Source organism: Mariprofundus sp. KV, assembly GCF_013387475.1.
Classification (GTDB): Bacteria; Pseudomonadota; Zetaproteobacteria; order Mariprofundales; family Mariprofundaceae; genus Mariprofundus.
Genome location: NZ_VWNB01000003.1, coordinates 114,789 through 172,459 on the forward strand (window position 1 = coordinate 114,789; position 57,671 = coordinate 172,459).

The 57,671-nt window shown below is 51.3% G+C and carries 43 protein-coding genes and 1 pseudogene (2 of these 44 cut by a window edge); 26 read left to right on the forward strand and 18 right to left on the reverse strand.

Annotated features, from left to right (window positions below):
* Together F3F93_RS03390 and F3F93_RS03395 are read left to right on the forward strand one after the other, a co-directional pair.
* On the forward strand, nt 1-2,616 hold the 3' portion of the coding sequence (locus tag F3F93_RS03390; protein WP_176957761.1) for a PD-(D/E)XK nuclease family protein. It extends 72 nt beyond the left edge of the window; the window shows 2,616 of its 2,688 coding nt (coding positions 73-2,688); the start codon falls outside the window, past its left edge; its stop codon occupies nt 2,614-2,616.
* Nucleotides 2,609-5,905: a UvrD-helicase domain-containing protein gene (locus F3F93_RS03395; protein ID WP_176957762.1), complete on the forward strand. Its 3,297-nt coding sequence runs from the start codon at nt 2,609-2,611 to the stop codon at nt 5,903-5,905. The genes F3F93_RS03390 and F3F93_RS03395 overlap by 8 nt, the downstream gene beginning before the upstream one ends.
* 12 nt (nt 5,906-5,917) lie before the next feature.
* Here the strand turns inward: F3F93_RS03395 and F3F93_RS03400 are convergent, their stop codons facing one another.
* Both F3F93_RS03400 and F3F93_RS03405 read right to left on the reverse strand, forming a co-directional pair.
* Nucleotides 5,918-6,868 carry a class I SAM-dependent methyltransferase gene (locus tag F3F93_RS03400; RefSeq protein WP_176957763.1) on the reverse strand — a complete coding sequence of 317 codons (951 nt, stop codon included), beginning with the start codon at nt 6,866-6,868 and terminating at the stop codon, nt 5,918-5,920.
* Between the two features lie 109 nt (nt 6,869-6,977).
* Entirely contained in the window at nt 6,978-8,057 is a 1,080-nt protein-coding gene (locus tag F3F93_RS03405; protein WP_176957764.1) for an HD domain-containing phosphohydrolase, read from the reverse strand.
* A 240-nt stretch (nt 8,058-8,297) separates the two neighbouring features.
* Here F3F93_RS03405 and aspS point away from each other — a divergent pair, with 240 nt between their 5' ends.
* The 3 genes from aspS to icd all read left to right on the forward strand — a co-directional run bounded on the left by aspS (nt 8,298) and on the right by icd (nt 12,319).
* Nucleotides 8,298-10,085 carry an aspartate--tRNA ligase gene (aspS, locus tag F3F93_RS03410; protein ID WP_176957765.1) on the forward strand — a complete coding sequence of 596 codons (1,788 nt, stop codon included), beginning with the start codon at nt 8,298-8,300 and terminating at the stop codon, nt 10,083-10,085.
* Nucleotides 10,086-10,265: 180 nt separating this feature from the next.
* On the forward strand, nt 10,266-10,547 hold the full coding sequence (locus F3F93_RS03415; protein ID WP_176957766.1) for a DUF4398 domain-containing protein: 282 nt from the start codon (nt 10,266-10,268) through the stop codon (nt 10,545-10,547).
* Between the two features lie 29 nt (nt 10,548-10,576).
* Nucleotides 10,577-12,319: an NADP-dependent isocitrate dehydrogenase gene (icd, locus tag F3F93_RS03420; protein ID WP_176957767.1), complete on the forward strand. Its 1,743-nt coding sequence runs from the start codon at nt 10,577-10,579 to the stop codon at nt 12,317-12,319.
* Between the two features lie 120 nt (nt 12,320-12,439).
* Here icd and F3F93_RS03425 read toward each other — a convergent pair whose 3' ends face one another.
* The gene (locus tag F3F93_RS03425; protein WP_176957768.1) at nt 12,440-13,195 is read right to left on the reverse strand and encodes a hypothetical protein; all 756 of its coding nucleotides are present in this window, start codon (nt 13,193-13,195) and stop codon (nt 12,440-12,442) included.
* Nucleotides 13,196-13,379: 184 nt separating this feature from the next.
* Here F3F93_RS03425 and F3F93_RS03430 point away from each other — a divergent pair, with 184 nt between their 5' ends.
* From F3F93_RS03430 to tsaD, 3 genes are read left to right on the forward strand one after another with little or no spacing between them, the layout of a single operon-like run.
* On the forward strand, nt 13,380-15,335 hold the full coding sequence (locus F3F93_RS03430; protein WP_176957769.1) for a hydantoinase/oxoprolinase family protein: 1,956 nt from the start codon (nt 13,380-13,382) through the stop codon (nt 15,333-15,335).
* Entirely contained in the window at nt 15,325-16,878 is a 1,554-nt protein-coding gene (locus F3F93_RS03435) for a hydantoinase B/oxoprolinase family protein (protein WP_176957770.1), read from the forward strand. The genes F3F93_RS03430 and F3F93_RS03435 overlap by 11 nt, the downstream gene beginning before the upstream one ends.
* A complete protein-coding gene (gene tsaD, locus F3F93_RS03440; protein ID WP_176957771.1) occupies nt 16,875-17,903 on the forward strand; it encodes a tRNA (adenosine(37)-N6)-threonylcarbamoyltransferase complex transferase subunit TsaD in 1,029 nt (342 codons plus the stop codon). The genes F3F93_RS03435 and tsaD overlap by 4 nt, the downstream gene beginning before the upstream one ends.
* Here tsaD and F3F93_RS03445 read toward each other — a convergent pair.
* The 6 genes from F3F93_RS03445 to F3F93_RS12575 all read right to left on the reverse strand — a co-directional run bounded on the left by F3F93_RS03445 (nt 17,900) and on the right by F3F93_RS12575 (nt 22,755).
* A complete protein-coding gene (locus F3F93_RS03445; protein ID WP_176957772.1) occupies nt 17,900-19,435 on the reverse strand; it encodes an O-antigen ligase family protein in 1,536 nt (511 codons plus the stop codon). The genes tsaD and F3F93_RS03445 overlap by 4 nt on opposite strands.
* 167 nt (nt 19,436-19,602) lie before the next feature.
* Nucleotides 19,603-20,094: a prepilin-type N-terminal cleavage/methylation domain-containing protein gene (locus F3F93_RS12570; RefSeq protein ID WP_347239180.1), complete on the reverse strand. Its 492-nt coding sequence runs from the start codon at nt 20,092-20,094 to the stop codon at nt 19,603-19,605.
* Nucleotides 20,091-20,756, reverse strand: a complete 666-nt coding sequence (locus tag F3F93_RS03455; protein WP_176957773.1) for a hypothetical protein — start codon at nt 20,754-20,756, stop codon at nt 20,091-20,093. Before F3F93_RS03455 ends, F3F93_RS12570 begins: the two co-directional genes overlap by 4 nt.
* On the reverse strand, nt 20,756-21,565 hold the full coding sequence (locus F3F93_RS03460) for a hypothetical protein (protein ID WP_176957774.1): 810 nt from the start codon (nt 21,563-21,565) through the stop codon (nt 20,756-20,758). Before F3F93_RS03460 ends, F3F93_RS03455 begins: the two co-directional genes overlap by 1 nt.
* Nucleotides 21,562-22,245: an ABC transporter ATP-binding protein gene (locus F3F93_RS03465; protein WP_176957775.1), complete on the reverse strand. Its 684-nt coding sequence runs from the start codon at nt 22,243-22,245 to the stop codon at nt 21,562-21,564. Before F3F93_RS03465 ends, F3F93_RS03460 begins: the two co-directional genes overlap by 4 nt.
* Nucleotides 22,246-22,311: 66 nt before the next feature.
* Nucleotides 22,312-22,755, reverse strand: a complete 444-nt coding sequence (locus tag F3F93_RS12575; RefSeq protein WP_206675369.1) for a prepilin-type N-terminal cleavage/methylation domain-containing protein — start codon at nt 22,753-22,755, stop codon at nt 22,312-22,314.
* 275 nt (nt 22,756-23,030) lie between these two features.
* Between F3F93_RS12575 and F3F93_RS03475 the strand changes: the two genes are divergently transcribed.
* The 6 genes from F3F93_RS03475 to F3F93_RS03500 all read left to right on the forward strand — a co-directional run bounded on the left by F3F93_RS03475 (nt 23,031) and on the right by F3F93_RS03500 (nt 28,901).
* Nucleotides 23,031-23,399, forward strand: coding sequence for a DUF6164 family protein (locus F3F93_RS03475; protein WP_176957776.1), 369 nt, complete (start codon nt 23,031-23,033; stop codon nt 23,397-23,399).
* 283 nt (nt 23,400-23,682) lie between these two features.
* Nucleotides 23,683-24,441, forward strand: coding sequence for an outer membrane lipoprotein-sorting protein (locus tag F3F93_RS03480; protein WP_176957777.1), 759 nt, complete (start codon nt 23,683-23,685; stop codon nt 24,439-24,441).
* A 12-nt stretch (nt 24,442-24,453) separates the two neighbouring features.
* Nucleotides 24,454-25,698, forward strand: a complete 1,245-nt coding sequence (locus tag F3F93_RS03485; RefSeq protein ID WP_241696938.1) for an FtsX-like permease family protein — start codon at nt 24,454-24,456, stop codon at nt 25,696-25,698.
* A gap of 13 nt (nt 25,699-25,711) precedes the next feature.
* A complete protein-coding gene (locus F3F93_RS03490; protein ID WP_176957778.1) occupies nt 25,712-26,950 on the forward strand; it encodes an FtsX-like permease family protein in 1,239 nt (412 codons plus the stop codon).
* Nucleotides 26,951-26,980: 30 nt separating this feature from the next.
* Complete coding sequence (locus F3F93_RS03495; RefSeq protein ID WP_176957779.1) at nt 26,981-27,679, forward strand: ABC transporter ATP-binding protein; 699 nt, start codon at nt 26,981-26,983, stop codon at nt 27,677-27,679.
* Complete coding sequence (locus F3F93_RS03500; protein WP_241696939.1) at nt 27,642-28,901, forward strand: hypothetical protein; 1,260 nt, start codon at nt 27,642-27,644, stop codon at nt 28,899-28,901. The genes F3F93_RS03495 and F3F93_RS03500 overlap by 38 nt, the downstream gene beginning before the upstream one ends.
* A gap of 24 nt (nt 28,902-28,925) precedes the next feature.
* Here F3F93_RS03500 and F3F93_RS03505 read toward each other — a convergent pair whose 3' ends face one another.
* Nucleotides 28,926-29,993 (reverse strand): cyclic nucleotide-binding domain-containing protein, encoded by a 1,068-nt coding sequence (locus F3F93_RS03505; RefSeq protein ID WP_176957780.1) that lies wholly within the window; start codon nt 29,991-29,993, stop codon nt 28,926-28,928.
* A gap of 223 nt (nt 29,994-30,216) precedes the next feature.
* Here F3F93_RS03505 and pssA point away from each other — a divergent pair, with 223 nt between their 5' ends.
* On the forward strand, nt 30,217-31,005 hold the full coding sequence (pssA, locus tag F3F93_RS03510; protein ID WP_347239189.1) for a CDP-diacylglycerol--serine O-phosphatidyltransferase: 789 nt from the start codon (nt 30,217-30,219) through the stop codon (nt 31,003-31,005).
* A 204-nt stretch (nt 31,006-31,209) separates the two neighbouring features.
* On the forward strand, nt 31,210-32,754 hold the full coding sequence (locus F3F93_RS03515; protein ID WP_176957781.1) for a 2-isopropylmalate synthase: 1,545 nt from the start codon (nt 31,210-31,212) through the stop codon (nt 32,752-32,754).
* A gap of 245 nt (nt 32,755-32,999) precedes the next feature.
* Here F3F93_RS03515 and accC read toward each other — a convergent pair whose 3' ends face one another.
* From accC to F3F93_RS03535, 4 genes are read right to left on the reverse strand one after another with little or no spacing between them, the layout of a single operon-like run.
* Nucleotides 33,000-34,349 (reverse strand): acetyl-CoA carboxylase biotin carboxylase subunit, encoded by a 1,350-nt coding sequence (gene accC, locus F3F93_RS03520; RefSeq protein WP_176957782.1) that lies wholly within the window; start codon nt 34,347-34,349, stop codon nt 33,000-33,002.
* A gap of 11 nt (nt 34,350-34,360) precedes the next feature.
* Nucleotides 34,361-34,813, reverse strand: a complete 453-nt coding sequence (gene accB / locus F3F93_RS03525; protein ID WP_176957783.1) for an acetyl-CoA carboxylase biotin carboxyl carrier protein — start codon at nt 34,811-34,813, stop codon at nt 34,361-34,363.
* An 18-nt stretch (nt 34,814-34,831) separates the two neighbouring features.
* The gene (aroQ, locus tag F3F93_RS03530; RefSeq protein ID WP_176957856.1) at nt 34,832-35,278 is read right to left on the reverse strand and encodes a type II 3-dehydroquinate dehydratase; all 447 of its coding nucleotides are present in this window, start codon (nt 35,276-35,278) and stop codon (nt 34,832-34,834) included.
* Nucleotides 35,279-35,283: 5 nt separating this feature from the next.
* Nucleotides 35,284-35,733: a hypothetical protein gene (locus F3F93_RS03535; RefSeq protein ID WP_241696940.1), complete on the reverse strand. Its 450-nt coding sequence runs from the start codon at nt 35,731-35,733 to the stop codon at nt 35,284-35,286.
* 128 nt (nt 35,734-35,861) lie between these two features.
* Here F3F93_RS03535 and thiS point away from each other — a divergent pair, with 128 nt between their 5' ends.
* The 4 genes from thiS (at nt 35,862) to F3F93_RS03555 (ending at nt 40,814) form a co-directional block, all read left to right on the forward strand.
* Nucleotides 35,862-36,071: a sulfur carrier protein ThiS gene (thiS, locus tag F3F93_RS03540; RefSeq protein ID WP_176957784.1), complete on the forward strand. Its 210-nt coding sequence runs from the start codon at nt 35,862-35,864 to the stop codon at nt 36,069-36,071.
* A 105-nt stretch (nt 36,072-36,176) separates the two neighbouring features.
* Complete coding sequence (locus tag F3F93_RS03545; protein WP_277816496.1) at nt 36,177-36,956, forward strand: thiazole synthase; 780 nt, start codon at nt 36,177-36,179, stop codon at nt 36,954-36,956.
* Between the two features lie 159 nt (nt 36,957-37,115).
* Nucleotides 37,116-38,183 carry a uroporphyrinogen decarboxylase gene (gene hemE / locus F3F93_RS03550; protein WP_176957785.1) on the forward strand — a complete coding sequence of 356 codons (1,068 nt, stop codon included), beginning with the start codon at nt 37,116-37,118 and terminating at the stop codon, nt 38,181-38,183.
* A gap of 123 nt (nt 38,184-38,306) precedes the next feature.
* Nucleotides 38,307-40,814: a PAS domain-containing sensor histidine kinase gene (locus F3F93_RS03555; RefSeq protein ID WP_241696941.1), complete on the forward strand. Its 2,508-nt coding sequence runs from the start codon at nt 38,307-38,309 to the stop codon at nt 40,812-40,814.
* 30 nt (nt 40,815-40,844) lie between these two features.
* Here F3F93_RS03555 and F3F93_RS03560 read toward each other — a convergent pair whose 3' ends face one another.
* Together F3F93_RS03560 and F3F93_RS03565 are read right to left on the reverse strand one after the other, a co-directional pair.
* The gene (locus F3F93_RS03560; protein WP_176957786.1) at nt 40,845-41,198 is read right to left on the reverse strand and encodes a DUF1456 family protein; all 354 of its coding nucleotides are present in this window, start codon (nt 41,196-41,198) and stop codon (nt 40,845-40,847) included.
* A 94-nt stretch (nt 41,199-41,292) separates the two neighbouring features.
* The gene (locus F3F93_RS03565; protein ID WP_176957787.1) at nt 41,293-43,581 is read right to left on the reverse strand and encodes a PAS domain S-box protein; all 2,289 of its coding nucleotides are present in this window, start codon (nt 43,579-43,581) and stop codon (nt 41,293-41,295) included.
* A gap of 186 nt (nt 43,582-43,767) precedes the next feature.
* On the opposite strand from F3F93_RS03565, the gene F3F93_RS03570 reads away from it, so the two are divergent.
* The 4 genes and pseudogenes from F3F93_RS03570 (at nt 43,768) to F3F93_RS12580 (ending at nt 51,349) form a co-directional block, all read left to right on the forward strand.
* Nucleotides 43,768-45,645 carry a DEAD/DEAH box helicase gene (locus F3F93_RS03570; protein ID WP_176957788.1) on the forward strand — a complete coding sequence of 626 codons (1,878 nt, stop codon included), beginning with the start codon at nt 43,768-43,770 and terminating at the stop codon, nt 45,643-45,645.
* A 130-nt stretch (nt 45,646-45,775) separates the two neighbouring features.
* Nucleotides 45,776-46,270, forward strand: a pseudogene (locus F3F93_RS03575) (adenylosuccinate synthetase); the annotation flags it as partial.
* A 181-nt stretch (nt 46,271-46,451) separates the two neighbouring features.
* Nucleotides 46,452-50,408, forward strand: coding sequence for a PAS domain S-box protein (locus F3F93_RS03580; protein ID WP_176957789.1), 3,957 nt, complete (start codon nt 46,452-46,454; stop codon nt 50,406-50,408).
* Between the two features lie 83 nt (nt 50,409-50,491).
* Nucleotides 50,492-51,349 (forward strand): ion transporter, encoded by an 858-nt coding sequence (locus F3F93_RS12580; protein WP_176957790.1) that lies wholly within the window; start codon nt 50,492-50,494, stop codon nt 51,347-51,349.
* A gap of 11 nt (nt 51,350-51,360) precedes the next feature.
* Here F3F93_RS12580 and F3F93_RS03590 read toward each other — a convergent pair whose 3' ends face one another.
* Both F3F93_RS03590 and F3F93_RS03595 read right to left on the reverse strand, forming a co-directional pair.
* Nucleotides 51,361-53,232 (reverse strand): diguanylate cyclase, encoded by a 1,872-nt coding sequence (locus F3F93_RS03590; RefSeq protein ID WP_176957791.1) that lies wholly within the window; start codon nt 53,230-53,232, stop codon nt 51,361-51,363.
* A gap of 356 nt (nt 53,233-53,588) precedes the next feature.
* Complete coding sequence (locus F3F93_RS03595; RefSeq protein WP_347239190.1) at nt 53,589-55,604, reverse strand: YgiQ family radical SAM protein; 2,016 nt, start codon at nt 55,602-55,604, stop codon at nt 53,589-53,591.
* Between the two features lie 227 nt (nt 55,605-55,831).
* Between F3F93_RS03595 and nhaA the strand changes: the two genes are divergently transcribed.
* Together nhaA and F3F93_RS03605 are read left to right on the forward strand one after the other, a co-directional pair.
* Nucleotides 55,832-57,004, forward strand: a complete 1,173-nt coding sequence (nhaA, locus tag F3F93_RS03600) for a Na+/H+ antiporter NhaA (protein WP_176957793.1) — start codon at nt 55,832-55,834, stop codon at nt 57,002-57,004.
* Between the two features lie 89 nt (nt 57,005-57,093).
* A protein-coding gene (locus F3F93_RS03605) for a diguanylate cyclase (RefSeq protein WP_176957794.1) crosses the window boundary here: on the forward strand, nt 57,094-57,671 show its 5' portion. The gene runs 1,381 nt beyond the window's last position; the window shows 578 of its 1,959 coding nt (coding positions 1-578); the start codon lies at nt 57,094-57,096; the stop codon falls past the right edge of the window.

Consider the following 57,671-nt stretch of genomic DNA (forward strand, 5'->3'; position numbering starts at 1 on the left):
CTGCAGCATGGGGCACTGCTGATTACAGCCAGTTCAGGTCACACCCTCGACTGGAAACGCCGCATTACCACAGCCTCAACATTGCCAGTCAGTCAGACACCGCGTGTAAGTAGCTGGCAGGCGTGGATATCCGCTCTGGCCGAGGACGATCTCTCACTGCCTGTAGCGCTGAACCGCATGCAGGAGATGCAGCTCTGGGAGCAGGTAATTCGAGCCGACCTCTCAGAGGGTTCCCAGTCTCTCTCATCCATACGCGGTCTTGCCCGTCATGCCTGCGAGGCATGGGCAATCATGCAGCACTACCGGATTCCTCTTTCAGAGCTGAGTTATGGTGGTGAAGAGGCGGAGGCACTGCTGCGCTGGGTGAAACAGATACAAGAATTATTGCAGAAGGGTGATCTGAAAGGACGTATTCTGGCTGCTGATCAGGCAGAACTGCTGCTGCCTGATATCGATCAACGCATTGACGTAAGCAGCATCATCTTCGACGGCTTTGAGAGCTTCACACCCCAGCAACAGGCGATCATGCAGGCGCTTGTCCACTCCGGTGTGCGACTACAGATTGTGGCACCGCCGCAGCCTGATGATCTGCTCCCTCCAGCCGTGATCGCCTGCCCGGACGAGCTTGCAGAGCTGGACCATATCAGTCGCCGTGTTAGCGATATCCTCAAGCAATCACCACAGGCGCGCATTGCGCTGCTCACCAGTGATGCCATCAGTGATCTGTTAGCACTGAAACGTAAACTCACACAAACCCTGATTCCCGCTAGCCTTGATAATCCGGCAACTGCTGTGCAGGCGGTAACCATGCCGGGTGAGCGGTTGAGCGATACTGCGATGATCAGCCAGCTGCTGTTCGTGCTGGGGCTGGCTGGTGCGGAGAGCATCAGCTTCACTGATTTCTCGCGGCTGCTTTTTTTGCCCTGGCTTAAAGGTTATGAGTCCGAGCGCCTGGCAAGGGCGGAGCTGGATCGACTGCTGCGTCAGAAGAATCGCCACCATATTTCATTAACCTCGCTGCTGGAGTCGCAACTGGTTGCTGATGTGCCGGAACTGAGTGCGGTGCTGAGCTCATTGATGCAGTGGAAAGCGTCTCGCCAGCGTGCGAGTGAGTGGGTGAAGCTGGTGCATAAACTGCTGCAGGAGTGCGGTTTTGTACCCTCCGGTTTTGCTGCGGAGTTGCGTAGTAATGATGAGATTCGCCTGATGAACAGTTTTCGCGATGCACTTGCCTCGCTGATCTGCCTTGATGCGGTCAGTGAGGCGATGAGCTGGTCGCGCTTTCTCTCCATACTGCGTTCAGCCTCTGCCGATGCAAAGGTTCGGGTTGAGGTGTGTCACCCGAATGTGATGGTGATGCCGCTGGAGCAGATTATCGGGTTAAGGTTTGATTATATCTTTGTGGCCGGGCTGGAGGAGCAGGCCTTTCCGATGCATGCACGTACGCTCTCACTGCTGCCGTTGCCGGTGCAGCAGAAGTATGCGATCAGCATGAGTCAGGCGACACTGGCATTTGATAGTTCGCGCTTTATCTGGCTGCAGCTGTTGGCTGCGGCTCCCCGGATCGAGATCAGTTATGTCTCACAAAGGGGAGAGCAGGAGAGCCGCCTTTCACCGTTTGCCCGGGATGCTGTCGAGCATATCTACGTACCAGCTACGGTCACTCCAACAGGCAGCCTGGAGCTGGAGTTTTATGAGGATGCACCGGCGCTGCCGTTGCTCGATCAGGAGCAGCGCGGCGGTGGAACGGCGCTGATCAAGGATCAGTCGGCCTGCCCGTTCAAGGCATTTGCCCGCCATCGACTGATGATCCGTGAGCTTGGCGATTCCACGCCCGGTATTGAGCCGAGTACCAAAGGTTCTCTGCTGCATCTGGCACTCGAATTTATCTGGAGACGGCTGCAGACGGCCGAACGGCTGCATGCACTGGATGAGAGTGGCTGTTCTGCCCTGATTGATGAGGCGATCGCCTCTGCCTGGCAGCTTAATCGAGCAGGTGTTCCAGCTGCACTGCGCGAGATTGAGGCGCGCCGTATGCATGCTGTGCTGCTTGAGTGGCTGGAGTTGGAGAGGTCGCGTCCGCCATTCCAGCTTCTCAGTATCGAGAAATCTTACCGTTTACTATTACCGGAGCAGGGGGAGAGGCAGTTCTCCGTCTCTATCAAGGCAGATCGGATCGACCGCGATGCGGATGGACGCAGGATCCTGATCGATTATAAAACCGGTGCCAGAGAGAGTGTGAGCAAGTGGATCGGTGAGCGCATTGAGGAGCCGCAACTGCCGCTCTATGCGATGGCTGCTGAACTGGGTGAAGAGGATGCGGTCAGTTATGCGCGGGTGCGCAGTGGTGAGATGGGTTTTGAAGGGTTGGCTGGTGAGGATGTCGGCATCAGAGGCATTATCCCGTGTGACGGCAAGCGCAACAGCCCGGATGATTGGGGCGCACTGCTGCTGTTCTGGCGGCAGAACCTTAATGCTTTGGCTGAGGAGTTTGCGCACGGGCGCTGCGATGTCTCTCCACGTGATGAACAGGCATGTCGCTACTGCGGGCTGGAGGCGGTGTGCAGGGTTGAGGAGAGTGGATCTGTTATGGATGCAGAGGTGAGTGGTGAGTGAGCAGGCGCGCTTAAAGGCGCGCGACCCGCAACGCTCATGGCTGGTACAGGCACCGGCAGGTTCAGGTAAAACCGAGCTGTTAACCCAGCGTATTCTGGCGCTTCTGGCGCTGGTCGATGAACCTGAGGAGATACTGGCCCTCACCTTTACCCGCAAGGCGGCTGCCGAGATGCGTAGCCGTGTGATTGAAGCGCTCTGTATGGAAAAACCGTCAAGTGCTCAGGCGCATAAGATGGAGACGTGGCAGCTGGCGCAGGCGGCTCTGAAACGCTCAGCTGAGCGCGGTTGGCATCTCAGTGAACATGCCGGTCGCCTCAGACTGATGACACTCGACTCTCTTACCCATTCACTGGCTTCCCGTTTGCCGCTGCTCTCGGGGCTTGGTGAGATGCCAAGGCCGGGGGACTATCTCTATCCTGCCTACCGACAGGCAGCTGAGGCGGCACTGAATCAGCAGCTGCGCACAGATAGTCAGGCGGCTGAACTGCTACTGCTGCATCTGGATCATCAGGCGGTAGTGCTGATCGATCTGATCGCCGATATGTTGGCCAAACGTGAGCAGTGGCTGGAGATTGTCATCGCCCATGCCCGTGATATGGATGGACTGCGGGTCATGCTGGAGTCTGCGCTTGGCGATATTATAGAGGAGCCGCTCAGCATATGTGCAGAGCTGATCCCCATCGGCATTCGCAACACCTTACCAGGACTACTCGCTTTTGCAGGAGAGCAGCGGGGTGAGCCGTTATTGCAGGGCTTAAAGCGCTGGCCGGATGCGGATATTGATCAGCTGGGGCTGTGGCAGTTGATTGCCGGTGAGTTGCTGACCAAGGATGGCTTCAGAAAAGCCGGCGGCATCAATGCCCGGCGGGGATTCCCGACCGGCAAGGAGCATGCCGGAGAGAAGCAGATGTTTCAGGAGATACTGTCGCAGCTGGCGGATATCCGAGGTTTGGAAGAGGCGATGCTGGCGCTACAGAAGCTGCCTGCCGAGCCGGGTTACTCCGAGCAGCAGTGGCAACTGATGCAGGCTCTCTTCTCTCTGCTGATACTCTCTGCCGGGCAGCTGCAGCAGCTCTTTGCCCAGAAGGGTGAGGCGGATTTCACCGAGATTGCTCTGCGCGCTCTCAAAGCGCTGGAGGGAGAGCAGGGGAGCCCGTCCGATCTGCTCTTAAAACTCGATTACCGCATCCACCATATACTTGTCGATGAGTTTCAGGATACCTCACTGTTACAGATGCGCCTGCTGCAAAATCTCACGGCTGGCTGGCAGGCCGGTGATGGCAAACATCGCACGCTGTTTATGGTGGGTGATCCGATGCAGTCGATCTACCGTTTCAGAAAGGCGGAGGTGGGGCTGTTTTTGCAGGCGGCAGCCAATCAGGCCAGCCTGCCCGTAGTTGAACCACTGCAGCTGGAACGCAACTTCCGCTCGGCTCCTGCCATCGTTGATTGGGTGAATCGGGCCTTCGCCGCAATCTTCCCTGAGCAGCAGGATACGGTGCGCGGTGCGGTTGCGCATGCGGCGGCCACGGCTGCACTTGATCATACCGGTTCAGTTCAATTGCATATTCAGCATCAGGGACGCGATGATCGGCAGGAGGCTGAGGCGGTTGTTGAACTGGTGCGCCGCGAACGGGAGCTGTTAAACGCTAACGGCGAGCCGCAATCGATCGCACTTCTGGCCCGCTCACGCAAACACCTGCATACCATCATGGCTGCACTGCAGGAGGCCGGTATTGCATTTCGCGCCACCAACCTGCTGCCGTTAAACAGACGTCCGGAGATACGCCTGTTGCGTGCGCTGGTGCGCGCACTGCTGCATCCGGCGGATCGTGAATCGTGGGCAGCGCTGCTGCGCTCTCACTATTGTGGTCTGACTACGGTCGATCTCTTCACACTGCTTGGTGGTAACGAGATGCCAGTCTGGCAGCTGATCCATGATCAGACGCTACTTGCACGCCTGCAGCCTGAGGCTGCAGAGAGGGTGGTTGCCCTGCGTTTGGCACTTGCCCCATGCATGGAGCAGGCCGGCCGGGTACCGGTGCGCCAGCTGCTGGAGAGCGGCTGGCATCGTCTGACCATGTTTGAGCTGCTTGATCAGAGCGGTGGCAGGAACGTTGAGGTGACACTGGATCTGATCAGCGCGCTTGATGAGGGGGGGCGGATCAATTTTACCCTTTTTGATGAACGGCTGGAGAAGCTCTACGCCGCACCGGACGCATCAGCAGAAGCGGCACAGGTGGAGCTGATGACCATGCATGGCGCTAAGGGGTTGCAGTGGGATGTGGTGATCCTGCCGGGGCTGGGTAAACGCGGAAACAGCAGTGATTCTCCGCTGCTGGCCTACAGCGATGTGCCTGTACATGGCGATGTGCATCCGCTGCTGGCGGTGCGTGCCGCCACTCGTGGTGGGGATGCACTCTTTTCACTGGTCAACGGGGTGGAGAAGTGCAAATACGATTATGAGCTGGCGCGTCTTCTTTATGTGGCCTGTACCCGGGCGCAGACCTTGCTGCATATGATGGGACACGTCTCTGAAACCAGTGGCAGTGCCACATCTGGATCGCTGCTGAATCTGCTGATTCCCGATGGTGTCGAGGTCGGCTGTTTCGGCGCCGATCTGGTGGATCTGGAGAGTCAGATTGAAACTGATGTCGATCAGCGTATCCCTTTACAACGCATCAGGCAGTTGCCGATGGCCAGGGTGATTGAACCACAGGTGGGAGAAGCCGAGGCGGAGTACCTCTGGGCAGGTCCTGAGGCGGCGCCGGTCGGTAATGCTGTGCATGCAGCACTGCAACGTATCGGTGAGTGTGGCGTGGAGCAGTGGGATACAGATCAGAAGCTGCAGGCGAAGATGCATATGCATCGATTGCTACTGGCTGAAGGACTCTCCGGCACCATGCTCGAGAAGGCAGAGCAACGTGTTGAGGCGGCTCTGGCGCGCACGCTGAACAGTGAAACCGGCTGCTGGATTCTCTCCGACAAACACAGTGATGGCCATTGTGAGTGGGCACTGAGTGTCGAAAACAACGGTTTTGTCTCACACCATGTGATTGATCGCAGTTTTATTGATGGTGACGGCGTACGCTGGATTATCGACTATAAAACCGCTGCGCATGAAGGTGCAGATCTGGAGCTTTTCCTCAACGAGGAGGCGCGACGCCACGGTCCACAGTTATCCCGCTACGCCTCAATCCTGCAAAGCATGGAGCCAACTCGAAAAATCAGAACAGCGCTCTATTTCCCTATGCTCGATGTTATGCACGAGGTGAGCGTAGAGGATTGAACATTGCAAACGCTACTTTTTACAGTGTTTGAGCATCCCTTTGACAAAGACGCGGGCCAGTAAGAACTCACCCATATACTTCAGAACCTTATTGATGCGGCGAATGATATAAGCCGGGCGCAGGTGATAGGTGAATGCGTTGTAGCGGTGAATGGCTGCTTTGGTGTGTGCCGCTTCATCACTGCTGACCTCAAGGGCTTTTACCTCAACCCTGCGAAAGAGCATATTGATATCGGGATGGGACTCATCGGTGAACTGGCTGACCAGTTCAAAACCACACTTTTTGGCCAGCGCAATCAGGGTTGCAGGGGTAAAGTTGTAGATGTGCGCATAGTGGAAGAGGCGATCATAGGTGGCGAACGGGCCGGCAATGTTCGGGCACTCGACATAGAAAAAACCATCTTCATTAAGCAGGCTGTGGATATGGTTCAGCGCACGGGTAGGGCTGGAGAAGTGCTCGATCACATGGATCAGCAGAATCACGTCATAGGTAGGTTCAGCAGGTAGATCGTAGAGGTTACGATTCTCTACCGATGCGTGCAGCTGTTCGCGGGTAAAGGCGTTGAAGTCCTTGTTCGGTTCAATGCCGCTGGCTTGAAAACCCTGCAGCTCAAATGATTTGACCGTGCAGCCGATACCGGCACCGATCTCAAATACCTTTGCCGATTTGTCCAGACGCGAGAAGAGCTGTTTAAGAATGCGATCACCATTCATCCAGGCACGCATAATACGCCGTTTGGAAGGGGTGCTCTCACCGTGATAATCACGGCGATACTGCTCAGCGTAGTATGCTGAGACCTCCTCTTCACTGGGCACTGGCATGTGCGCCACCAGGCCACAGCCTGTGCAGAGGCCGGTATGCAGCTCTTTGCCGTGGCGGTCGCGAGTGCCTATCTCTTCAAAGCTTGAGCCTTCGCAAAGGTCGCACTTATTTTCCGGAAGCTGTGTCTGATCACTATTCAAAATGGGGCCCCTAATCTGAATTCGGGCGAATGTTAATCTATTTCGCTGGCAATTTCATTGATCAGAAGCAAGGTTGAAACGGGGTGAAAACAGCGGCTGAATATTCCTCTCAGCCGAGCTTGTCTTCCTTAAAACGGAGCTGGATCGCTTTCAGGATAGGTTTGCTGGCAAAAAGCGCATCGACACAGTCGGGATCAAACATCCTGCCTTTGTTTTCCGCCATAAACTCCAGCGCTTTGCGGTTGGACCAGGCCTCTTTGTAGGGGCGTTTGCTGGTCAGAGCATCAAACACATCGGCCGTTGAGGTGATGCGAGCCTCAATGGGAATCGCTTCACCCTTAAGTCCTTCAGGATAACCGGAGCCATCGATGCATTCATGATGATAGAGCACGATATTTCTTAACATCTGCACATTATCAAGGCCATCGAGATCAAACTGATCAACCATCGTATCGATGATGCCCTTTCCAATATGGACATGGGTTTGCACTACCGATCTCTCATCATTACTAAGTTTACCGTTTTTAAGGATGATTTTGTCAGGTACGCCGACCTTGCCGACATCGTGCAGCGGACTGAACTGAAAGATATACTCAATCATCTCATCATTAAGGTCATGCTTTTCGGCAATCTCCAGTGCGATGACGCGGGCATAATGCGACATGCGGGAGAGGTGGGCACCTGTCTCCTCATCCTTGATGCGGCTGAACTCACGTGCTGTAGCAACGGCACCCTTCAATGTTTTCAGCGGCATGGTTTCGGCAATCAGCAAGGTAGAGATGAGATGGATAAATATTTTCAGCTGCTCAACCCTTTGGGGGGTGAAATAACTGACCTCTTTGGCATTCATAAACAGGATGCCGATCAGCGAGTCTTTACTGAATATCGGAAAGGTGAGGCTGGAGCGGTAACCGGCCGCCTTGATCAGCTTGGTATGGCGCCTGTCTGAAGATATGGCTGTGATATCATCAATGATGCGGATCTCTCTGGTCGCTACCATTTTTGATAGTGACTCAGAGTTGCTCAGTTTGCTTGAGTAGTACTGGATCGGGGTGGCATCGCGGGTGCTGTTGGTGAAGGTTTTCAGCATGTCGGTTTCTTTATCGTAGAGCACAACGGCAATACGGCAGAGTGCCGGGAATGTATCGTTTAAATTACGGTGAATCTGCTCAATCTGATTGCATAACAATGGTGGATCCCCCTCATGCTACTGCTCCCTCGGTTGGCATAGATTAAACATCTATCGGCTACTGTATCAATAACTTAAGCAGGAATAGTTCATGTTTTTCTCGCGTAAGAGGTGCTGTCAGCTGGTTACACTGTTTAATAATTGAAAATGATACATTCTTTGCCTGATTCCACAGGCGGCGCTAGTCTGCGCGACCGTTTGATCTCAATGGGATCGGATGACTTTTCGGAGGTGCAAAAGATGCTACCACGCACACATTGCGGAGATTTCACAGTAATGCATATCGGTCAGACTGTTCGTCTGAATGGCTGGACGCAGACCAATCGTGACCATGGCGGTGTGGTATTCCTTGACGTGCGTGACCGTTCCGGTCTGGTACAGGTGGTGGTGCACCCCGATACCCCTGAGATGCACAAGCTTGCACACGCTATGCGTCAGCAGGATGTGATCGAAGTGGTGGGTGAGGTGATTGCCCGCAGTGAAGGCACTGTCAATGCCAATATTCCAACCGGCGAGATCGAGGTGAAAGCGATCGATATCGTGGTGTTGAATGGCTCAGAGACACCGCCATTCATGATTGATGATGATTGTGATACCTCCGAGCAGGTCAGGCTTGAATACCGCTATCTCGATCTTCGTCGCCCGAAGATGCAGCGTTTTATGGAGCTGCGTCACCGTGTTACGCATGCGGCGCGCAACTATCTCGACAGCCAGAAGTTCCTTGAGATTGAAACCCCGATCCTGAATAAATCAACACCTGAAGGCGCACGCGATTATCTTGTGCCTTCAAGGGTTTACCCCGGCTCCTTTTATGCACTGCCGCAAAGCCCGCAGATCTTTAAACAGCTGCTGATGGTGGCCGGTATGGATCGCTACTACCAGATTGCCCGCTGCTTCCGTGATGAGGATCTGCGAGCTGATCGCCAGCCTGAATTTACGCAGGTCGATATTGAACTCTCCTTTGCTGATCAGGATGAGGTGATGGCCGTGGCTGAAGGGCTGTTGCGCTCGATGTTTGATGCCGGTGTTGGTATTCGCTTGCCGGAAGAGTTTCCACGTATCACTTATGATGAAGCAATGGATCGATTTGGTCTGGATCGTCCCGATATCCGTTTTGGACTGGAACATGTTAATGTCACCGAACTGATGAAGAAGGTCGATTTCAAAGTGTTCCGTGATCCGGCTGATAATGGTGGTCTGATTAAAGTGATGCGCGTGCCTGATGGTGCGGCAAAACTTTCGCGTAAACAGATTGATGATTATACCAAGTTTGTATCGATCTACGGTGCCAGAGGTCTGGCCTGGATCAAAGTGAATGATAAATCCGATCTGCCGGCTGGTCTGCAGTCTCCGATTGTGAAGTTCCTGCCTGAAGATGTGCTGGCTGAGTTGTTGGAAGCCAGTGAAGCTGAGAATGGCGATCTGCTCTTCTTCGGTGCCGGTGACACTCAGGTTGTGAATGATGCACTGGGCCATCTGCGTGTGAAGATGGGCCATGATCTCGATCTGATTGCCGAGAATGATCACCGCTTTGTCTGGGTGGTCGACTTCCCGATGTTTGCCTGGAATGCCGATGAGAAACGTCCTGAAGCGCTGCATCACCCGTTTACCGCACCACGCGAAGATGAGCTGCACAAGCTGGAGAGCGATCCGCTGAATATCTGTTCACAGGCTTATGATCTGGTCTGGAACGGTACCGAGATCGGTGGTGGTTCGATCCGTATTCATAAACCGGAAGTGCAGGCACGGGTTTTCAAAACACTCTGTATCTCCGATGAAGAGGCAGACGAGAAGTTCGGCTTCCTGCTCAAGGCTCTGAAATATGGTGCACCACCACACGGTGGTCTGGCATTCGGTCTGGATCGCGTGCTGGCACTGATGGCCGGAGTGGACTCAATCCGTGATGTGATCGCATTTCCGAAGACGCAGAAGGCGGCTGATCCGATGTCTGATGCACCGAGTGAGGTTGCCGATGCGCAGTGGAAAGAGCTGGGTCTGCGTAAACGCCCAACCATCAAAGAGAGCTGATCCAAACATTCAAATAATCGTTCAATCATCAAAAGGCCGCGTAACTTACGCGGCCTTTTTTATGCTGTCGCGTTGCGTATCCGACAGCAGCTTCATCGGCCTGATCAATATGAATGATATCAATCTCTTACAGCGGCCAGTGCATTGACATCGCAATGAAATAGGCTGATTATGCATGTTATGAAACGCGGTCTGTTTGTTCTGATGATATTGCTCTCTGCCTGTGCGGCGAAACCGCCGGTGCAGGAGATGTCCAATGCGCGTTCTGCAATCAAGGCGGCACAGGATCTTCCCGGTAGCAGCCAGAAATCAGAGGTTTATCTGAAATCTGCTGAAACGGCGATGGAAGAGGCTGCTGAAGCGATCCGTCTTGAACACTACGAAACAGCACGTGGTAAAGCGCTTGAAGCCAAGCGCAATGCACAGGCCGCTGCACGCATCAAACAGTCCACTAAACAGTAACAATTCGTTTCTACCGAGTGAGGTAAGTCATGGCCTTTGATAAAATCAGTGTGCCGGAAAACGGCGAAAAAATATCTATGGGAGCTGACGGCATTTTGAGTGTGCCGGATCAGCCGATTGTCACCTTTATTGAGGGTGATGGCACCGGTCGTGATATCTGGCGGGCATCACAACGTGTTCTGGATGCGGCCGTTGCAAAGGCATATGCAGGCACGCGCAAGATCGCCTGGATGGAGGTGTTTGCCGGAGAGAAGGCCTGGCATATGTACGGCCAGTCCGATGAGGCATGGCTGCCGCAGGAGACGCTGGATGCGTTCACTGAGTACCTGATTGGTATCAAAGGGCCTTTGACCACACCTGTCGGTGGCGGTATCAGCTCACTGAATGTGGCGCTGCGTCAGAAGCTTGATCTCTATACCTGCCTGCGCCCTGTAAAGTATTTTGAAGGTGTGCCTTCACCTGTAAAACGCCCTGAAGATGTTGACATGGTGATCTTCCGTGAAAACTCTGAGGATATCTATGCAGGTATCGAGTGGGCGGCCGGCTCTGATGAGGTGAAGAAGCTGCTCACCTTCCTGCACAATGAGATGGGTGTGAGCAAAATCCGTTTTCCTGAAAGTAGCGGTATCGGTGTGAAACCGGTGTCACAGGAGGGTACAGCTCGTCTGGTGCGTGCGGCTATCCGGTATGCCATTGATAACGGGCGTGATTCGGTGACGCTGGTGCATAAAGGCAACATCATGAAATTTACTGAAGGAGCCTTCCGTAACTGGGGATATGCTGTAGCCAAAGAGGAGTTCGGCGCGGTTGAGATTGATGGCGGCCCTTGGTGCCAGTTACCAAATGGCATCATCATCAAGGATGCTATTGCTGATATTGCACTGCAGCAGGTGCTGACCCGTGCCACCGAGTTTGATGTGATCGCTACGCTTAATCTTAATGGTGACTATCTCTCTGATGCACTGGCGGCACAGGTGGGTGGCATCGGTATCGCACCGGGTGCAAATATCAACTACACAACTGGCCATGCCATCTTTGAGGCAACCCACGGTACCGCCCCTAAATATGCCGACAAGGATATGGTCAACCCCTCATCAGTGCTGCTATCCGGTGAGATGATGTTACGCTACATGGGGTGGGCAGAAGCCGCTGACCTGATTCTCGATGGTATCAACGGTGCAATCGCGGCTAAAACCGTGACCTATGATTTCCATCGTCAGATGGAGGGGGCAACAAAACTCTCCACCTCCGCATTCGGTGATGCCGTGATCTCTCATATGGGACGTGGTGCAGAAACGGCTAATCCAGAGGACCAGTACGATGAACTGGCCGAGCGCTTTAAAGAGCTGTTTGAGGCGGGGGCTGAGAAGAGTAGTGAGTACGCCCAGATTGCTATGGAGAAGGCACGTAAGCAGCTGACCGCAGCTGGTGCATTCAGCGAAGAGCAGGGTAAAAATCTCAAGCAGTTTCTCGAACGTGATTTTGCTCAGGTGGCTGATGTGATGCGAAGTGAGGCGAAAGAGAAGCTCAATCCATCGCGTGTTGGTGCAGGCGCTCTGGCGTCACTGTCGGCTTTGCTGAATATGGCAGGCAGTGCACTCTCATCTATTGCCGAGCGCACCCAGAAGGCGATCAGTTGCCGCTCCGGTGAGATTACCAGTGCCGGTACATTAACCTGCCGTGCCTGCGGTAATGAGCTGCACTTCAAGAAGACCGGGCGTGTGCCGCCATGTCCGAAATGTCATGCGACCGAGTTTACCAAGAGCTATTGAGTTCTTTCTGTTCACCACGAAGTTCACGAAGTAGACAGAGAAAAGATGGTATAAAAACAGAGAAGGCCGGATCAACGATCCGGCCTTCTCTCTTATCAGATAAAACTTAGTGGTGAATGATCAGAAGCGGAAGAATGCACCTGCATAGGGGCCGCTGAAGGTGGTGTTGACGTACATACTGTTGGTGTCGATCTTCAGCTTCAGCTGGCGATAGCCTGCATAGATGCCGAGCGTTGGTAGTGGCGAAAATTCGATCTGGGCATCGGCATCAAGGATGCTGTTACCCGAATAACCGAGATAGCCGACGCGGCCGGTAACACCGATAAAATCAGCCAGCGCAACACGGGCACGTAGTCCCACGGTAGGAATGGGAACAGTCGCACTCTTGTTGGATGTGGCACCGGCACTGGTGATTGAGGTTTTTGCTGTGATGGTTTTTACAGCCGTCTCAATGCCCAGCTGAAAACGGGAGGGCAGATCATCCATGTTAACGATGTAATAGGTATAACCGAAGTCGAGCATGTCGGCTTTGAAATCACTGCTGACGGTGGTTCCTGCTGTATAGGTTGTGCCACCATAGGTGATGTTGCGATTAAGCACGCTGCTGCCGCTAAAGGTCATCGGAACGAATGCTGCTGAGATGGCTGCATCGCCCAGGTTCACTATGATCTCACCGGTGGGCTGCTGACTATTTTTCAGTGCCAGGTCGGTTTCCATATCAACGCGGGTACCGACATTGTTAACCGTTGAGGCAAACTGGCCGGATGGGGATAGCATCATATAGCCGACCTTTACTGCAATGGTCTCATCTGCACAGGCAAGGCCTGCAAAGCCAAACATCATGGCTGAGAGAGCAGCCGATATCTTCAGTTTCATAATAAAACACTCCAATCAAGAGATATGAATTTTTGTACGTAAATCCCAGACAAGCAATACTTCAGTGGCCGGTCAGCAAGAGATGTGATCTGCTTCACGATGGAGCTTTGGATAAGCCCCTTTATCTCAGGATTCCAGCTTCTAAGCGTTAGCCATAAAAGGATGTGACGGCTACAATCCTGCCATGTTTTTAGGGGTTGATACAGGTGGCACCTTCACCGATTTTGTTCTGTTTGACCGCTCGGGTCTGCGTTTCCATAAGGAGCTGTCCACACCGGATGATCCATCACGGGCTATTGAGCAGGGGATTGCCGCGCTAGGGTTAGATGCTGCTGAGCTACACCTGATTCATGGCTCAACGGTAGCCACCAATGCGATCCTTGAACGCAAGGGGGTCAAAACCCTGTTGATCACCAATCGGGGGCTGGAGGATCTCCTCACCATAGGCAGACAGACACGAACTGAACTCTATGCGTTGACACCTGCATCGCGTATGCCATGGCTATCGCGATGTGACACGCTTGGCTTATCAGGCCATCTGAATTGTGAGGGGTTGGAGATCGAAGCGGTTCAACCACAGGAGCTTGCAGGGCTTGCGGATCTTATTAAACAGGGCGACTACAGGTCGGTTGCTGTCTGCCAGCTCTTCTCATTTCTCAATGCCAGTCATGAGCAGCAGATCGCTGCTGTTTTGCCGGATGATCTGTATGTATCCCTCTCGCATCAGGTGCTTTCAGAGTACAGAGAGTATGAGCGGAGTGCGACTACATTCCTAAACGCCTATGTCGGGCCACTGGTGCAGCGTTACCTCAGGCGCATCAGAGACACACTGCGGCCAAAACATCTGTTTGTGATGCACTCAGCCGGTGGCGTTATGGATGCTGAAGCTGCCGGTGCACAGGCGGTGAAACTGGCGCTCTCAGGTCCTGCAGGTGGTCTGGTGGCTGCAGAAGCGGTTGGCAGAGAGCTTGGCGAGCCTAACCTTCTTACCTTTGATATGGGTGGCACCAGCACTGATGTGGCGCTGATTCAGGGGAAAGCTGCGAAAACAACCGCATCTTCTATTGCCGGTATGCCGATTGCACTACCGATGCTGGATATTCACACCATTGGCGCAGGAGGTGGTTCACTGGCCTGGATCGATGTGGCGGGCCTGCCACAGGTTGGGCCTGAGTCGGCCGGAGCAAGGCCCGGCCCTGTCTGTTACGGAGCAGGTGGAGTGACACCGGCTGTGACGGATGCCAATCTGGTGCTTGGTCGTATTCCCTCGGATGCGCTGCTGGCAGGTTGTATGCCGCTTGATCGTGCAGCTGCTGTGGCTGCTTTTGAACAGTACGGAAAACAGCTGGGTCTCAGTGCTGAAGAGGCCGCCGATGCGGTGGTTGAAATTGCCGAAGAGCATATGGCCGGAGCCCTGCGCGTGGTATCTGTTGAGCGCGGGCACAACCCGGATGATTTTTCACTACTCTGTTTTGGAGGTGCCGGTGGTCTGCATGCCTGTTCGCTGGCCGAAAAACTGGGCATGCACCGGGTCATTGTGCCTCTGGCCAGTGGTGCCTTTTCTGCACTGGGTATGCTGGCCGGGCGTCAGCAGAGTGATTACTCAAGAAGCAGGCGCATTGCTGTGGGTGATGGCGATGCGATGGCACAGCTATCAGCCATATTTAGTGAGCTGGAGCAGGAGGCTGCAGATGGCATGGCAGGCTTGAATCTCTCCAGTGAACGTGCTGTTGATATGCGCTATATGGGGCAGGGGTTCCATCTTACGATTCCGTTTGAATCGAAGATTGCCTCGATGGTAAAGGCGTTTGAGGCTGAGCACCTGCGCTCATATGGCCATATTCTTGAGCGTCCGATTGAGATGATGACAGTGCGATTAACCGCATTTGTTGAACGACCGGCGCTGAGCTTTCCGCAGTTGCCAGCCTGTGATGAGCCTGTTGCGCCCTCGGCGTTCTCACCGGTCTACGGAGCCGGTGAGGTGGGGCATCTGCAACGCTCTGAACTCAGACCGGGCTGTATTTCACATGGCCCGCTTCTGATTGTAGAGGAGACCTCAACGTTGTGGTTGCCTCAGGGGTGGAGTATGCAGCTCTCTGTTCAGGGGCATCTGCTGTTGGAGAGAAACAGTGAATGTTAATGCGGTAGAGATCAGCCTCTTCGCACACCGGCTTGCCGCGATCTGTGAGGAGATGGGGGCGGTGCTTAAGCGCAGTGCGATCTCGCCTAATATACGTGATCGCGAGGACTTCTCCTGTGCTCTGTTTGATGAGAAAGGGGAGTTAATAGCCCAGGCAGCACACATTCCTGTTCATCTGGGTTCAATGGCATTTGCTATGGTTGATGTCATTCCTCTTTTTCAGTGGCAAGCCGGGGATGTGGTGGTGTTTAATGACCCCTATCTTGGCGGTACCCATCTTCCCGACATTACCGTTGTCACACCGCTGTTTATAGCCGGTGAACTTGTCGCATTCTCTGCAGCACGTGCCCACCACGCAGATATCGGCGGCAGGTCACCAGGTTCGATGGGGGTAGAGACCCGGCTGCAGGATGAAGGCTTGATTATCTCTCCCCGCTACTGGTTTGAAGCGGGGGTCGAAAACCCTGAGTTGCTACGCCTGTTTTATGAGCAGGTTAGAGCGCCTGCCGAACGTATGGGAGATCTCGCTGCACAGAAGGCAGCCGCTTTGGTGGCTGTTGCTCGCCTGAACGCGTTTCAGCCCGATAAGTTGAGAGAGATGTTTGCAGCACTTATTGCGGTATCCGAAGGTTATGGGCGTAGTGCCGTGGCTTCTATTCCGGATGGCAATTACAGCTTTGAAGACAGTCTGGAGGATGATGGCTGCGGCTCATCCGCGCTGACCATTCGGATCACTGTATCGATCAGAGGTGAAGCTGCTATTGTCGATTTTAACGGCACGGCGATGCAGGCCAGAGGGCCGGTCAACTGCCCGCTGGCCGTCACTGCAGCAAGTATCTTTTATGTCTTCCGCTGCCTGATGCCTGAGCATACACCGCAGACTGCAGCACTGTTTCATCCCATCACAATTCGTGCGCCAAAAGGGTCTCTGGTCAATGCCGAGAGAGGCGCACCGGTGGCTGCCGGTAATGTGGAGACAAGCCAGCGCATTGTTGATGTACTGCTGGGGGCTTTGGCCAAAGCGATTCCTGATCGTATCCCTGCCGCAGCGCAGGGCACGATGAACAACGTGATTTTCGGTGGCCAAAGCAGTGGTGAGGAGTGGGTCTATTACGAAACGCTGGCCGGAGGCATGGGCGCCTTTGCTGGAGGTGATGGGCTCTCGGCAGTTCAGTGCCATATGACCAATACCAAAAACTCATCGATTGAGGTGCTGGAGATGCACTATCCACTGCGCATCTCCGCCTACGCCGTGCGTGAAGGTTCCGGGGGAGCGGGGGCTTTTCGCGGTGGTGATGGTCTGGTGCGCGAATGGTGTGTGCTTGAGGATTGTCAGCTCTCTCTGCTGACTGAACGAAGGCGCTCCCGTCCCTATGGGCTGGCCGGTGGTGAAGCGGGCAGCTCTGGTGTGAACAGTTTGTGGCGAAATGGTCAGTGGCGAAGTTTACCTGCCAAGGGCAGCTTTGCGCTTAAACGCGGTGATCGTATACGCATTGAGACGCCGGGCGGTGGCGGATTTGGAGAGAAGAAGGGTGATAGATGAAAATTCTCGGTATTGAGACATCGTGTGACGAGACTGCGGTAGCCATTTATGACGGTGACCCAGCCACCGGCAGAGGTGAGCTTCTGGCTGAGCAGGTGGCCTCACAGATTGAGACGCATGCGCGTTTTGGTGGTGTGGTGCCGGAGGTGGCATCACGCGAACATCTTGTTGCGCTGCCAGCGATGGTGACCTCAATACTGGCTGAGACTGAATTGAGCTGGAATCAGATTGACCATATCGCCGTCACCTCTGGCCCCGGCCTGATGGGGGCACTTCTGGTTGGCACCTCCTATGCCAGAGCTGCAGGACTGGTGCACAATATTCCTGTTGCACCTGTTCACCATATGGAGGGGCATCTGCTGGCACCGGGATTGGCCGGGCTGTTGCCCGAGTTTCCGTTTATTACGCTGCTTGTCTCCGGTGGTCATACGCAACTGGTGCGGGTAGACCGCATCGGCTCTTACCGTGTGATTGGTCAGACTCTGGATGATGCTGCGGGTGAGTGTTTCGATAAATCAGCACGGCTGATGGGGCTTCCCTATCCGGGAGGACCGGAGATCGCCATGCTGGCCAAGGGAGGGGACGCCAAACGCTTTAAGCTGCCGCGCCCGATGCTCAATAAAGATAATCTCGATTTCAGCTTTTCCGGGTTGAAGACAGCCGTGATGTATGCTGTGAAAAATGCCGGTGGTATCGACGCATTTGATCAACAGATGATGAAAGATATGGCCGCTGCCATTGAAGCCTCGGTCAGTGAGGTGCTGGTCAAAAAGAGTATCCGCGCCTGTATTAGAGAGGATGCGCCAAGACTTGTGATTGCCGGTGGCGTAGCAGCTAATCATACACTCAGGCATACACTGTTTAATCTGGCAGAAAAAAAAGGGGTAGAGGTACATCTCCCGCACCCCAAACACTGTACCGATAACGCCGCCATGATCGCCTATGCCGGTTTTCAGCATCTCTGTGCCGGTATCAGCGCTCCTGATGAGTGGGATGCCACACCGCGCTGGCCTTTGACTGCCTAGAGCTGAAAAGCTTCAGGGGTCTTGCCTCGGCATACATCTGCATAGGCTTTTCTGTTTGGTTCATCTGTTATCCAGTTCTGTCGTCTGATAAACATGCCTGTTTTGCATGCCTCAACCAGCTTATCATCGACAATGTAGGCATAGAAGAGCTCCCTGTAGAGGCGTGGTCGCTCATGCAGTGAGAGCGCTCTGAGAATAAGCGGGCGCATCTCGGCAATCTGTCTCTGTTTGCCTGGCAGGTGAACCATTTCCGCAATTGAGAACTCTACAATATAGGGGAAGAGTTGATCGTTATTGGCCAGTACAGATGCAATCGCACCTTTCTGTGGAGCTTTGTAGTCCATATGTACCCATTGGCCAAATTTATGCCACGCCGCTGTTGTCTGGATTGCTCCTGATACAAGGAAAGCAAAGACAATGAAGGTTACTGCCAGAAACCACGTTTTTTTGATCTGAAAAGAGTGCGTTTGTATGAGCGGTTTAGAGACTATACCGAGCATCAGTGCGAATAAAGTAAGGGGGAAGGGTTCTGTTAAGGATATGTTGAAGTGCCCTTGAATCCATAGCACAACAACTGATGCAAGAGCAGGCCAGCGTAGCGCATCGAGTTTGAAACGGTATAACCAGAGTAGGCGAAGTATAAACAGGGATAGTGCCACCCAGAGCAGAAAGCCTGCAATGCCGTATTCAGCCATCAGGTGCAGCAGAATATGATGTGCACTTGCTGTATCACCTATTCCATGGGCATCAGGTGTGCTCTCCAGCGCTTTTGACTGGGCTGTAAGATAGTGCGCCTTAAACTGAGATGGGCCGACTCCTAGCATTGGCGATGATTTCCACACCTCCCATGCACTTCTCCACAGCGTCACTCTCTCTGCAAGACCATCTTCTGCACTTTTCTCAAATTGATGCTGAATACCACCAATTTGTGGTTGATTAAATTGAGCCAGTGCATCTCCTGCACTCCAGGCAATGAATCCCGCGATTAGGATAGCTACAGTCTTCTTAAAACACTTCCTTCTAAGCAATTCAAACATGACCCATGCTAAAAGGAACATCTGTGCAAGCCATGCACCACGGGCCATTGAGCTGAAGATAAATATCCAGAAAAAGAGGATGATCAGCAACCATCCCCATTGAGATCGGCTGGAGCAATTCAGCCAGAACCAGACAGCGATAGACCATGCGCAAACAATAACGATGGCCAGCACATTACCATTGGCGAACGGGCCATTCATCTTGTTTTGAATGGCATCTGTTGTCAGAGCCCAGCCATAAAAATGTAACGCTTCACTGCCATTTAAACCAACCCACACATAGAGCGCGAGAGATATGATGATGGCAACTGATACCATGAAGGTTTTATACACTGTTTTAAGTTCATGATGGGGTAGCAGGCTTGCATACAAATAGATCGCTGCCAGGGCGAAGCTGAACAGAAGCAGATCAGAGCCGATTAGAAATGGGGTGGAGAGCAGGAAAAAAAAGATGGCAACCAACGGCGCAGGGAGATCGTACTTTTTTTCAGCCAATAAAAACAGGATTAAACCTGCGAGTGAAATGGCCGGAACACTGTACGGTGGTACAACGTTCGGATTGATCAGGTAGGGCGCAAAAAGCGGTGATAAAAAAAGTGCAAAAAGGGATATGCGAGTTGTGAACCTGGTGTTCTGTATCATTAGCTCAATGGCAGGGTCGGTTAATATTTTGCCCACGAAGCGAGATCATTTGCAGCCGTGGCGGCCGGGATATCTGCAGATACCAGTGTGCCGGTTTTATCCGTCTTTTTAAATTCAGAATAGTCGTTCTCAATAGCAAGAATCTGGTCGCCGCCTGGATGATAGGCCCCGAAATTGGCATATTGTCTGGTTCCATCAACATTCACTACGATCTGCACAGCCGGAGTCAGTGATCTGATTTCAAACAGTTCAGTTGAGCCGTTGTTCAGCGTGACGTTTTTTGAGATGACACCATTTGCATCTTTATCGGAGGGGACGACTGCAACATACTCCTGATGGTCTGAATAAAAGCTGTGTTCAAACAGGGAGAGGTTGCGAATATCACTGGCTGCAGAGGCGTAATAACTTTTGACGCGATAACTTTGATAGGAGGGGATGGCAACAGCTAAAAGTATGCCAACAATTGCCACTGCGATCATCAGCTCAATCAGGGTAAAACCTTTCTCATTCACAATGCTGACTCCTTTAGCTCTCTTATACGTCGTTGGATCTGGCCATGGTAAGCTGCAGGCATCGTGGTAAGCAAGTAGTGTAAAAAGCTGATGCTTGCCTCCACCCCCTGCTGTTGAGTAAGCATGCGGCTTGCCAAACCTATGGCTACTGGAGGCACACCCGGACGTTTGGTGGCCATTTCCATGAAATAGAAGGCCTGCTCACTGTCTTTCAGGCTATCATAGGCAATAAAACCGGCCAGAAACGGAAGTTCCCAGTCCCAGCTTCGGGCTTCTGCTCCTTTTGCCAATATTGCAATTGCATCCTGTGCACCGTGCTCTGAGTAGGCCAGCAGGCCGCTTGAAAGGCGATAGGTGTCCATAAACAGAGGGTCGATATCACTGGTGCGTTGAAGATATGACGCCAGCTGCTGCCAGGCATGCTGTTTTTCAGACTCCGGTAGTTTGTAGATGATCTGATCATAGATTGTGAATACAGCCAGGATATTATAATCGGCGACCATGCCGACAAACGGGCCAGCAACAATCTGTTGTGCCACACTTGGCAGAGGTCCGCTTTGGACAACCGTAGATAATATGGCACTGCTATCACTGACCAGCATGCGACTTGCCCCATAGGAGATCGTTGCAAGCAGAAGCAGAGACCAAAGCATCCGTTGCATCAAAGATCTCGGCGCGAGAATATGATGAGTGCCAGTACAAACATCATCAAGGCATAGCTGAAATGCTCTGTGAAGTGCAGGAGAATATCTGTGCTGTTGATGTTGACGCCATGTGCTAAAGCTACGGCGATATCACCCCCGTTGAGTTGAGGGAAGATATAACCAATGCTATTGGTCAGTGATGAAATCAGTGGTGGAACATGTTGCATCACCTCCTGATTCTGCAGGGCATGGATAATGGGAGGCAGTGTCCAGCTAAGAAAGATGGCAGCGATAGAGAAGACCAGCATCTCTGCCAAACCGGTAGCCCAGACGCAGATCATGATCACCATGGCCAGCAGGCTGATGTGCTGAACGAAGCTTAATATAGCCAGCGTGAAACCCTGCCCCTGAGTGATGCCGTGGCGGTAGATCTCGGTCGTTTCGGCAAGAGTCAGGGCAATCAGTAGCTCTCCTGCAATCATGGTAACGACCATCAACATCAGCATACAGAAGGTGAGGCCTGCGAAACGACCAGTGAGGTAAGCATGTCTGGATACCGGAGGCATGAGAAACTGATAACAGCTCTTCTGGCCGATATCTCTGCCCATCAATGTTACGGCAACAAACAGGATATAGCTGGTGATCAGCAGGCGTGTTGCGGCAGCAAACACATCGATTCTTACTTTGCCAATATCGAATATAAAAATATTGGAGAAAACCAGTGCAATAATCGGGGTAACTAGGATCGCCACAGCAAAAAACTGAAAGATGCGCATGCGGATGATCTCTAAAATTGTGATGCGGGTGATTTCAATGGTCGTAGTCATGGGTGGCTCAGTTTTTCCAGTTGATCTTCAACAAAGGAGATCTCATCCATGGAGTGCTCCTGAATAGCCATGTCTCTCTTAAGCTTGCCGTTAGAGAGGATGAGAATGCGATCACAAAGCCTGACCAGATCAGGTACGATATGGCTGCAGACAAAGATGCCGGCACCCTGTTGATGTCGCAGCTTCAAGAGCTTGAGCAGCTGTTTGCGCCCGACCGCATCAAGGCCGGACATCGGTTCATCCAGCAGTAGCCAGGAGGGTTCTCCTGCCAGCGCAAAGGCAAGGGCTGTACGCTGACGCATACCTTTGGAGTAGCTGCCTATTCTTCTGTTCCAGGCCGTTGATTTCAGACCAATCTCTTCAAGTGTGGATTCAGCCAGAAGTGCGGAGGCTCCCTTAATTCGCAGGGCGTGGCGTGTTATCTGTAGTGCAGTAAGACTATCGGGAAGATGCGTCAGATCCGGCATATAACCGATGCTTGATGGGTGGGGCAGAGTGGCAGTGCCTGAATCAGGGGAGATAAGTCCCAGCATCGATTTGAACAGGGAGCTTTTTCCGGCACCGTTAACACCAAGTAGTCCGGTGATCTGGCTTGCTTTTAGGGTGAGGTCGATACCATCCAGTACAGTATCTCGTTGATACCTTTTGGTCAGATGTTGAATGTGCCACGCTTGATTCATGCTGCCACCTTAGCAAAAAAAGGGCGGCTGAAAAGCCGCCCTTTTTATATACATTAATCTGAACTACTAGTTGCAAGCACCTACAGCGGCCAGCGCGGAACCTGCTGTTCCGGCTTCTGCCACTGCAGTAGGCGCATCCTGATTGGCTGTGTAGCACTCATCACCACCGGTATGTTTGGTTCTGATCACATAGCTGTTACCGCCACCGGTAGAACCACCGGTTACGCCGGATGAGAGGTTCCAAGTTGTTGAGGTTGCACCTGAAGCGTTATCCAGTGTGGCTGAGCCAGTGAACAGGCCTTCTGCCTGAGGGTATGCATTTTCGTCAGTGAAAAAGGCTTCAAAAATGGTTACACCTGTACGGGTATCAGAAGCTGATGCTGTGTTGAATGCTTTGGTACGATAGCTGGCGAACTGCGGAATTGCGATAGCTGCCAGAATACCGATGATGGCAACCACGATCATCAGCTCGATCAGTGTGAAACCCTTCTCTTTTTTAATCAAATTCATCATTGGATTGTTCTCCCTTATATTAAGTTACTGCCATCCTTGGCAATGTGTATCTCCCTAGTCGCAAGCATGATGCCAATTAGAATGGCTCTATATCAAGCTTTTTCTTAGCCTTGTGACAAAAAATGTCAGTAAGTTGTGTCAAAAGAGGGCGCTTGCATAACCTGATGATAGCACAATATTCGCATATAGGTATTTTATTTAGAGGCGGTGTGTGCATAGTGTTAGGGATACGCTGAAACATTCAGGGTATCCTTAGCTCATGGAGATATATTGTGGCTGTTAGACTGTTTAAACTCAGGGATGTGCCCGATGATGAAGCGGAGGATGTGCGCCTGCTGCTGGGTGAGCATGATATATCCTTTTATGAGACCCATGCCGGCGGTTTTGGCATTGGTACTCCCGCCATCTGGCTGCATGATGATGAGAAGCTGGATCAGGCCAGGCTTTTGATTGATGGTTATCAGAGCAGGCGCCACGCCGAGAAGCGGGCTGAATATGAGCGGTTGAGGGCAGAAGGGGGGCAGGTGACCTTCTTTGATCGTTTCAGGCAGCATCCTGTTATGGTGATCGTTCTTCTGCTTTTCTCGCTGTTTATTCTCTATGTCAGCCTTAGTCCATTCCTGAGTTTCGGAAATAACTGACTATTTTAGGGGATGCTTATTTGTTGGCTCCTGCCAAAAATAAGCTCGCAATAACACCATTCATCAGGATAGTGGAATGGGACGGCGAAAAGCCGCCATGCATTGGTGCGAGGCATGGATGCCGAACATCAAAAGCGTGGTTTTATTGTTGCATACAAATCATCCACTTCCGTTTCTGATTTGGCAGCCCATCCGTGGACTGCAAGGAAATCCTGAGTAAATCAGCATTTCCTTAGCAGAGTCTACGCTTTCACATGCTACGCTTATCTCCTACACTAAGCTTATGAGAACCCTCTGCTTTCTACTTGCTATTTTTCTGTTTCTGCCAGCCGTAACTGCTGAAGCGTTAAGTGATAAAGAGCGCACGACCCATATTCTCAACAGGGTCGATGATCTCTGGCGTGGTGACTCATCCTATGCCGTGGTGACGATGCGTGTGAAAACAGAGCATTACACCCGCACGATGCGTATGGAGGGGTGGTCCAAGGGCAAGGAGAAGACACTCTTTCGCGTACTTGAGCCGCTGCGTGAAAAGGGGGCGATGACGTTGAAATCAGAGAATCACATCTACAGCTACCTGCCCAAGACCGATCGCACGATTCGTTTGACCAGCGGTATGATGATGGGCTCATGGATGGGCAGCCATCTCACCAATGATGATCTCGTTAAAGAGGCGCGACTGGAGGAGGATTATGAGGCTTCCATCAGTTTTGAAGGTGTGCGGGACGGGCTTGATATTATCGAGTTCACACTCACACCCAAACCGGATGCACCGGTGGTATGGGGGAAACTGCTGCTGACGATTCTTGCCGATGGTTATGCGCCGCTGCTGGAGCGCTATTTCGATGAGGATATGGCGCTGGCCCGCACATTTACCTTTACCGATATGAAATTGCTCAGTGGTAAGATGCGACCAGCTCTGTTACGCGTTGTACCAGCTGATAAACCCGATGAGTACACTGAGTTTATCTACGAACAGCTTGAACTTAATATCGAAGTCAGTGATGCAATGTTCACCAAAGCAAGTCTGAAACGGCGATGATCTTTACCTGATATGAGAATCCTGACCCTGGCATCAAGAAATGTGAGTCGCAACTGGCAGCGTTCACTTGTGACCATGCTGGCGATGGCTTTTGCCTGCCTGATTATGATTTTCTTTGCCTCACTGATGGAGGGGATGATTCAGGGCAGTGAGCGTAGTGTGGTATCGATGAATATGGGCGATATTCAGATTCATGCACAGGGCTACCGTGATGATCCCGATCTTTATACGCGTATCGACAGCGCAGATGAGCTGGTTACCAGACTTCAGCAGCAGGGATACATGGCTTCCAGTCGTATCTACGGTTACGGACTTCTGGCCGCCAACATGGCATCAAGCGGCGTGCATCTTCGCGGCATTGATTTGAAGCAGGAGATGACGGTCACCGAACTCTATCAGCATGTTGGCTATGGTCAGTGGCTGGTTGAAGACGATAGCAATGGCGTGGTGCTGGGAAAAAAACTTGCAGCCACACTCGGTGTCGATCTCGGCGATGAACTTGTGTTTGTCGGCCAGAGTGCAGACGGATACATGGCCAATGACCTGTTCCGCGTACGCGGTATCCTCAAGTCTGTATCAGACGGCATCGACAGGATGGGAATGTTCATGCCGATGCCGACACTCAGGCAGCTGCTGGTGATTCCGGAGGGGGCGCATGAGATTGTTGTGATTCGCGGGGATCGAACGGCAGATCTGGTGGCCGAAACAGCAAAGGTTGGAGGATTGGTTGAGGGATTGATTGAAGAGGGGGCTGCAGGGCTTGAAGTAAAAAACTGGAAGCAGCTCATGCCGGTGATTGCACGCATGATTGAAACTGCCGATGTGCAGATCATGATTATGCTGGTGATCTTCTATATTGCTGTGGCAACCGTTGTCCTTAATGCGATGCTGATGAATGTGTTTGAGCGTATCCATGAATTCGGGATTATGAAGGCGCTTGGCGTCTCCCCCTGGCAGCTGCTTGCGTTGGTGTTTGCAGAGACGTTTATTCTTACTTTTATAGCGGCTTCTGTTGGCCTTGCAGGAGGTTGGTGGGTTTCCGACTACTACCGGATTCATGGCATTGATCTCTCATCCATGGCCAGCTCAATCTCCTACGGTGGTATCGCATTCGATCCGCTCTGGTATGCGGCGATTACCACAGAAGCCTTGGCCTATCCGGTCATCTTCCTGTTTGTTATTGCCGCGCTTGCGGTAATCTATCCGGCAGTGAAAGCGGCGTTGTTAAGTCCGGTGAAAGCGATTTACTACCGATGAGAACAGGGCTCTGATGAATCTCAATAAGCTTGCCTGGCGCAATATCTGGCGCAGAAAGCGGCGGACGCTGATTACCGCATTCTCAATCGGATTCGGGGTGATGCTAGCTGTCACCTTCACAGGCTCCGGCGATTACACCTATACCAATATGATCGATACCGGTGCCAGCATGGGTATGGGCCATGTGACGGTAGAGCCGGTTGGTTATCATCTGAAACCGACACTGGATAAACGTCTTCATGGTGTAGAGATGTTGCGCGAGAAAATAGTTGCACTGGAAGGGGTATCCGACGCCACGGTTCGCATTACCGGTCAGGCGATGTTTGCCAGTGCCCGCAAAAGTGTCGGTGGTGCATTTATTGCAGTTGATCCTGCTTTTGAAAGTGAAGAAAACAATCTGTTGATCCGCTCGATTGTCGAGGGATCGGTTTTTTCCGACAGAGCAGGGCGCGGCATTGTGATCGGTAGCAGGCTGGCCAAAAAACTGCAGGTAAAAATCGGTAAGAAGGTGGTTTATACCACGACCGATGCTGAAGGTGAGATCGTTAGCAATATTGCACGGGTAACCGGCATCTTTACCACTGGTGAGAATACGATTGACGGGATCATGGCTCTGCTACCGATCGCCAGTGTGCAGAAGACGCTCAGTTATGCCCCGGATGAAGCGACGGTGATCGCTGTGGTGATTAAAGATCAGCGCCATGCGGAAGGCATGCGCGATAAGGTTGCTGCTCTGCCTGAGGCAGAGGCGGCGGATGTATTAACCTGGAAAGAGTCACAGCCCGACCTTGCTGCTGTGATAGCTTTTGATAAGGCTGGTAACTATATCAGCCAGCTTCTTGTCGGCCTGCTGATTGCCGTGGGTATTCTCAATACCATGCTGATGAGTGTATTGGAGCGAACCCGGGAGTTCGGTGTAATGATGGCGGTTGGCATGTCGCCGAAGGTGCTGTTTAAACTGGTGATGGTGGAGTCGTTCTGGCTCTCTATTGTCGGGCTGATACTTGGCATCATCATTACTACCCCCTGGTACTACTTTCTCTACAACTATGGCATCGACTTCTCCGGCGCATTCGGCACTGACTTCAGCTATGGCGGTGTACTGGTTGATCCAGTGTTTAAGGCCCGATTGTTCAAAGAGAGTATGATGGCGATTCTCGGTACGCTGTTTATGCTGGCGCTGCTGGCGGGCTTGTATCCGGCCTGGCGGGCAGGGCGTGTGCCGCCTGTTGAGAGTCTGAAAACGATATGAGGTCGATGCAATGAACAGAGATGAGCAGAGATGAACAAAAACGAACATATTGTCCAGATGCAGAGCGTCATTAAAACCTACCGGCAAGGTAAGGTGGATGTGCATGCCGTGAATGGTGTCTCACTGGCCATTGAGAATGGTGATTTTGCCGTGTTATGTGGCCCGTCCGGCTCCGGTAAAACCAGTATTCTCAACCTGATCGGCGGGCTTGATGTGCCAAGCTCAGGCAGGGTCTGGGTGGATGGTGTCGATCTTTCAACACTGGATAGCACACAGCTCTCTTCTGTTCGCAAGGATCGCATCGGTTTCGTTTTTCAGGCCTACAATCTCATTCCAGTAATGACAGCCTATGAAAACGCTGAGTTTGTTCTCAACCTGCAGGGGGTGAGTGAAGCGGAATCCCGGGAACGGGTAATGGCGACACTGAAAGCGGTGGGTCTTGAAGGGCTTGAGCATCGCAGGCCGGATGAGATGAGTGGCGGGCAGCAGCAGCGCGTGGCCATTGCCCGTGCCATTGTGACAAGGCCTGCCATCGTGCTGGCAGATGAGCCGACGGCCAATGTCGATTCGCATACGGCTGAATCACTGCTTGATCTGATGCAGCAGCTGAATAGGGAGCAGGGCATCACCTTTCTCTTCTCAACTCACGATCAACATGTCATAGATCGGGCAAGGCGCATTATCACTATCCATGATGGAAAAATTGAGTCGGATGAAATTCAAGCTTAAGCAGCTGCTCAAAGCTGTATCTGTTGTGATTGTTCTGGTTGCTCTGCCGCAGTCAGCCATGGCCTTCCTGTCGTGGCAGGAAGATGACAACAGCCTGGAGGCGCGAGGGCTTCTTCGTGGCTCGGGGTTGGCGTTGAAAAATCCGGATAATCAAGTCTATTATAATAGACGATCAGTTTCGGGGCTGGCCGCTTCCGGCAGGTTGATGGTGGATGCCGGTTTTTCTAAGCATATCAGTTTCGAGATGCATGCAGTGCAGAACTATATCCCGCTTAGCCTGCAACATGGAGGCAGTAATCTGGCTCTGCTACAGGGGGTAGAGCGCAGTGATCTTCTTGACTGGAGTTTTGATAGCAGGGCAGCGCATCTGCTGGTTGATCGGCTGAATCTGCAGTACGCATCAAACAGAGTGAACATCAAAGCGGGGCGGCAACCGGTGAATCTGGCCACTACCTTCTATTTCACCCCTAACGACTTCTTTGCCCCCTTTGCTGCACAAACCTTTTTTCGCTCCTATAAACCCGGCGTAGATGCGCTGCGGGCAGATGTTCAACTGTCAGAGCTCTCACAGTTGTCACTGATTTCGGTGCTGGGATACCGGCTTGATAGCGGTGGCGACAATGGCTGGAGCAACAGGGTTGATGCGGCAAGGAACTCCTATCTGGCTCGTATTTCATCACTGTTTGGTGATTTTGAACTGGCACTGCTGGCTGGTTCAGTGAAAAAAGATCGGGTGGTTGGTGGTGACCTGCAGGGTGAGTTGTTTGAGTGGTTGGGTGTCAGGGCGGAGGGACATGTAAATTTCCCTGATCAGGCAGGATTCAAACGACGCGTGGAATTTGCCCTGGGGCTGGAGCACCGTTGGGAAAACACATTGAGTCTGCGTGCTGAGCAGTTTTATCACGGTGGTGGCGCCTCAAGCAGTGCGACCTATGCCGCAGTCTTGGCTACGCAAGGTGGCTATCTGGCGCGAAACTACAGTGCATTGGGAGCCGGTTATGAGTTTACGCCGCTGCTGAGCGGGGATCTCACCCTGATTTACAACTGGATGGATCACTCCGGGCTGGCAGCTGTTTATCTGCTCTACTCATTGAGTGATGAGTCCGAACTTGCTTTTAGTGGTGCAGTGGCAAGGGGAGCCAGGCCAGCTGGTGTACGTATCAACAGTGAGTTTGGACTCTATCCCAATTCGGTCAGTGCAGAGATTCGCAGTTACTTCTAACCTTGGATTGGTGTTAACAGACTCTTAGATGAACCTGTTCGTATTGACCTGCTCTACATGTTGTTCAAAGGATGCGTAGAGCTTCATAAAGGTGTTGAAAATATTCTCGGGCATCTCACAAACCAGTGCCCGCTGTTTTGTTTTGATCTCAGACTCAAAAGGCAGCTCAATATGAGGGTTGACCGTACCGAAAAAATCACCGCTGCAGAGTTTTATCTGTTGACCATCTGGCATATTTAACTCGGCTTCTCCGGAGAGGATAATATGGCAGACAGGTGCAGAAAGATCGCTGATGGGGATCGTTTCTCCACTCTCATAACTATGCACAACAGACTCTTCAGCAGCCCAGATTTTATCCTCTTCCGGCAGTTGCGAGAAAGCGGGCATGGCATGGGTCATGGCGTGCACCATACGTGTCTGCACAGTGCGGATAAGCTGATCACCAGCCAGAGGGGAACGCTCCATCAATTGGGTGATCGACTGGCTGGAGAACTCAAGCATTCGGGTCAGGCTATTGGCTGAAATCGTTGCTGTACGGTTTAGCTTGTAGAGGCAGGCAAACTCACCGAAGAAGTCGCCGGCGTTGAGTGTGGTCAGTGTTTTTGATCTGCCATCAGCAAGCATCAGGCGAACATCCACACTGCCTTCAAGGATCAGATAGAAGGTTTCGCTGGCTTCGCCCTGAGTTACAATATCGTGACCGGCCTCAGCCTGTATCAGGGTGGCCTGCGAAATAAAATCGAGGGCCTCCTGATCTGAGAGCTGATCAATCAGGGCAAAGAGGTGACCTGATCCGGAACTGCTCTCCTGAAATCCGGCGCTGGTGATGCGTGCCATATTCGAGAGTGCTTCGATCTCTTCTGTTTTTGGGTGATCAAGTTGTTTGCATATCGCCAGAAAACCAAGGGCAAAGCCGCCTTTGCCACTGGCGAGCATGCGTCTGGCCATGCTCAGGGCAAGGTTGCGAGCCTCTTTGATACGCTCACTTCTCTGCAGCATCTGAATCAGGGGGCGCACAATATGCATATCTTCGGGGAAGACATGATGCAGCAGCAGGTAGCTGTGCAGGAGCTTTTGTTCACTCAGTGACATGGCTGCAAGCATAGCCTATGAATCGGGATTGTCATACATTGCTTGGGTATGGTCATGGTTGTCGCTAGTCTTGGCGCAATGACAATTGACCACCCAACCTCCGGTAGGCCTCGCAGCGCTATCCCGTTCGCCTCTGACGGGTGGGGTTTTTGCGAGATTCCGGCCGCTCTGGTCGTTGTGATTACGAAAAAAAATGAAGAGAAATATGGAGAAGCCTGTGCCTATTAAAGATGCGGTGACCCGACGCGGTGTTTATCTGCTGCCCAGTCTGTTTACTACGATGGGGCTGTTTGCCGGTTTCTATGCACTGATTGCAGCTGTTCAGGGGCGCTTTGAACTTGCCGCCTGGGCAATTCTTGCTGCTGCTGTATTTGATATGCTCGATGGCCGGGTGGCAAGGCTGTTGCATGCCGAGACCTCATTCGGTGCCGAGTATGACTCTCTCTGTGATATGCTCTCCTTTGGTGTCGCACCTGCTGTGCTGCTCTATATGTGGGCACTGCTGAATCTTGGCCCTGATCTGCACAAGCTGGCATGGCTGGGGGGCTTCTTTTTGGTGGCCGGAGCAGCCATCCGACTGGCGCGCTTTAATGTGCAGCTGGAGCATCAGGATAAACGTTATTTTCAGGGATTGCCGACGCCGGGCGTAGCGCTACTGATCGCTACTGCGGTGCTTTACCATGTCGATGGTAGGTTCAGTCCATGGCCGTGGCTCTGGTTTTTCCTGGCACTCTCTCTGGCCTGGCTGATGGTCAGTAATGTCCGGTTTATTTCAGGTAAAGATATTGATCTGAAACAGCGCCACTCGACAGGTGTGCTGGTAGGTATGATCCTGGTTGTCGGCCTTGTTGCTATTGACCCGTATCGCGTACCGTTCGGTATCCTGTTTATCTACTGCCTGCACGGGCCAATTTTGAGTCTCTGGCAGAACCGGCGGCTTACCCAGTATCGTCAGCAGCGTAAGCTCAAGCGCAAGCAACAGGGTAGTGGCGAAGATTCTGATCAGCTTTAAGGAAATTGACCCACCCGTTGCATGGTGCTTTAATGCGTCACATGAACAGCCAGTTTTCCGCATTTACCACTGCAACGAAGTACCTGCTACTTCGAACGGGTCTGTGCGTCTGCTGATTGGTTTCAGCTGATGATGTACAGGCCGCGGATTTCCGCGGCCTTTTTTGTTGCTGCTGATTTTTTTTGGAATAGATAGGAGATAAACATGTCTGATCGCTTGTACATATTTGATACAACACTGCGTGATGGCGAGCAGTCACCGGGCTGCTCGATGAACATTGATGAGAAATTGCGTGTGGCCCATGCTCTGGCCGTGCTCGGCGTAGATATTATCGAGGCGGGTTTCCCTATCGCATCTCCCGGTGATTTTGAGGCTGTTCATCGCATCGCCAGCCAGGTGCATGGTCCGGTCATCGCCGGACTGGCAAGAGCCGCACAGGGGGATATTGCCCGTGCCGCCGAGGCGGTAAAGCCAGCTGGTGATCGAGCCCGCATTCACACCTTTATTGCCACAAGTCCGATTCACATGGAGGCCAAGCTGCGCATGACTCCGGATCAGGTGGTAGAGCGTGCAGTGGCAGCGGTCAAACAGGCGCGTTCACTGGTGCCTGAAGTGGAGTTTTCTGCTGAAGATGCAGGCCGTTCCGAGATCGATTTTCTCTGCCGTATTGTGGAGAAGGTGATTGATGCCGGGGCACGTGTAATCAATATTCCGGATACAGTCGGTTATATGACACCGGATGAATTCGGCTATCGCATTCGCACGTTGATTGAAAATGTTCCGAACTCCGATAAGGCGATCTTTTCAGTGCATTGCCACAATGATCTCGGCCTTGCTGTGGCTAACTCGCTGGCGGCTGTAGAAAACGGTGCACGTCAGGTTGAGTGCACCATCAATGGTCTGGGTGAGCGTGCCGGCAATGCAGCTCTGGAAGAGATCGTGATGATCATGAAGACCCGTTCAGATCGATACAATATTGATCTGGGTATCGATACCACCAAGATTGTGCCTACCTCCAAGCTGGTCAGCCAGATTACCGGTATGCCGATTCAGCCGAACAAGGCGATTGTCGGTGCCAATGCTTTCGCTCATGAGTCCGGCATCCATCAGGATGGCATGCTCAAGCATAAGAAAACCTATGAGATCATGACACCGGAATCAGTGGGTTGGAGAGCCAATCGTATGGTGCTGGGTAAACACTCCGGTCGTGCAGCCCTGAAAGCCCGTTATATTGAGCTGGGTGTAGAGCTGGATGATGAGCGTCTGATTGTGATCTTTGATCGTTTCAAGGTGTTGGCGGATAAGAAGAAGGATATCTTCGATGAAGATCTGATGTCGATTCTTTCGGATGACTCCAGTGTTGATGCTGAGCGTGTGAAGCTGATCAGCCTGCATGCGGCATCAGGCACCAACGATGCTCCGGTGGCTGCAGTTGAACTGGAGATTGAGGGTGTTCGACACAAGGCGACGGCACACGGGGATGGTCCTGTGGATGCTGCTTTCCAGGCGATCAAATCGATGGTTGAGCCTAATGGCAGGTTGCTGCTCTATGCCGTGAACGCCATTACTGCCGGAACCGATGCACAGGGTGAGGTGACAGTGCGCTTGCAGGATGGTGAACGTATTGTGAATGGCCAGGGGTCAGATACCGACATTATTGTGGCATCTGCCAAGGCACTGATTGCCGCGCTGAACAAGCTTCCGAACATGCATGCCAGAGAGGTGCATGCACAGTACTCAGGCGTGTGACCGGAGAATCGTGAGGAGAAAGGGGTGAGGTGTAAACCTATCACTCCTTACGCTGCATCTGCTTGATAAAAACATAGTGGAAACAAGAAAAGGCCGGGCATATGCCCGGCCTTTTTTGCTGTTGTTGATCGTTAGTTCAAAGGATACCCACACCCAGGAGGGGTGGCTTTAGCGAGCTGGAGAAAACCACGTTGTCTCCAGCGACTAAAGGCAGAGGGCCGGAGCCCGATGCCGTATCTTACACATCATAAACTCATCTGTTTCAGCCACTTCTCCAGGAAGTGAATGTTGAATTCGCCCTTCTGGAATCCGGGATTGGCAAGCAGACGCTGATGCAGCTCCTGATTGGTGGTGACGCCCAGAACAACCAGCTCATCAATCGCCCGCTGCATACGACGGATGCACTTTTCACGATCACGCGCATGGGTGATGATTTTACCGATCATAGAGTCGTAGTGCGGCGGGATTTTATAGCCTGTATAGAGGTGTGAATCGACACGTACACTGCGACCACCGGGGGCGTGATAGAGCTCCACTGTTCCCGGAGAGGGGGTGAACTTGAACGGGTGCTCGGCATTGATGCGGCATTCGATGGCATGACCCTTGATCTTGAGGTCTTCCTGTTTGAATGCGAGTTTTTCACCATTGGCCACACGGATCTGCCACTCGATCAGGTCAACGCCGGTAATCCATTCCGTTACCGGGTGTTCTACCTGAATGCGGGTGTTCATCTCCATGAAATAGAATGAATTATCCGCATTCATCAGGAATTCAATGGTGCCGGCACCCACGTAATCTACTGCTTTGGCAGCAGCCAGACCTGCAGCACAGATCTTCTCACGTGTCTCCGCATCAATGGAGGGGCTTGGAGCTTCTTCCAGCACCTTCTGATTATTGCGCTGCATGGAACATTCGCGCTCGTAAAGATGTACGATGTTACCATGCGTATCGCCAAGTACCTGCACTTCGATATGACGCGGCTCAACGAGGAACTTCTCGATAAACACGGTGTCATCACCGAATGCTGCACCGGCTTCGGCTTTGCACATGGAGAAGGCATTGGAAAAAGAGGCCTCAGAGTGCACTACCTTCATGCCACGGCCACCGCCGCCAGCAGATGCTTTGATAATCAGCGGGAAGCCGGACTTTTTGGCAATGGCTCTGGCCTCTTCAATATCTTTTACTGCACCGTCTGAACCTGGAACCAGCGGCACACCTGCAATCTCCATCTTCTTCTTGGCAGTAACTTTGTCGCCCATGATGCGCATCGATTCAGGTGTCGGGCCAATCCATACAAGACCGGACTCATTGACGATCTCGGCAAACTCGGCATTTTCAGCCAGAAATCCGAAGCCGGGGTGGATCGCTTGCGCATCAGTCAGCTCGGCAGCAGCCATGATGGCTGCAATATTGAGGTAGGAGAGGGAGCTTGATGCAGGGCCGATACAGACTGATTCATCTGCCAGTCTGGCGTGCATGCAATCACGGTCTGCCTCAGAGTAGACAGCTACCGAACGAATACCCAGCTCTTTACAGGCACGGATAATGCGTACGGCAATTTCGCCACGGTTGGCGATCAGAATTTTGTGAAACATGTATCCTCCGATCAGCCCAGTGGTGTGATAACGAAAATAGGCTGGCCGTATTCAACTGGCGTTGCGTTGTCTGCAAGGATGGCTTCAACAACACCGTCATACTCAGACTCGATCTCATTCATCATCTTCATCGCTTCAATGATGCAGAGGGTATCACCCTTTTTAACTTTCTGGCCGACGGCAACGAAGGTGTCCGCATCAGGGCTTGGTGATGAGTAGAAGGTGCCTACCATTGGTGATTTGACCTGATTGGCCGTACTCTCAGCAGGGGTCTCTGCTACAGCGGCAGGGGCAGCAGCTGCAGGTGCGGCGACAGGTGCTGGCGCAGCAGCGTAAACAGGGGCAGCCGCCACAGGTGAGCCACGCGAGATGCGTACAGTTTCAGCACCTTCGGTGACTTCAATCTCTGTGACATCTGTGCTCTGAATCAGTTTTATAAGTTTGCGAATCTGGGAAATGTCCAAGTTAATCTCCTTGTTTTATTAGTCTTTAATCTGACGCAAATGATCTTGCAGTCCGCGCAGGGCCAGTTGGTAAGAGGCGGCTCCAAAGCCTGCCACAATGCCTGTAGCGGCAGCTGCAAGCATGGAGTGGTGACGGAACTCCTCGCGACGATGGATATTGGAGAGGTGTACCTCAATAAACGGGATGTTGATAGCCAGCATGGCATCACGGAGTGCAATACTGGTGTGGGTGTAAGCAGCCGGATTGATAACAATACCATCGATATGGTCACTGGCAGCCTGATGAATGCGATCCACCAGCTCTCCTTCGTGATTGCTCTGAAAGGTTGAAATCTCAACGCCAAGGCTGTCGCCGAGATCGATTAGTGACTGGTTGATATCAGCGAGTGTGACATGACCGTAGTGGCCGGGTTCACGGGTGCCGAGAAGGTTCAGGTTGGGTCCATGCAGGACAAGGATGCGCAGGTTTTTCATGAGTTGGTCTCTCTCTCCCATTCATGTTTAAGTGTTTGTAGAGAAGCATCTTCGGGCTGGCGCATCATGAGCAGGCCAAGCATCTCGATGGCATGCTCTTTTTCGCCCTGCTGCCAGAGTAGTCTGGCCAGTGTAGTCGATGCGGCTGTTTGCGGCATCTGACGGGCATTCTGTAACTTTAGTGCGCGGGTGGCGCTCTCTATACCCGCTTCAATTTTTCCGAGTTTTCGCTGAATGCGAGCCAGAAGCCGCCAGGCAGAGGTTTCAGACGGGGCAAAGGCGATCAGATCTTTAAGGATATGCTCAGCAGCATCGAGATCGCGCCTGCTGATCGCCGCTTTGGCCGCATCCATGCCGTCTGCGACACCGTGCCAGTTGGCAGGCACCGGGACTGACTTCGCTATTAACTGCCGGGTATTGGGTGTGCTGGCGCTTGCTGTTAGCATACGGCTCACACTAAGTGTTCGCATATAGCCGGTCAATCGGGATGAATGCATAAACGGGTTGAAAAAGATCGATTCTGGTTAAAAAACGATCATTACGATTGGTTTTTGAGGATTTTAGAGGGGCTTGCATGTCTGAAGAGATTACCATCCATATTAATGGCGAAGACCGGGTTGTGCAGGCAGCCACCCTCAGTGAGCTGGTGGCCGAGATGGGGCTGGAGAAGCGTATGATTGCCATTGAGTGCAATCTCGAGGTGGTTCCCAGAAGCCGGTATGAGAGCACTGCTCTGAAACATGGTGACCGCATTGAACTGGTTCACATGATTGGCGGCGGTTGATTTTTTACTGATAACGTATGGGATGTCTCGTCCTTGTGCATGCGCAAAAGAGAAATAGTTGTGACGTTTTCCCGTACAGATTGTGCGGAAGGGGAGTTTGATTCGATGTCTGATGATATGTTTAAAGTAGGTAGCCATGAGTTCAGATCACGGCTCATTGTAGGTTCCGGAAAATATAAAGATTTTCAGACCACCAAAGATGCGACTGAAGCATCAGAGGCTGAGATGATCACAGTGGCTGTTCGTCGTGTGAATATTACCGATCCTGGCAAAGAGAACCTGCTCGACTATATCGATCCAAAAAAATATACCATTCTGCCTAATACGGCTGGCTGCTTTAACGCCGATGATGCTGTGCGTACCCTGCGTCTGGCTCGTGAAGCCGGTGGCTGGAACCTTGTAAAGCTGGAAGTGCTCGGTGATACACAGACCCTTTATCCCAATGTGGTTGAGACCATCAAAGCGGCCGAGATACTGGTGGCAGAGGGTTTTGAGGTGATGGTCTACACCAATGATGATCCGATTGTGGCTACACGTCTGGAGGAGATCGGTTGTGTGGCGGTGATGCCGCTGGGTAATCCGATCGGTTCCGGTCGTGGCCTTGCCAATCCGTTTAATATTCGCGTGATCAAAGAGCGTGCGAATGTTCCGATTGTGGTGGATGCCGGAATCGGTACTGCTTCTGATGCTGCCAAATCGATGGAGCTCGGTGCAGATGCGGTACTGATCAATACCGCTATTGCCGAAGCCAAAGATGAGTGCCTGATGGCCAAAGCGATGCGTGATGCAGTCAGGGCAGGGCGTCAGGCCTATCTGGCCGGTCGTATGCCAAAACGCGCCTTCGCCAGCGCGTCATCGCCAACTGAAGGTTATATCTGGGATTAAATAAATCAGAGACTGATTTGCGCAGACAAACACAGATAGTCTGCTTTGATCAGTAAATACGATAGAAATTGAGTGGAAGGATCAGGTGATATCGTTTTTGATAGTAATCTTGTTCATCAGCGATAATCTGCGTCCATCTGTGTCCAAAAAGGAATTGAAATGACTGAATTGAAAAATGATCTGTTTTTGCGCGCATGCCTGCGCCAGGATGTTGAGCGTACACCGGTATGGATGATGCGCCAGGCGGGGCGTTACCTTGCTGAATACCGTGCAACCAGGGCTCGTGCCGGCGGTTTTTTGAATCTCTGCCGCTCACCAGAGCTCTGCAGTGAAGTGACACTGCAGCCGATTGATATTCTTGATGCCGATGCTGCAATTTTATTCTCCGATATTCTGGTTGTACCTGAAGCGATGGGGATGGAGCTCACCTTCGGTGTCGGTGAGGGGCCGAAGTTCCCTGATCCGATCACCTGTCGTGCTGATGTTGAGAAGTTGCCGGTACTGGATGATCCGAGCAAAGAGCTCGGTTATGTGATGGATGCGGTAAGTACCATTCGTCGTGATCTCAATGGTCGCGTACCTCTGATCGGTTTTGCCGGTTCTCCGTGGACACTGGCGACCTACATGGTTGAAGGTGGCGGCTCCAAGAACTTCTCCAAAGTCAAAGCGATGGCATTCAATGAGCCGGAAACGATGCATCTGCTGCTTGAAAAGCTGGCGGACTCTGTTGCGGCTTATCTCAATGGTCAGATTGCCAGTGGCGCTCAGGCTGTTCAGATCTTCGATACCTGGGGCGGCATCCTTAATACCCGTGATTACAAAGAGTTCTCCCTGCAGTATATGCAGAGAATCGTTTCACAGCTCACCCGTGAAAACGAAGGGCGCAGGGTTCCTGTGATTCTCTACTCCAAGGGGGGCATGGGATGGCTGGAAGCGATGGCTGATACCGGTTGCGATGTGCTGGGACTGGACTGGTCGATTGATATCGATGAGGCGCGTCGCCGTGTGGGTGACAGGGTGGCACTACAGGGTAATATGGATCCGACCATGTTGTATGCCAAACCGGAACGCATACGCGCCGAGGTGAAGGATATTCTGGCCAGGTTCGGTCATGGCAATGGCCATGTGTTTAATCTCGGTCACGGCATCACCCCCGATGTGCCGCCTGAGCATGCTATTGAGTTTTTCAAGGCTGTTCGCGAAGAGTCTGTTCAGTACCACAGATAACAGACTTTCGTGCACTTAAAAAAGGCTGCTCTCTGAGCAGCCTTTTTTGTTTACTGCCATGCTATTCAGATGCATGCTTAGGAGTAGTGCTTAATAGTATTTGAGCGAGGTGGATGTCTGGAGATGGTGAAGAGCAAAGAGGTTGCTGAAATGTCACCGCTGCAAACGGCAATAAAGGCCGAACAGCTCTCGCTTCTGTTTAAGGCGATGGCCTCATCTTCCTTTGCAGCTACCATTAACGCAGCCATTTTAACGTTCATGCTGTGGGATGTTATCAGGCACGACTATCTGATCGGATGGCTCACAGTTCTGCTGCTTGCCACATTCGGCAGGTTGCTTCTTAGTCACTTTTATCAACGTGATCAGGCTAAAGTCGAAAATAGTCATCGTTGGGGTAGCTATTTTTCGGCAGGAACAATTCTGGCTGGCATCTGCTGGGGTTCTGCATCGCTACTTCTGTTTGCCAGTCAGTCTGTTGTTCATCAGGTATTTCTGGCTTTTGTTGTAGGTGGTATGGGCGCCGGAGCGATCACCTCACTGTCACCACAGAAACTTCCTATTCTCACTTTTCTCTCGCTGACTGTTTTACCTCTCTCTCTGCGCTTTGTTATCGAGGCAACACCTATGGCCTATGCCATGGGTTTTATGCTTTTCCTGTTTTGGATCATTCTGGTGATCAGTTCGCTAAGGATTCACCACAATTTCACACAAAACATCTCCCTGCGACTTGAGAGTCAGCGTCAGAGAGATGAGCTGGAAAAGAGCGAAAACCGATTCAGAGAGCTGTTTGAGAACAATCGGTGTGTGGAGCTGATTATCGATCCCGATGATGGAGCTATCATTGCAGCAAACAGGGCTGCAGAAGCTTTCTACGGTTACAGTCTGGATCAACTTCTGACGATGACTATCTCAGATATTAACATGCTCTCTCATGCCGAGGTCGCAGCTGAGATGCAGCAGGCGAAATCAGAGGGACGGAATCACTTCATCTTTCAACACAGGCTTGCTTCTGGTGAAGAGAGGGATGTTGAGGTCTATTCAGGGCCTCTGCACTGGAATGGCAAGAAGGTTCTCTATTCGATTATCCATGACATTACTGCCCGTGTAAAAGCTGAAGATCAACTGCGTAAACTCTCTCAGGCCATTGAACAGGCTGGTGAATCGATAGTGATTACCGACAGAGAGGGGATCATTGAATATGTGAATCCTGCATTTTCACTCATCACCGGGCATGCTGCTGAAGATGTGATGGGGGAGAGTCCCAGGCTTCTTAAGAGTGGCAGGCAGAGTTTGGCATTTTATGAGGAGTTGTGGCAGACGATACTCAGTGGCGAGGTGTGGAAGCGTACACTGATTGAAAGGCGCAAAGATGGCAGCCTCTATCCGGCATCGATGTCGATTGCTCCGATCTTCAATGAGGAGCATGAAATTACCCACTTTGTCGGTATCCAGCAGGATATGAGTGACCATCAGGAGCTGGAGAATAAATTCCGGCAGGCGCAGAAGATGGAGGCAATTGGCACGCTTGTGGGCGGTATAGCCCATGACTTTAACAATATGCTGGGAGGCATGACCGGCAACCTCTATCTGGCCAAAAAACGGATGGGCGATTTTCCTGATGTGGTGCACCGTCTGGAGGTAGTAGAGAGCCTGAGTTACAGGGCTTCGGATATGATCAAGCAGCTGCTGATGTTTGCACGTAAAGGTGTGCTGGAGATGCGACCTTTTGGCCTGACCTCATTTATCAAAGAGGTATCCAAGATCAATGAGGTTAGTATCCCGGAAAACATCACCTTCAAGACCCATTTTTGCCAGGAAGAGTTGGTGGTGAACGGTGATGCGACTCAGCTGCATCAGGCCTTGATCAATCTTCTTAACAATGCCCGCGATGCAGTGGCTAAGGTTGCTGAACCACAGGTTTCTCTTTCCCTTGATGAGTTTGAGGCGGATGCAGCTTTTAAACATCTCTACCCATCCATGAGTGGAACGCTGTTTGCAAGGCTGACGGTCAGTGATAACGGCTGTGGTATCAACAAAGAGGAGCAGGAGCATATCTTCGAACCGTTTTATACATCCAAGGAGGTCGGTACAGGCACCGGACTTGGCCTGGCCATGGTGTATGGTGCTATTGAAAGTCATGGTGGCATTGTTGACGTGGAGAGTTCACCCGGTGAGGGCTCCTCATTTTACATCTATCTGCCACTGCTGGAGGAGAAGCAGTCTGTAACCAGCCCTGAAGATAGTGACGCCATTATTAGTGGTCGGGGTGAGACCATTCTTGTAGTCGATGACAATGCCGACATTCGAAAGAGTACCAAAGAGGTGCTGGAGAGCATCGGCTACAAAGTCCTGGAGGCATCGGATGGTCTGGAGGCTGTAGAGATATTTGCTGCTAGCCACAGGAGTATTGCATGTGTCCTGATGGATGTGGTGATGCCTCGACTTGGTGGCGTAAAAGCGGTGGAGCGCATGTGCACTATTGATCCGGATGTGAATGTTATTTTTACGACCGGTTACGACAAAGAGGACGCACTAAAGGGTGAGATGCCATCCGCTGATTATCTGATTCTCTCCAAACCGTGCCATATTGAGATGCTGAGCAGGGTGATTCGGGAACAGCTGGACGGTTAACGGTTCAGGATTGCCAGATTAGCCAGCCAGTCACTCATCAGCAGTTCCAATCTCATCATTCACATCTTCAATCAGGCAGCGAATCTCTTCGATTGCACCTGTGTTGCCTGATTCAACAAGGCCGATGATGAAACTTTCTATGGTGCGCGGCAGCAGGGTGGGCTCATCCACCGGGCCGCGAGAGTAGAGGATAAAGCCGTTGAGAAAGGCCTCAAACTGCTCATCGGAAAGCTTTTCGTAGTTCTTGTTTTGTGATCCGGCCATGAAGGCCTTGATCTGGCTGCTGCTGAATTCAAAGCCGCCCAGCTCGAAAATCTCTTTAATCTCGAAATGTTTCAGATTGTTGGCAATGGTGATTTTTTTGAGGATTGCATTATTTTTCATGTCCCAAGCGTAACCACTCTGGTTATACGAAGGCCAGCAATTTCTATCCCGGCGATGCTATAGCCGCGCCTGCTTGTGGCGCTTATTGGCACGGTTAGGATTGAAGCATTGCATGCATCATCTGACTTAGTCCGATAAGTGAATAGGGTTTGGTCAGAATGTGACAGTTCTCAATCTCCTCTGAGGCTGGAGAAACGTGCTCCTGATCATAACCAGTGGCGAGGATGATAGGGATCTGTCCATTCATTTTGCGAATTTCTCTGGCCAGCTCCAACCCACCGATACCGGGCATGACAATATCTGAAAGAATGAGATCAATGTGATCTTGATGCTCCAGATATTGTGATAGTGCATCCTCACCATTGCTGGCCGTGAAAACTTTGTAGCCCAGTTCATGTAATACATCAGCCGTGGTCAGTCGCAGGCTCTCTTCATCATCGACCAGAAGAACGCGTTGCCCGTTGCCTCGTATAGCCTGTGAAGTCTCTACCTGATCGATATTGACCTCTGACTGCACCAGCGGCAGATAGATATGAAATGTTGTACCTCGCTCCGGCGAACTTTCTACCTGAAGTTGACCGCCATGCCTTTGAATAGAGCCATACACCATCGCCAGTCCAAGCCCGGTGCCCTTGCCGGGCCCTTTGGTTGTGAAAAACGGGTCGAAAATAGCCTCAATATGCTTTTTCTTGATGCCACTGCCATTGTCCCGAACAGTGATTTTAGCGAATTGTTCAGAATGGGCTTGTGGATATTGCTGTCTGAAAGCATCCGTGGCCTGAAACTTTTGCAGGCTCCAGATGATCTCAGGCTTCTTGACCTGTTCAAGGGCATCAATGGCGTTGTTGGAGAGGTTGATCATCACCTGTTGTAGCTGGGTGGCATCGGCATCGATATTAAGTTGTTCATCACAGATGCTCAGGTGATGGTGAATGCTTTCAGGAATGGTGCTTTTAGCGAGTGTAAAACCCTCTTTAATTAACTTGTTGAGATTGATGGTTTCAATTTCAACAATATCTTTTTTGGCAAATGTGAGCAGCTGATTGACTACACCACTGGCCTGTTCACTCAGCGCTGCAATGGTGTTCAACCTGTTGTTGAGTGCTTGTGGATCATGAAGGTTTCTAAGAGCTAAAAAGATATTCCCCTGCACAGCCGCCAGCATGTTGTTGAAGTCATGGGCGATGCCACCTACCAGAGTACCCATCGACTCCATCTTCTGTGCCTGAAGCAGCTGGTTTTCCATCTGCTTGAGCTCAGTAATGTCTTTCTGAATAGAGACATAGTGGATGATCTCATGCTGTGCATTGAATACCGGAGCAATAGAGATCATGGCCGGATAAAAACTGCCATCCTTGCGGCGGTCGATCAGTGTGCCCTCCCAGTTATGGCCTGCTGAAATGGCCTGCCAGAGTTCATGGTAGATGGCCGGATCCTGTGCGTCGCTTTTAAGTATGGAGGTGGGCTGGCCGACAGCCTCATGAAATGCGTAACCTGTATTCTGGATAAAGGCGGGATTGACGTATTCAATTAGCCCATTCGGATCTGTAATGATGATGCCTTCACCAGCCTGCTGCAGAGCCTGTGACAGCTTACTCAACTCTTTCTGCTGGGCGGCTATCTCCTGCTGAGCCTGTTTACGTTCACTGATATCTGTACAGAAAACGAAAAACATGCCGTCATTGTTGGGAAGATAGGTAGTGGCAACCTCTACTGGCCAGAGCTCACCCTGTCTGGTTCGGTGCCAGGTCTCAAAACGGTCATGCCCGGTGCGGATGATTTTCTCGATATGCCGCTTCGTCTCTTCAGAGGATTCATTGGCCTCAAGATCCGATATGTGCATGCTAAGCAGCTCTTTCCTGCTGTAACCGGAGCGTTGGATATAGGCTTCATTGACATCAACAAGGCGCCCCTGGTTATCGGCTTGCCAGAAACCATCAGCTGAGGTTTTTAGCAGAGTGCTATACATCCGCTCTTTCTCATCCAGTGCTGCATGCATTTTTTTGCGTTCTGAGATATCCCGCACAATGCAGAGAGAGAGGATTTCATTGTCGACATTTACCATGCGCGCACTGATTTCGATCGGCATCACGGAGCCATCTCTGCGATAGTGGGCTGTTTCGAAAACGGCATGACCATTTTGAATAATCTCTTCCATTCGTTGGGGGACTTTGGCTGCAAACTCCGGCGGATCGAGTTGCTTGACGGATTTGCCGATTACCTCCTGTTTTTCATATCCCAGTCGCAGATGAAAGGCAGGATTGCACTCAATAATTGTCCCCTCAGTATTGACGATGATGACTCCGTCATTGATCACCTCAAAGAGCAGCGTGTTTAACTCGCTGATGGAATCAAACTGTGGTTGTTTGTCATCCTTTCGCATGTGTTGTCCCTGTGACTTCCATGTGTTGGTCGGCATCCATTCACTATGGTTGCCAAAGTTTACAGATACAAGCAAATTTCATGCCTTGGTTGAGGCGGATAAACCGATCAGTTATTAATTTCATGGTATATTCATCAAGTTATAGGCACTCTTCGCGGCCGGTAATTTCCGCAGGTATATAATTAAATGACTACAAATGAACAACATCAGCTCACATTCGCCGAGCTGAATCTAAATCCCGACGTGCTTAAAGGCATTCAAGATGTCGGTTATGAGACACCATCTCCGATTCAGGCACAGACCATTCCACTGCTATTAGAGGGCAGGGATCTGGTTGGCCAGGCACAGACAGGTACAGGTAAAACCGGTGCTTTTGCGCTGCCGATGCTCTCCCATATCGATTTGACTAAAAGCTCTCCGCAGCTGCTGGTTCTGGCGCCAACACGTGAGCTGGCCATTCAGGTTGCCGAGGCATTTCAGATCTATGCCAAACATATGAAAGGCTTCCATGTTCTGCCAATTTATGGTGGCCAGAGCTATGAGATTCAGCTGCGCGCACTCAAACGCGGCGTCCATGTTGTCGTCGGCACACCCGGTCGTGTGATGGATCATATGCGTCGTGGTACACTTGATCTTGGTGGCCTGCGCGCCCTTGTGCTCGATGAAGCAGATGAGATGCTGCGTATGGGCTTTATTGATGATGTGAAGTGGGTACTTGAGCAGACTCCGTCAAATCGTCAGATCGCGCTTTTCTCAGCCACCATGCCACCGGTTATTCGCAAGATCGCCGAGCAGCATCTGAATAACCCTGAACATGTCACCGTGAAGGTGAAAACATCCACAGCAGAAACCATTCGCCAGCGTTATCTGATTGCCAGTGGCCGCCAGAAGATGGATGCATTGACCCGTATCCTTGAGGCAGAGCCATTTGATGGCATGATCATCTTTGTGCGCACCAAGTCGGCGACCGAAGAGATAGCTGAAAAGCTTGAAGCGCGTGGTTTCTCCGCAACAGCACTTAATGGTGATATCACCCAGAAAACACGTGAAGCGACAGTCAACCGTCTGAAGAAGGGGCAGATCGATATTATCGTTGCCACAGACGTTGCAGCACGTGGACTGGATGTGGATCGTATTTCGCATGTGATCAACTATGATATTCCCAACGATACTGAGCCTTATGTGCACCGTATTGGCCGTACCGGCAGGGCAGGGCGTAAGGGCGATGCGATTCTTTTCGTAGCACCGCGTGAAAAGCGTATGCTCTATGCGATTGAGCGGGCGACCAAGCAGACCATTGAGCAGTATGTCATGCCGACAACTGAAGATATCAATAACAAGCGCATTGATGAGTTCAAACAGCGCATCAGTGAGACGCTGGAGTCCAGTGAAGGTCTGGAGTTGTTTGCGAGCATCGTAGAGAAGTATCAGGCTGAACATGACGTTTCGGCTATTGAGATTGCAGCCGCACTGGCAAAAATGGCGCAGGGTGATAAGTCTCTGCTGCTTAAGGATCAGCCGATACGTGCAGCCCGTGAACGGGCCGAACGAAATGATTCACGCGATGAGAGCAGAGGCGAAAGAAGGCCAAGGCCTGAACGTGCTGATTCCACTGAACACGCATCAGATCGTGCACCGCGTCGAGACAAACCTGTAGCCAGAACCTTCAGCGGGCCAAAACCTGACAGGGGTATGGCGCGCTACCGTCTTGAGGTTGGTGAGATGCATGGCGTGAAGCCGGGCAATATTGTTGGTGCGATTGCCAATGAGATGGGGCTGGAGTCTGAATTTATTGATAAAATCAATATTATGGATGACCACAGTACCGTTGATCTGCCGGAAGGTATGCCCAGTGAGCTGTTCAAACAGTTCCGTGAGATCAGGGTTGCCGGGCGTACGCTGGATGCGACCTGCCTCACTGATTCAGGTTCACAGGGTTCAGCACCAAGGTCTCCTGCAGCCAAAAAACGTAATATCAGGCCCTCCGGTTCTCGCGGTGGTGATCGCCCTCCGCGTCGTGGTGGAGCTGCTCCTAAGGGCAGGGGTAAACCTCCTCGCAGGTGATAACCCTCTTTCACATATAGAACGAAAAAGCCGTCCTGACTGGGCGGCTTTTTTTATTCATTTGCAGTGAAGTGTTTGCTCTTTGTCTAAATACATTTTCCTGTAGTGGTGCTCCTGCCTCTGCAAAGCCTATACCACCCGCGTTGGTGCAGGCCCGTTCCCGACAGAGTTGTATAATGCTGAAGGGATGTGCGATGCCGAAAATGCCGGTAAGCATATGGCAGAAAAAGGGCATGAGTTTGGTGCTACCACCGGTCGTCCGCGCCGTACCGGCTGGTTTGATGCCCCGGTTGTTCAGCACGCCGTGCGTATTAACGGTGTTACTGGTCTGGCGATTACCAAGCTGGATGTGCTCGATGGCCTTGATGAGGTGAAACTCTGCACCGGTTATGAGCTAAATGGTGAGCTGCTGAAATCTATTCCAGCCTGCTGCTCTGAACTGGATGCAGTAACCCCGGTTTATGAGACACTGCCGGGCTGGAGTGAGAACACCTTTGGCGCGACATCCATGGATCAGCTGCCAGCCAATGCTGTGGCACTTCTTAAGCGCATTGAATCGGTGTGTGGTTGCCCGGTGATAATGCTCTCCACAGGTCCTGATCGCAATCACATCATTCATCTCTGATAGTAGAGAGTTTCTATAATTCATTGAAAAGTGTGCCGCTCTGAAAAGCGGCACACTTTTTGCTGCAATATTCTAACCTGTTTGCAGGTCGGAGTGCGCTATTGAAATGATCTCTTCTTATTGCAAAGAATTTGCATGTTCCAGACTGTTTAAAGCAGCTCTAATAGCATTAGGTATCCTGATGCTATTCAACCCTTTTGCGGCTCAATCCCATACAGATCACCAAGAGATTCTCGTCGGAAGTGAACTGGATTATCCCCCTTATGCTACGGTAGATAAAGATGGCAATGCCGATGGCTTCTCGGTTGACCTGATCAAGTCTGTTGCAGAAGCGGTGGGATTAAAGATCAAGTTTCAGGTCGGCCCGTGGAGTGAGGTGAAGGCCAAGCTGGAACGCGGTGAAATTGATGCTCTGCCTCTGGTAGCATACTCCACTGAACGTGAAAAATATTTCGACTTTTCCAAACCACATATTATTGGCCATGCTGTCGCTTTTGTACGAAAGGGTAGCAGTGAGTTCAAAGCCATTGATGATCTGCGTGGCAAAGAGGTGATTGTCATGCGTTCTGATTCAACGCATGAGTATGTCAAATTCAGCGCCATCACTGATAAAATCATCTTAACCGATACTCTGGCTGATGCCTTTCAGCTGCTCTCTTCAGGCAGACACGATTTTGTCATTGCCCCCAAACTCTCCGGTCTGCTGCTGTTGAATGAGTTAGGTATTAATAATGTTGAAACCTTTGGCGGACCGCTTGAGTCCTATGGTAAAGGTTACGCCTTTGCCGTTCATGAAGGTGATTCAGAGCTTCTGGCACACCTTGAACATGGTCTTGTATTGGTTAAAGCCAGTGGAGAATATGATCAAATTTATGACAAGTGGTTTGGGCATATTGATCCCCGTCAAAAGGAGCAGAGTCAGCTTATAAGGTATGCCCTGATAGGGCTGTTTATCCTGGCATGCATTATCCTGGTCGGGTCAATCTGGAATCTGACGTTGCGTCGAAAAGTGGCGCTGAGAACGCAGGAGCTGCTGGAGAGTGAAACCCGTTTTGCTGCCACCTTTGCCGAGGCGGCGATTGGGTTGGCGCATGTGGCTCCGGACGGTTCCTGGATTCGCGTGAATCAGGCACTTTGTGATATTGTTGGTTACAGTAATGATGAGCTGCTAAAGCTCACCTTTCAGGATATTACCCATCCCGATGACCTCAATGCTGATCTGCATTTTGTTGAGCAGATGCTGTCTGGAGAGATTCATCAATACAGCATGGAGAAGCGCTATTTCCGTAAGGATGGTTCGACTGTTTGGATTAATCTCACCGTATCACTGGTGCGTAAAGAGAGTGGCGAAGCGGACTACTTCATCTCTGCAGTTGAGGATATCTCACGCCGTAAAGCTCTGGATGCCTTGGTGGGCCAGTCCAAGGATGAGTTGGAGAGATTCTTTGACCTTGTTCCGGATATGGTCTGTGTGGCAACACCGGATGGCTACTTCAAAAAGATTAATAACACCTGGAGCAATATTCTGGGGTATTCAGATGAAGAGCTGCTCTCCAGACCTTATGTCGAATATGTGCACCCGGAAGATAGGAAGAATACGGAGGAGGCCCAAGCTACTCTCGTTCAAGGCATAAAAGTTTTTCAATTTACCAATCGATACCGCTGCAAAGATGGAACATACAGATGGCTGGAGTGGGTCTCTGCACCGGGCTTAGATGGAACAATTTACGCGATAGCACGTGATATTACTGAACGTCGCGAGGCTGATGAACTTGTTCTGAGAGAGCGGAATCTGGCACAGAAGTATCTTGATATTGCCGGTGTGATGATGGTGGCCCTGGATGTTGAGGGCAATGTGACACTGATTAATCGCAAAGGCTTGGAGATTCTGGGCTTTGAAGAGCATGAGCTGCTGCATAAAAACTGGTTTGACACCTGTCTGCCGACTGATGTGGTTGAAGAGGTTAGCGCTGTATTTAAGGAAATTATCACAGGAGAGGTCCCGCCACTCTACTACTATGAGAATCCTGTAGTTACCAAATCAGGTGAGCACAGAATCATCGCATTTCATAATACAATGATGACAAATAGTGAAGGGGAGATCATAGGCCTTCTCTCTTCCGGCGAAGATGTGACAGATCGTATCATGGCTGAAAAAACTATTCAGGCTCTGGTTGAAACAACATCACGATATGTAGGAGATGAATTTTTCAGATCATCAGTGACAACTCTGCAGCAGTGGCTGGAAGCTGACGCTGTGATTCTCAGTCGACTGGTTGATGAAGAGCATGTGCAGGCCATTGCTATGCGAGTTGGTGATAAATTTGTTGAAGACTACTCCTATGCATTGGCCCATACGCCTTGTAAAAATGTTATTAAAGACGGCTATTGCAGCTATCCGGAAAATGCGATGCAGCTATTTCCTCAAGATGAAGATCTCATCACGATGCAGATAGAGGGTTATATCGGTGAGCCTTTGAAGAGTAATGATGGCGAAGTTCTTGGTCTTCTCTGTGCGCTCTCAAAAAAAAGAAACCATTTTCCTGAACATGCTCAGGATGTGATGAAAATTGTTGCAGCAAGAGCTGCCAGTGAGCTTGAGCGCAGAGAGGTGACGATGAGGCTGGATAAGCTCTCTCAGGCTGTAGAGCAGGCTGGTGAAGGTGTGGTGATCACAGACAGAGAGGGAGTGATTGAGTATATCAATCCTGCTTTTAGCGAGATCACTGGCTACAGTTTTGATGAGGTGATTGGTGAGAATCCACGCCTGTTAAAAAGTGGCAAGCATGATCGCAAATTCTATGAGTCGATGTGGGCCACATTAACTGCTGGAGAGGTGTGGCAGGGGCGGGTAACCGATAAGCGCAAGGATGGCTCGCTCTATCCGGCTCTGGTGACCATATCCCCGATTAAAAGCAGCGAGGGAGTGATTACCCATTATGTCGGGGTGCAGCAGAATCTGAAGGAGTATGAGGACCTGGAGCGCCAGTTCCATCAATCGCAGAAGATGGAGGCGATCGGTACGCTGGTTGGTGGTATTGCACACGATTTTAATAATTCACTGGCTGGCATTGCAGGCAACCTCTATCTGGCGCGAGCCAAATCCGAACAGCCGGAGGTGCTGGCTAAACTTGAGAGTGCAGAGAAGCTGGCATTCTCTGCGGCGGGCACAATCCAGCAGTTGCTCACCTTCTCACGCAAGGGTGTTGTAAATATGAGCGTGTTTACGCTGGCTCCTTTCCTGAAAGAGGTGATTAAGCTGCATCGCATCTCGATTCCGGAGAGTATCACTCTGCATCAGCAGCTTGATGATCTTGGCTTAAAGGTGCGTGGCGATCTCAATCAGCTGCAGCAGGTGATCCTGAATCTGACTAATAATGCCCGTGATGCAGTTGAAGGTGTAGAGAACCCACAGATTACGATTGCTTTGACGCAAGAGAAAATTGCTGAACCCGAAAAGGCAGTGCGCGGTCAGCTTAAGGGGGGTGAATATGCCTGCATCCGTGTGATAGATAATGGTTGTGGGATCGCTGCTGAAGATCGAGCGCACATTTTTGAACCGTTTTTTACAACCAAGGAGGAGGGCAAGGGTACAGGGCTTGGTCTGGCAATGGTTTACGGTGCTGTGAAGACGCATAATGGCTGGATTTATACCACGCCGGGTGAAGACGGTGTGGGAACTATCATGCAAATCTATCTGCCACTGGTTCACCAGAAGGCAGAGCAGGCGTTGGATTATGGCGAAGATACCGTAGTTGAAGGCAGGGGCGAAAGGATTCTGCTTGTTGATGATAATGAGGATGTGCTGAATGTTGGCAAGGATGTGCTTGAGGGGCTGAATTACAGGGTTCTTATGGCAAAAGATGGACTGGAGGCAGTAGCGCTCTACAGCGCCGATCCAGATAAGATTGATCTGCTAATTCTTGATGTTGTGATGCCGGGCATGGGTGGCTTTGAAGCATTGAAACAGATTCGCCAGATCAATCCGGATGTAAAAGCACTGTTTGCAACCGGTTATAACAAGGCCAGTGCAGAGGCTGATGATGAGGCATTTAAAGATGAGATGATTATCTCCAAACCTTTTGCTATCTCAGCGTTGAGTCAGCTGATCAGAGAGCAGCTGGATGCCAGGCCATGAGGCCGTGAATGACTTTTTGAGCCAACGCGTGGTATGATGCATCTGTTTGGATGCTGAACCGATAAAGCAGCATCGGAGGTGATATGAGGTTAGATGCCAGGTCATCAAAAAAAGCCTTTTCTCAGCAGAAACATGCGAGCCCTTTTCGTAATGTTCTCAATACCATGCTATTTGATGTGCACAGCAAAACCGGGCGTACTGTAAACCTGAATATCACCATACTGATTGTTGTCAGCGTGCTGATTTCCATGATGGGTACCATGCCTGATCTTGAGCAGGCGTGGGTTGAACGAATCCAGCAGCTTGAAATGATTGTTACAGGCCTCTTTGCCATTGAGTTTGCGGCACGCTGTTATGCAGCCAGAAGTGCCCGCGCCTATATCTTCAGCTTTTACGGAATTGTTGATCTGCTGTCGATCCTTCCCATGCTACTGATTGGCGATCCCAATGTTGCAATCAGAATGCTGAGAGTTTTGCGTCTGCTTAAACTGGTGCGTTACCTGCGTGCCATGCGTCTGTTTATATCAAGCATGCGCGATACGATGGAGATGCTGCTGATGGTGTTCGGTTGTATTGCACTGGGAGCAATTCTGGCTGGTAACCTGATCTACACCATAGAGCCTGAAACATTTAAAAGTGCTTTTGAAGGTGCCTGGTGGGGTATTGTGACGATGACGACGGTGGGCTATGGCGATGTGGTTCCTAACACGCTTGCCGGACGCGTTGTCGCAATTTGCCTGATGGTGGTTGGTATCTGTATGTTTGCGGCAGTCACCGGTGTGGTTTCGATAAAAATTGCCCGCGCTGTCCATCATGGTGTGAAGTGCCAGAGCTGCGAAAAATCAATGGCTCCTGAGTTCCGTTACTGCCCTCACTGTGGCTATAAACAGCTGGATGAGGATGAGGACGATATGGATGCTGAGGATAAAGAGAGAGAGTAACTCTTCAGCTTTTATAAAACCTGTATCTCACTGTCGGGCTCATCTTTGAGCATGCCTTCCTGATACCGAACTACCTGATTGCGGCCTGTATTTTTAGCGACATAGAGCGCTGTGTCGGCCAGATGGATACATTGATCCAGATCATCAGAATCATCCGAGTAGATGGCGACACCGATGGAGAGTGTTTTGTTGAATGCAGATGATTCAGCACTGAACTGATTCTCTTCAAGTGTGCGTCGAATGCGTTCAGCAATCTCCAGTGTTTTAGCCTCTTCGGCATCAGTAATGATGACCAGAAACTCTTCACCACCATATCGGATGACATAATCTGAGAGGCGCACTGCTTTAGTGAGTATCTTGGCCGTGCCGATCAGAACAGTATCACCAACCTTGTGCCCATAGGTGTCATTGGTATCTTTGAAAAAATCGACATCGCACATCAGCAGGCCGATCTTCTTTTTACTGCGCTGGGCTGAAGCAATCAGCCGTGATTTGAATTGATCAAGGAAACGGCGGTTATAAAGATCAGTCATCGGATCCTTGAGAGTCGATGCATGCAACACCTCTGTGAGGCGCTTGGACTCAATCACCGGCGAAGCTTCACTGAAGTAAGTACGGATAAACGGCAGCTTCTTTTTGATCTCTGCGGCTTCACTATCCTCATGGATGATTTGCAACACAACCCCGATACGCCCACCCTGCATCAGCGGGATGCAGAAGTGGTGCAGATGAATCTCATCTTTGGAGCAGATGCGGTTACCGGCAAATGAGGTGCAGATATTCTCCTCCTCTTCAGAATTAACATCGTGGGCAGTTCTGCAGGCTCTGCATGCAGACGAATCGACATTGACCTCAGGGTTGCACCAGAGCATTTGCTCTTCCGGAAGTCCATGCGCATAGATCAGTTTCATCAGCTGTTTGTCATGGTTCACTTCATAGAGTGAAAAGCGTTTGATCTGGAAGGTGTCTGTGAGTGCCTGAAAAATGCGTTCATAGACATCACCAAGGTTGCGATCCTCTTCAATAGTCTGTTTAAAGCGTACGGCACCCACCATAGTTTTTACCGAGTCCACCGTACGGGTGAGCAGGTTACCCTCACCAGTTGTGATGCTGTGAACCTCCATCGATTCGACCTCTTTGATAATGGTGCCAAAACTCTGCTCCAGCGTATCCATGAGGTGATTGGTTTGGGTTGCTACCTGACCCAGTTCATCATTGCGACCCTCTTCCATTCTTCCTGAAAAGTTGCCCTCCTTGGCATGGGCAACCACATCACGCATCGATGTGGCGGTGGCAACGATAGGCATGAGTAGTTGTCTTAAAACATAACCGAGCAGAATGGCGAAGACTATAAATGCAGCAATGAGAACATAGGTTGAGGATAAGGCAGTGGCACGCTGATCTGTAAGATCCAGTTCGATATTCACCAGACCGAGCAGTGTACCTTCGTTGACGTCGTGGCACTGCAGGCATGTTTTTTCAGCGTAGTAGGGGGTGATGTACTGGTATTTTACACCCTCGGCCGTTTCGATCATGCGATCATTTGAAGTGCCGGTTCTCAGGGCTATTTTTTCTGCATCATTGGGCTCATGAGTCCCTTTGCCGTACTGCTTCTCTGTCGCCTGCGTGCGCACGATGCGGATTTCATGCAGATCGGCAATATGACTTCTAATATGTTTTTCCAATGCCTCATGATCGTAGTCGCCAGCAAGAAAGCTCAGTAGTAGTTCATTGCGAGCCAGTTCAGATGCCATCTCTCCATGTTCTCTCTCATTCTCCAGTGAAGTGGAGCGGAAGGAGAGCAGTGATACACCGGCCAGCATCACCACCATGGCCAGTGTGGATAGCAGAATAAGAATAGAAACTTTGGTCCGAATGCGCATATATTCACCCCGTTGAATATGACCTGATTCACTTTTATACGCATAAATCGGGCCAACTTAATGGTGATTCAGTCACGCTAACTCAACTGAAGCGAAGCGTTTAAGACAAATCTATGGAATGGGTGTCAGAGCTTTATCGAAGAGACGCTCTTACTAGTGAGGTCGGTCACAGTTGATGCATGTCAGGAGGTTAGTTTTAGTGCTGTGGATAAAGTGACGTTGTTTCAAAGGAGTAGATGTTATGATTGAAAAACAGGTTGAAAACGAAAAAATGAACGCGAAAGCTGATCAGAACGACACGCGTCAGACCATTTACCCGTTTCCTCGTCCGCTGTTTGCCAAATAACAGTTAAGATTTAACGTCTCCTCACGCGCCTTTTATGCAACGGGCGCTGAGGTTTTGCAGCTGATGACCCTCCTGCCTCATGCCTCCTCATCGAAGTGGATGGGATCAGCTGATCCGGGCCGTTACCGATAAGATCGGTGCGGCCCATTTTTTTGAGTGCTTCACGCAGTAGCGGCCAGTTTTCAGGATCGTGATAACGCAGAAAAGCCTTGTGCAGATCACGCTGTTTTTTGCGTTTGGGTGTGAAGACCTTTTCACTTTTGTTGCTTATTTTGCGCAACGGATTTCTCTCCGAATAATACATCGCACTGGCTGTAGCCATGGGTGATGGCAGGAAAGCCTGCACCTGATCAGGCCTGAACTGGTTGGCTTTCAGCCATAGCGCCAGATTAAGCATATCCTCATCACTTGTGCCCGGATGGGCGGCGATAAAGTAGGGGATGAGATACTGTTTTTTGCCGGCCCGCTTTGATGCGGCTTCAAACATCTTTTTGAAGCGGTCAAAGCTGCCGATACCCGGTTTCATCATCTTGTTGAGCGGGCCCTCTTCAGTGTGTTCCGGCGCAATTTTCAGATACCCCCCGACATGATAGGTGGCCAGCTCCTCAATATACTCCGGTGATTCAACCGCCAGATCATAGCGCAGCCCCGATGCGATAAAGATGCGTTTAATGCCGCGAAGGGAGCGCGCCCTGCGGTAGAGCCTGATCAGAGGGGTATGGTCGGTATTGAGGTTTTTGCATATGCCTGGAAAGACACAGGATGGTTTGCGGCAGGCCGCCTCAATCTCTTTCGACTTGCAGGCCAGCCGATACATATTGGCAGTAGGTCCGCCCAGATCGGAGATGGTGCCGGCAAAACCCGGTGTTTTATCACGAATCTCTTCGATCTCATGGATGATCGAATCTTCAGAGCGGCTCTGGATGATGCGCCCCTCATGCTCGGTGATTGAGCAGAAGGTACAGCCCCCAAAGCAGCCGCGCATGATGTTCACGGAGTGTTTGATCATGTCATAGGCTGGAATTCTACGGTTTCCATAACTCTGGTGCGGTGTGCGTGAGTAGGGCAGTCCGAACACAAAATCCATTTCACCGGTGCTCAGCGGGATAGGGGGAGGATTAAGCCAGACATCCCGATTGCCATGGCGTTGCACCAGCGCCCGCGCATTGCCCGGATTGGTCTCCAGATGCATCAGACGGGAGGCGTGGGCGTAGAGAACCGGACTCTCTTTGACCTCTTCATATGAGGGGAGGCGAATCACTGTGTTGGCACTCTCCAGTGAGCGGGACATCAGACGCAGCGGTTCTGCCTCATCCTGAGTCGCACAGGCCTGTGTGGCACTATCTTTCATGGCATAAGGGTCAGGGTGCTCAATTAGCTTGCCCGGCGTGTCCAGTTCACGTGAGTCGATCTCATGCCAGCCATCGGGAATCGTGTTGCGCATGATGGCTGTGCCGCGCAGATCGGTAATCTCTTTGACCGAGTCACCACCAGCTAATCTATGTGCGACCTCGATGATCTGAGACTCAGCATTACCAAAAACCAGCATGTCCGCTTTGGAGTCAGGCAGAACGGAGCGGCGAACCGTGTCTGACCAGTAGTCGTAGTGGGCGATACGGCGCAGGCTGGCCTCAATACTACCGATAATCACCGGCACACCTTTAAAGGCTTCGCGGCAGCGCTGGGCATAGACGGTAACGGCCCTATCCGGCCGTTTGCCTGCTACGCCATCCGGGGTATAGGCATCATCAGAGCGGATACGGCGCTCGGATGTGTAGTGATTGACCATCGAATCCATATTGCCGGCAGTCACACCGAAAAAGAGGTTCGGCGCACCGAGCGTGCGGAATGCATCAGCAGATTTCCAGTCCGGTTGAGAGATAATGCCAACCCGAAAGCCCTGCGCCTCGAGTACACGGCCAATCACAGCCATGCCAAAGCTAGGGTGATCGATATAGGCATCACCGGTTACGATGATGATGTCGCAACTATCCCAACCCAATTGATCCATCTCGGCTCTGCTCATAGGGAGTTGCTGAGCAGGGGTAAGCTCAGACCGATATTTCGGCCAACTCAGAATCGAGCGTTTGTGAGTTTTCTGCTCTTTGGTCATGGCCGCATCCTATCAGTCAAAGCCGGTTGATGCTTATATCGAAAGTTGTGCCTATTCGATGTTCTGAGTTGCTTTTAAATTTAACTGGTTTTTAATCACAGGGTGGCCAAAATCGCATCCATCAAAGTGATGGAGTTACAATGATTTCAGCAATCAGATCTTTTCTTAAACTGGAGTCAGCCAGTGGTATCCTGCTCATTGCAGCGGCCTGTCTGGCTGTGATACTGGCCAACTCACCACTCTCACACTACTACGATCTTCTGCTTGATACGCCTGTAGAGGTGCGTGTCGGTGCACTGCAGATCGCCAAACCTCTGCTGTTGTGGATTAATGATGGCTTGATGGCTGTGTTCTTCTTCATTGTCGGTCTGGAGTTAAAGCGCGAGATGCTTGAAGGGGAACTATCCTCAGCCAGAGCGATTGCTCTTCCTGCTTTTGCTGCAGTGGGTGGCATGGTCGTGCCTGCGCTGATCTATATCCTTATCAATCGTGGTGATCCGGTAGCACTTGAAGGGTGGGCTGTGCCCACAGCAACAGACATCGCTTTTGCGCTTGCCATTCTCACTCTGCTTGGTGATCGCGTACCGCTGGCACTGAAAACTTTTCTGGTCTCTCTGGCAATTTTCGATGATCTGGGGGCGATCATCATTATTGCTATCTTCTATACCTCTGAGATCTCGACCATCAGCTTGATCATTGCTGCTGTTTGCATTGCCGGATTGGCGCTACTGAATCGCTCTCATGTATACAGATTGACCCCCTATATCCTTTTTGCAGTAATTATGTGGGTGGCAGTACTGAAATCGGGTGTGCACGCGACACTGGCAGGTGTGATCGTGGCGATGTTTATTCCACTGGCTCGTGACCCGGAGAGAGATCGCTCTCCGCTTAAAGAGTTGGAACATGATCTGCATGCTCTGGTGGCTTTTGTGGTCCTTCCTCTGTTTGCTTTTGCCAATTCAGGGCTGAGTTTTAAAGAGACGGGCTTGGATCAACTGCTGCATCCGGTGACCGTTGGTATTGCTCTGGGCCTGTTTGTCGGTAAACAGCTGGGTGTTTTTACCTTTGCCTGGCTGGCTGTGAAGATGGGGCTGGCGACGCTGCCTTCTAAGGTGAGCTGGTCACTGATCTATGGCGTTTCACTGCTTTGCGGCGTTGGCTTTACGATGAGTCTGTTTATCGGTTCGCTGGCCTTTGAGAGTGGGGGGGAGAACCTCTTCTTCGATGAGCGCCTGGGTATCATTGCTGCCTCCACACTCTCCGCAATATGTGGCTACCTGTGGCTGAAGAGGGCTTTGATTAATCCTCAATAAGTTTCTGTCGATAGAATAGATGGTGATTGGGTGATACGCTCTCCAATGAGCTTTACCTTTTCTATTTCGACAGGAGTTGATTGAACTAGATGCTATCTTTCCGACTGAAGCGGTTCCTTACATTTTTTGTGCCGCTTGTGTTGATTACTACGGCCATTTCGTTGAACCTCTATTTTACCACCATAGAGGCAGATCAGGCTCGACTGCAATCCAAACATGCCTCTCTGCTTACGTATCAGAAAGAGAGTATTGAGAAGACCCTGAACCTGTTCATGTCGGATTTGATGGTGCTCTCCTCACAGCATGAACTGAAACTCCTGTTTGCCAGTGATGGCGAAACTCATCGTCATGATCTGGCCAATGAGATTGTAGCATTTATGGAGCATAAGGATATTTATGATCAGGCTCGAATCCTCGATCTTGATGGTAATGAAATTTTTCGCGTTAACAGCAATAGCGGAGCTCCCGTGGTTATTCAAGCATCCAAACTGCAGAATAAAAGCGAGAGGTATTACTTTAAAGAGATTGTCGCACTGGGTGAGGGCGAATTCTATATCTCTCCATTTGATCTGAATATCGAACACGGGGCAATCCAACAGCCACTGAATCCTGTCATTCGGATGGCAACTCCAATATTTGATGAGCGTGGCAATAAACGCGCCATAAT

What these genes read in the sequence shown, in the direction of transcription:
- F3F93_RS03455 (WP_176957773.1), bottom strand. Translation starts at nt 20,756, where the DNA reads ATGCAACGGATGCTTTGGTCTCTGCTTCTGCTTGCAACGATCTCCTAT.
- F3F93_RS03505 (WP_176957780.1), bottom strand. Translation starts at nt 29,993, where the DNA reads ATGTCACTGAGTGAACAAAAGCTCCTGCACAGCTACCTGCTGCTGCAT.
- F3F93_RS03480 (WP_176957777.1), top strand. Translation starts at nt 23,683, where the DNA reads ATGAGAACCCTCTGCTTTCTACTTGCTATTTTTCTGTTTCTGCCAGCC.
- F3F93_RS03545 (WP_277816496.1), top strand. Translation starts at nt 36,177, where the DNA reads ATGTCTGATGATATGTTTAAAGTAGGTAGCCATGAGTTCAGATCACGG.
- F3F93_RS03535 (WP_241696940.1), bottom strand. Translation starts at nt 35,733, where the DNA reads ATGCTAACAGCAAGCGCCAGCACACCCAATACCCGGCAGTTAATAGCG.
- F3F93_RS03595 (WP_347239190.1), bottom strand. Translation starts at nt 55,604, where the DNA reads ATGAGCAGAGCCGAGATGGATCAATTGGGTTGGGATAGTTGCGACATC.
- F3F93_RS03570 (WP_176957788.1), top strand. Translation starts at nt 43,768, where the DNA reads ATGACTACAAATGAACAACATCAGCTCACATTCGCCGAGCTGAATCTA.
- F3F93_RS03465 (WP_176957775.1), bottom strand. Translation starts at nt 22,245, where the DNA reads ATGAATCAAGCGTGGCACATTCAACATCTGACCAAAAGGTATCAACGA.
- nhaA (WP_176957793.1), top strand. Translation starts at nt 55,832, where the DNA reads ATGATTTCAGCAATCAGATCTTTTCTTAAACTGGAGTCAGCCAGTGGT.
- F3F93_RS03490 (WP_176957778.1), top strand. Translation starts at nt 25,712, where the DNA reads ATGAATCTCAATAAGCTTGCCTGGCGCAATATCTGGCGCAGAAAGCGG.
- F3F93_RS03500 (WP_241696939.1), top strand. Translation starts at nt 27,642, where the DNA reads ATGATGGAAAAATTGAGTCGGATGAAATTCAAGCTTAAGCAGCTGCTC.
- F3F93_RS03460 (WP_176957774.1), bottom strand. Translation starts at nt 21,565, where the DNA reads ATGACTACGACCATTGAAATCACCCGCATCACAATTTTAGAGATCATC.
- F3F93_RS12575 (WP_206675369.1), bottom strand. Translation starts at nt 22,755, where the DNA reads ATGAATTTGATTAAAAAAGAGAAGGGTTTCACACTGATCGAGCTGATG.
- hemE (WP_176957785.1), top strand. Translation starts at nt 37,116, where the DNA reads ATGACTGAATTGAAAAATGATCTGTTTTTGCGCGCATGCCTGCGCCAG.
- F3F93_RS03485 (WP_241696938.1), top strand. Translation starts at nt 24,454, where the DNA reads ATGAGAATCCTGACCCTGGCATCAAGAAATGTGAGTCGCAACTGGCAG.
- F3F93_RS03580 (WP_176957789.1), top strand. Translation starts at nt 46,452, where the DNA reads ATGCTATTCAACCCTTTTGCGGCTCAATCCCATACAGATCACCAAGAG.
- F3F93_RS03590 (WP_176957791.1), bottom strand. Translation starts at nt 53,232, where the DNA reads ATGCGCATTCGGACCAAAGTTTCTATTCTTATTCTGCTATCCACACTG.
- tsaD (WP_176957771.1), top strand. Translation starts at nt 16,875, where the DNA reads ATGAAAATTCTCGGTATTGAGACATCGTGTGACGAGACTGCGGTAGCC.
- F3F93_RS03515 (WP_176957781.1), top strand. Translation starts at nt 31,210, where the DNA reads ATGTCTGATCGCTTGTACATATTTGATACAACACTGCGTGATGGCGAG.
- F3F93_RS03425 (WP_176957768.1), bottom strand. Translation starts at nt 13,195, where the DNA reads ATGAAACTGAAGATATCGGCTGCTCTCTCAGCCATGATGTTTGGCTTT.
- accC (WP_176957782.1), bottom strand. Translation starts at nt 34,349, where the DNA reads ATGTTTCACAAAATTCTGATCGCCAACCGTGGCGAAATTGCCGTACGC.
- F3F93_RS03495 (WP_176957779.1), top strand. Translation starts at nt 26,981, where the DNA reads ATGAACAAAAACGAACATATTGTCCAGATGCAGAGCGTCATTAAAACC.
- icd (WP_176957767.1), top strand. Translation starts at nt 10,577, where the DNA reads ATGGCCTTTGATAAAATCAGTGTGCCGGAAAACGGCGAAAAAATATCT.
- F3F93_RS03430 (WP_176957769.1), top strand. Translation starts at nt 13,380, where the DNA reads ATGTTTTTAGGGGTTGATACAGGTGGCACCTTCACCGATTTTGTTCTG.
- F3F93_RS12580 (WP_176957790.1), top strand. Translation starts at nt 50,492, where the DNA reads ATGAGGTTAGATGCCAGGTCATCAAAAAAAGCCTTTTCTCAGCAGAAA.
- thiS (WP_176957784.1), top strand. Translation starts at nt 35,862, where the DNA reads ATGTCTGAAGAGATTACCATCCATATTAATGGCGAAGACCGGGTTGTG.
- F3F93_RS03555 (WP_241696941.1), top strand. Translation starts at nt 38,307, where the DNA reads ATGGTGAAGAGCAAAGAGGTTGCTGAAATGTCACCGCTGCAAACGGCA.
- F3F93_RS03415 (WP_176957766.1), top strand. Translation starts at nt 10,266, where the DNA reads ATGAAACGCGGTCTGTTTGTTCTGATGATATTGCTCTCTGCCTGTGCG.
- F3F93_RS03565 (WP_176957787.1), bottom strand. Translation starts at nt 43,581, where the DNA reads ATGCGAAAGGATGACAAACAACCACAGTTTGATTCCATCAGCGAGTTA.
- aspS (WP_176957765.1), top strand. Translation starts at nt 8,298, where the DNA reads ATGCTACCACGCACACATTGCGGAGATTTCACAGTAATGCATATCGGT.
- F3F93_RS03560 (WP_176957786.1), bottom strand. Translation starts at nt 41,198, where the DNA reads ATGAAAAATAATGCAATCCTCAAAAAAATCACCATTGCCAACAATCTG.